The following is a 54,811-nucleotide window of genomic DNA, read 5'->3' on the forward strand; positions in this document are numbered from 1 at the left end:
CTACATGCGGACGACGACCGTGTTGGAGACGCGGTCGTGCACGCCGCGGTGGTCGCGGTCCCAGATGACGGCGGGAATGGCCAGGCTGAGCAGCACCGTACGGACGAAGACGGGCAGCCAGCGCGGGTCGCCGCCGTCCATCGCGGCGACCCTGATGCCCATGAGCCGGTGGCCGAACGTCTGCCCCATGAAGCCGACGAGCAGCAGGTATTGCACGGCGAACACGAGCGCCGGCGCCCACGGCGACTCCGCGGGGTTCATCCTGAGCAGCAGCTGCACCACCACCCACGTGCAGATCATCCAGTCGATGACGAGCGCGCCGATCCTGCGCCCCCATCCCGACACCGACCCGCTGCCCTCCTGGGGCAGCCCCAGGCGCTCACCCGGGTAGCCGAGATCGACCCCTGCGGAACGGACGCCGCCCAGCCAGGTCTGCGTCCACCGAGGCTCCTTGCTGCTCATGGACTCCACGGTAGCCGCAGGCAGGGGCGGTCCGAATCGCAGGGCGCGCGCCGCACTCCGGTCCGCCGCGACGGGGACGACTCGCCGCCCGGGGAGACGTGAGCGGCCGCCCGCACGCCCTGTGACCAGGCAGACCGCGCGTAACACGTGCGAAACAAGCGGGACACCATGCGGAAACCGCTACGCCCTAGCTTTCGCATGAGTGGCCAGTCCCCAGGGAGGTTTGAGAGTGTTCAACTCCGCCGACGACGTCCTGAAGTTCATCAGCGACGAAGGGGTGCAGTTCGTCGATGTCAGGTTCACCGACCTGCCGGGGACGACGCACCACTTCACCTTCCCGGTTGAGAACTTCAGCGCGAGCGTCTTCACCGACGGACTCATGTTCGACGGCTCGTCGATCCGCGGCTTCCAGCAGATCCACGAGTCCGACATGCTTCTGCTGCCCGACCCCTCCAGCGCCGTGCTCGACCCGTTCCGTCAGCACAAGACGCTCAACATCAACTTCTTCGTGCACGACCCGCTGACGGGTGAGGCCTACAGCCGCGACCCGCGCAACGTCGCGCGCAAGGCGGAGGAATACCTCAAGGGCACGGGCATCGCCGACACGGTCTACTTCGGCCCCGAGGCCGAGTTCTACATCTTCGACGACGTGCGCTTCGAGACGAAGGCGAACGCCGGCTACTACTACATCGACTCCATCGAAGGCGCCTGGAACACCGGTAAGGCCACCGAGGGCGGCAACCTCGGCTACAAGCCGCGCTACAAGGGCGGCTACTTCCCGGTGCCGCCGATGGACCACTTCACCGACCTGCGCTCGGAGATGGTGCGCAACCTCATCGAGGCCGGCATCGAGGTCGAGATGCAGCACCACGAGGTCGGCACCGCCGGTCAGGCGGAGATCGACTTCAAGTTCGGCACGCTGCTCAAGACCGCCGACAACCTGATGCTCTACAAGTACGTCATCAAGAGCACGGCGCTCGAGTACGGCCACACGGTGACGTTCATGCCGAAGCCGATCTTCGGTGACAACGGCTCCGGCATGCACTGCCACCAGTCGCTGTGGAAGGACGGCCAGCCGCTCTTCTACGACGAGGTCGGCTACGCGGGCCTGTCCGACACCGCCCGCTACTACATCGGCGGCCTGCTCAAGCACGCCCCGTCGCTGCTGGCGTTCACCAACCCGACGGTCAACTCCTACCACCGTCTGGTGCCGGGCTACGAGGCCCCGGTCAACCTGGTCTACTCCCAGCGCAACCGGTCGGCCTGCGTCCGCATCCCGATCACGGGCTCCAACCCGAAGGCCAAGCGCATCGAGTTCCGGGTGCCCGACCCGTCGTGCAACCCGTACTTCGCGTTCTCGGCCATGCTGATGGCCGGCATCGACGGCATCCGCAACAAGATCGAGCCGCCGGAGCCGGTGGACAAGGACCTCTACGAGCTGCCGCCGGAGGAGGCCCGCAACATCCCGCAGGTGCCCGGCTCGCTGCCCGAGGTGCTGGACGCCCTCGAGGCCGACCACGACTACCTGCTCGAGGGCGGCGTCTTCACGCCGGACCTGATCGAGACCTGGCTGTCGTACAAGCGGGAGAACGAGGTCGACCCGATCCGTCTCCGCCCGCACCCGCACGAGTTCGAGCTCTACTACGACGTGTGATCGGCCGCCGCACGCCGGCCCGCTGCGGGCGGCGCGCGGCGTCCGGCCGGTGCCGCCCCGTCCGCGTGGGCGGCGGTCGTCCGCCACAGGTCGTGAACCCCGGAGGCCCGGGGCGAGGAGATGTGCCTCGCCCCGGGCCTCCGGGCGTTCGCCGCGAGGCCTTCTCATGCTCGATTGTCGGTGGGTGGCGTTACCCTCTCGGCGCATGACGGGCTTCGAGGTGATCCGGGAGTTCCCGGCGGCGATGGCCGGCCGGGAGGGGGCGTGGCGGTTCATCCGCGGGTTCGCGGCGGCGTGGGGCTCGCCGCCGGCCGACGGCGACGGCTGGTCCGAGCCCGAGCTCGACGCCACCGAGGCGCGGCTGGGCGTGCGCCTGCCCGTGGCGCTGCGCGAGGCGTACGGGCTCTTCGGCCGCCGCACCGACCTGGTCGGGGTGCAGGACGTTCTCCTCGGCCCCGATGAGCTGCACATCGTCGACAAGGCGCTGGTATTCCGCGTCGAGAGCCAGGGCGCGGCTCGCTGGGGCATTCCGCTCGCCGAGCTGGAGCGGCCCGATCCCCCGGTGATGATCCGGTTGGACCTCGCCGACAAGGCCTCCGAGAGCTGGGACGGCTGGCTCGACCGCTTCTCGCACGCCTGCGTGGAGATGGTGCTGTCGGAGTCGCTCGTCTCGCCGGAGGAGCTCGCCGACGGCAGGGAGCTGGACGATGACGAGGGCGGCGTACTGGAGGGGCGCTTCACGCGGCTGCCGCTGCCTGACTATCCGACGTCTCAGGCGGCGCCTGGCATCCGCTGGTACGCCGGTCGCGACGTGATCATCCGCGATGACGGCGCCATGATCCAGGTCCGGGCCCGCACCGTGGAGGCCCTCGATCGGGTCCGCGCCGAGCTGCCCGGCGAGTGGACGACGCGCTTCGGCTGAGCCGGGCCGGCCGGGTGACGACCCCGCGTGCGGCGGGCCCGCGCGGCCGTGGGGTGACGGCCCTACGCCGACGCGCCCTGGCGACCGGGCGCGCCCTGTTCCGCACCCGCGCCGTAACGTCCGGACACGCCCCGCCGGCGTGCTCTCGCTCTGGCGACCCGGATACACCCGCCGACGCGACCAAATCTGCCCCCGCGAACGCGACCCGGACACGCCCCCACCCACGCGACTGGACACGCCCCCCACCACGCACGCCGGACACGCCCCCCACCACGCGCGCCGGACACGCCCCCTCCCACGCCCCGTGCCGTGGCGTGCGCCGGGCGGTCGGGGCCGGGCGGTCCCGTGAACCAGCCGGTATCCGGGGTAGAGGATGGCGAAACCCGAGGAGGAGATCATGACATCCCTGATGAACAAGGTTCGCCACTTCCTGAGCAGCCCTGAGGGCCGCAGGCACGTCGACAAGGGCAGGCGCATGACGCGCGACCCCCGTCAGCGGCAGCGGCTGCACGGCCTGCTCGACAAGCTGCGCGGCCGCCACGACCGGTGGTGAGCGCCGGACCGTCACGGACGCCCCGGTGGCGGCCCGCGCGCGCAGGAGCGCTGCGGGTGAGCGTACGGGGGTCAGCCGAAAGGTGTACGGCGATCTCCCTCAGCGGCAGGAGGCCCCGCCGGGGCGCCCCTCACTAGGGTGTGCAGGGTCATCAGCACGCGAATCCCCTTTGTGAGGATTATTCATGGCCTCTGCCAGGAAGACGCTGTTCACCGGTTCGCTCACCTTCGTGGTGGGGCTGGCGCTCTGGTTGTTCGGGCTCGATGAGGAGATCTTCGTCTTCACCCCGTCCAAGATCGGCGTCGTCCTCATGGTGATCGGCGGGGTGGAGGCCCTGTACGGCCTCTACAAGGTCCTGCGCCCCGGCGACGCCCGCGGCTGACCGGCCTAGTCGCCGGCGAAGTCGAAGGCGGGTTCGGCGGCGGTGAGGACGGCCGACTTCGGGGTGACCGGCCAGAGCGCGTTCAGCTCGGTCGTGAGGGTGGCCACCAGGGAGTCCATGTCGGCCGGGGCCGAGGCGTGCAGGGCCTCGGCGACGATCAGCACGTTCGACGTCGAGTCGCGCACGGCCGACAGGCCGCTCTGGCGGTTGGTCCAGCGGCGGGCGTGCGCGCGGCCCTCGGCGTCGGCGAAGATCACCTCGCCGGGGGCGGGGTGCTCGGTCTCGCCGGAGAAGGTCAGGTACGTCTCGTCGCCGGTGGCGTGGCGGACCTCGAGGTAGCGGGCGATCCGCGAGACGTCGAAGACCGCGATCGGCACCGCGTACGCGATGGAGATCGCATTGCACAGGTCCACCAGCAGGTGCAGGGACGGCAGCGCGCCCTCCTTCCTGAAGCGACGCAGCAGCGACTCCGAGGCGCACCGGTACTGCGTGGGCTTCAGGCCCATGCGGGAGAAGGCCCGCCGCCAGGCCTGGATCTCCGGCAGGTCGCTTTCGGAGGCGGTGGCGAGCCTGGCCGCGGCGCGCGCGGCGTACGCGGGCACGCGGTCCGCCACGGACACCTCGGGCGTGATGCCCTCGGCGTAGAGCGCCGCGGGGACCAGTGCGGGGAAGTCGTTCCAGATGGCGGGCGAATGCTGGAAACGCATCGGTCCTCACTCCCCTGTACTGCGCTGTGCAGGCTGCCGGGATCGGGATCTTCTTCCGGCAGCCTATAGCGGGGCGGCCCCGGCGCCCGGTCAACGCGGCCGGGCCACGCCATCAGCGGCCGGTCGCGTCACCAGCGGCCGGGTCGCGTCGCCAGGGGCCGGTCCGGGCCGCCGTTGGCCGGGGTCAGGTCGTCGCGGGGCGGCGCAGGCGGTACAGCACGTGGCGGGAGATCGGGCTGTCCTTCGGGACGAGGGGGTGGTCGAAGTCCTCGGCCGGATCGCGGGTCATGCCCAGGCGCTCCATGACCGACCGCGACCGCCGGTTCTGCACGGCCGTCATCGAGATGAGCCCGTCGAGGCCGGCCTCCTCGAAGGCGTAGCGGGCGGCGCGCCTGGCGGCCTCGATGGCGTAGCCGTGGCCCCACGCGGAGCGGGCCAGCCGCCAGCCGATCTCGACGGCCGGGAGGAACGGTGCGTCGAAGGTCTGGAGCATCAGCCCGGCGAAGCCGATGAACCGCCCGCTGCCGCGCAGTTCGAGCGCCCACAGCGAGTAGCCGTGCTCGTCGAAGTGCCGCTCGATCCGGTCGACGAGGGCGTCGCTCCGCTCGCGGCCGAGCAGGCCGGTGAAGTGCTCCATGACCTCGGGGTCGGCGTTCATGGCGGCGAAGGGCTCGCGGTCCTCTTCGCGCCACCTGCGCATGATCAACCGCTCTGTTTCCAGTCGAGCCGTTTCCATCAGAGCTACAGTACGCGGCTCAGGAACGCTTTGGTCCGCTCGTTGCTCGGATCGTCCAGCACCTTGGCCGGCGGGCCGGACTCGACGACCACTCCCCCGTCCATGAACACCACGCGGTCGGCCACCTCGCGGGCGAACCCGATCTCGTGGGTCACCACGATCATGGTGAGGCCGTCCTCGGCGAGGCTCTTCATGGTGGCCAGTACCTCGCCGACGAGCTCGGGGTCGAGCGCGCTGGTGGGCTCGTCGAACAGCATGAGCTTGGGCCGCATGGCGAGGGCCCTGGCGATCGCGACGCGCTGCTGCTGGCCGCCGGAGAGCTGGCGGGGGTAGGCGGCCGCCTTGTCCTCCAGGCCGACGCGGCGCAGCAGCGCGTACGCACGCTCTTTGGCCTCGTCGCGCGGCTCGCCGCGGACGCCGACCGGCGCCTCCATGACGTTCTGCAGCACGGTCATGTGCGGGAAGAGGTTGAACTGCTGGAAGACCATGCCGATCTCCCTGCGCTGCCGGGTGATCTCCCGCTTGCGCAGGTGGCGGACCTTGCCGCCCTTCACCTCGAAGCCGATCAGCTCGCCGTCCACGTGGATGGCGCCACCGTCGATGGTCTCCAGGTGGTTGACGCAGCGCAGGAACGTGGACTTGCCGGAGCCGGACGGCCCGAGGATGACGACGACCTCCCCCGGCTGGACGTCCAGGTCGATGCCCTTGAGCACTTCGAGGTGGCCGAAGCGCTTGCGTACGGCGCGGGCGCGCACCATGGGGACGCTCACGAGGTCACCTCCGTGGGACGGCGGCGGCGAAAGGTCGCGAAGGCCCAGAAGCTCTGCGGCGCGTTCCTGGTGGCGCCGCGCGCGTAGTGGCGCTCGATGAACGACTGGCCGACGTACAGGATCGAGGTGATGATCAGGTACCAGATGCAGGCGACGATCAGCAGCGGGATGGTCTGGAACGTGCGGTTGTAGATGGACTGCACGGTGTAGAGCAGGTCGGACAGCGCGATGACGCTCACCAGCGACGTCGCCTTGAGCATGCTGATCACCTGGCTGCCGGTGGGCGGGATGATGAAGCGCATGGCCTGGGGCAGCACGATGCGGCGGAAGGTGCGGCCGCTGCTCATGCCGAGCGCGGCGGCGGCCTCGCTCTGCCCGGGGTCGACGGACATGAGGCCGCCGCGGATGATCTCCGCCATGTAGGCGCCCTCGTTCAGCCCGAGTCCGAGGATTGCGGCCAGCAGCGGCGTGATGAGCACGTTGGTGTCGGCGGTGACGAACTCGGGCCCGAACGGGATGCCGAAGGAGATCTCCGGCAGCAGGTACGACAGGTTGTACCAGAGCACGAGCTGCACCAGCACCGGCGTGCCGCGGAAGAACCAGACGTAGAGCCCGCAGGCGGCGCGGGCGACGGGGTTCTCCGACAGGCGGCCGACGGCCAGCAGCACGCCCAGCACGACGCCGACCGTCATGGCGATGACGGTGAGCAGCAGCGTGGTGGCGATGCCCTGGCCGATGATCTGGGCGTTGACGTAGCTGCCGACCACGTCCCACTGGAAGTTGGGGTTGGTGACCAGCAGGCTGACGAGCTGGGCGGCGAGGACGAGCAGGACGACCGAGGCGACCCAGCGCAGCGGGTGGCGGGTGTGCGCGGCGCCCGCGACGTCGATCTCGGGAGGTTCGGAGGTCATGACTTCGCCAGGTTGATTCCGGCCTTGTCCAGCTTGTTGTCGCTGGTCTTCCACTTGTCCATGATCTTGTCGTACGTGCCGTCGTCCATGAGCTTCTGGAAGGCGTCCTTGAACACGTCGCGCAGCGGCGAGTCCTTGGCCACGACGGCGCCCTGGTAGAGGTCGTCGAAGCCGTTGGGCTGGCCCTTGCCGGCCAGCTCCAGCTTGCCGCCGGCCTGGTCGACGAAGTAGGTGAGCGGGGCCTGGGAGGAGAAGAACGCGTCCGCCCGGCCGGAGCTGACCGCGAGCACGGAGGTCGGCTGGTCCTTGTACGACTGCACGGTGATCTTCGGCTTGCCCTCCTTGACGCAGGTGGCGGACTGGCCCTTGATCACCGCCTCGGCGGAGCCGCCGGCCATGACCGAGATCTTCAGGCCGCAGGTGTCGGCGACGGAGCGGATGCCGTGCGGGTTGCCCTTGGGCACGGCGAAGACGACGTACTCCTTGACCCAGTCGATGAAGTCGTTGGCCTTCTGCCGGTCGGGGAAGTCGCCGATGGGGCCGATCGCGAAGTCGTAGCGGCCGGAGGCGATGCCGGTCAGCGAGCTGGGCAGGCCGTCCACCGTGACGTGCTCGATCGTGACGCCGAGCAGCCGGCCGAGCGCGTCGGCCATGTCGGCGGCGGCACCGGTGAGCGACCTGCCGTCGGAGCCGGCGATCTCGTACGGCGGGAACGAGCCGTTGTTGACCGAGACGAGCTTGCCGGCCTTCTTCACCTTGTCGGGCAGCCGGTCGTACAGGGCCTGGTCCTTGGTCTCTCCGGCGGCGGATGAGGCGGTCTGGCCGGTGGGCTCCAGCACGCCCTCGGCCTCGGGCGGGTTGGCTCCGCAGCCGGCCAGCAGGAGCGCGGCGGCGGCGAGGAGCGCGGTCGCGGGCTTAGTCATGGGGCTCCAATCGGGGGTCCACGGCGAAGCGCCGGTTCTCGAGTACGGGCAGCGTCGTGCGGGCGGAGGCGAGTTCGGCGGCGGAGGCGACGGACCACAGCAGGCCGGGCGCGTCGCCGAGCCGGGCGCGGGTGATGCCGAGCGGGTCGACGATCATGCTGGCGCCGATGTTGCGGCGGCCGCATTCGCCGGATGCGGCGACGTAGCAGGTGTTCTCCAGGGCGCGGGCGGTGACCATGACCTCCCAGTGCCATTCCTTGGCCGGGCCGCGCACCCAGGCGGCGGGCAGCGCGAGCACCTGCGCGCCCTGGTCGGCGAGCAGCCGGGCGAGCTCGGGGAAGCGCACGTCGTAGCAGGTCATCAGGCCGACCTTCCAGCCCGAGACGTCGATGACGACGGGGGCGTTGGTGCCGGGGACGACGTTGTCGGATTCGCGGCGGCCGAAGGCGTCGTACAGGTGGAGCTTGACGTAGGTGCCGACGATCCGGCCGTCCCTGGCGGCGACGAGCACGTTGGAGACGCGGCCGTCGCCCGCGGGCACGTGCACGCCGGCGATCACCGTGGTGGACGAGCCGCGGGTGTGCTCGACCAGGCCGGTGACGAACGGGCCGTCCAGCGGCTGTGCGGCCTCGCGGATGCGTACCGGCTCGTCCACGAAGAGCGCGAGCGAGCCTTCGGGCAGCACGAGCAGGTCCGCCCGCCCGGCCACGGCGCCGTCGATCATCTCCTTGCAGGTCTTGAGGTTGGCGGTCCAGTCCTCGGACGAGGCGAACTGGCCGACCGCGATGGTCAGGTCGTTGGTCCGGCCGGTCATGCGGGGAAGACCTCCTCGGCTTCGATGCGGCGGTTCGCGATGCCCTGGGCGTGCAGCTCCTCGCAGAACGCGGCGACCATGGCGGCGTTGGGCGCGGCCCCGTACGGCATCCAGTCGGCGCCGAACGTGGCGGCCGTGTCGGTGAGGTCGGCGAGGAGCCACGGCGTGGTGTCGGCGAGCAGGCGGCGGCGGGCCAGCCAGTGCCGCTTGGAACGTTCGAACAGCTCGGTGACGGCCTGCGGCAGCCACGGGTGGCGCTCGACGCTCTCGCGTTTGAGCGTCACCAGGTGAATGCCGGGCACGAAGCCGGTCCGCCGGTAGTAGGCGAGCTCGGCGGCGCGGTGGTCGGGCAGCAGGTGGCGGAAGCGGCTTTCGGGGGTGAAGAACTCCTCCGGCATGAACGGCGTCATGATGGCGTCGTAGCGGCCCTCGGCGAGCCCTTCCGCCAGGCCGTCCTCGGTGAGCGAGACGTTGCCGGGGAACGGCACGGGGCCGACGCGGTCCTTGCCTGTCTCCCCCGCGACGAGCGGCCCGACCGTCCAGGTGACGCCGGTCAGGTCCACGCCCTCAGCGCGCAACAGCGCGCGCGTCCAGGTGTTGCCGGAGTCGGGCCAGCCGGTGAGCCCGATGCGGGCGCCGTCGAGCTGGCCGAACGAGGTCAGGTCGCTGTCGCGGCGGACGAGCACGCAGCGGTGGCGGAACCCGCGCATCACGAACACGGGCAGGCCCACGAGCCGGTCGTCGCCCGCGGCGCGGCCGAGCACGTACCGGCTGAAGGAGGTCTCGCCGCCGTCGAGACCGGGCTCGCGGAGAACGTCCGGCGTGACGGCCCTGGAGTCGAGGTGCAGCTCGAACCCCTCGGCGCGCACGGCTCCTGTGACGATCGGCACGAGATGGTCCCAATCGCGTACGGCAAGGCGAATGACCGCCACAAATCCCCCAAACGATGCGAACTTGCTGTGAATTGCCAGAAACCATATGTTCAGCGCAGCGACCTGCACAAGAAGATCTTTGTTGCTGAACAAAGATTTATAAGGGGGCAAAGTGGACGCTGCCTGGCTGGCGCGGCGCATCGACGACCCGAGCGCGCGCGGCATCGCCGCCGCACTCACCGACCTCATCAGGGAGGGGACGGTGACGGCGCAGGCGCGCCTGCCCACGGTCCGCGGCCTGGCCAGGGAGCTCGGCGTGAGCTCGGGAACAGTCGCCGAGGCGTGGTCTGAGCTGCGCAGGCACGGCATGATCAAGACCGATCGGCGGCGCGGCACGGTGGTGCTCGGGCCGCCCGACGTGCCGCGCCCCATCCGGTACGAGCGGCTCGGCCACTGGGGCGACCGCCTGGCCGTCGATCTGACCATCGCCTCCCCGGACACGGCGCTGCTGCCGCCGCTGGAGGCCGCGCTGGTCGCCGCCGCGCGTACCGACGGGCTCAACGACTACGCCCGCGCGACCATCACCCCGCGCCTGCGCGCCGCCGTGGAGCCCACCTGGCCGTTCGCCGCGCAGAGCTGGCTCGCGGTCGGCGGCGGGTACGAGGCCGTGCAGCTCCTCTGCCAGACGACGGCGCTGCCCGGCGACCGCATCGCCATCGAGGAGCCCACGGGCGCGCGGCTGCTGGACATCCTGGAGACGATCGGCGTACAGATCATCCCGGTCGCCTGCGACGAGGAAGGACCGCTGCCGGACGCGCTGGCCAAGGCGCTGAAGGCGCGGCCGGTGGCGTTCGTCTACCAGCCGCGCGGGCAGTCGCCGTGCGGGCACGCGGTCACGCCGGAGCGCTCGGCGGAGCTGGCCGGCCTGCTGGAGCCGGCCGCCACGCTCATCGTGGAGGACGACGGCATCGGCGAGCTGTCGGTCTCGCCGATGGTCAGCATGGGGACGCGCTTTCCCGACCGTACGGTGCTGGTGCGCTCGTACTCGAAGTCGCACGGGCCGGACCTGCGGATCGCGGTGATCGGCGGCGCGGCCGACGCGGTGGAGCGGGTGCGCGTGCTGCGCAGCTTCGGCACCGGCTGGACGAGCAGGATCCTTCAGGACGCGCTCGCCCACCTGCTCGAGGACGCGGGCGCGCAGGCGTGCGTGGCCCGCGCCCGCGAGGTCTACGCGCGGCGGCGGGCGCGGATGGCCGCCGAGCTGGCGGCGCGCGGCGTGCGCACCGGCGGCAGGGACGGGCTGGTGCTCTGGGTCCCCGTACGCGACGAGCCCGCCGCCCTGGTCACGCTGGCCGCGCACGGCATCTCGGTGGCCCCCGGCAGCCGGTACGTCATCGACCAGAGCGCCCGGCCCCACCTGCGGCTGGCCACGGCCCGGCTCACCGACGACCCGGCGGAGCTGGCCGAGCTGGCCGACGTGATCGCGCTTGCCGCCGGGCGCGGGGTCAGCGCCGCGACCTGAGCCCGGCGATGCGGCGCAGCACGTCCCACCAGAACGGCGCGCCGAACAGCAGCGCCACGGAGGTCAGCACGAAGCCGGGCCAGTGGCTCGGCGTGCTGACGCGGTCCCACCACGCGCCGCCGTTCCAACGCACCTCAGGCTCGCCGTCGGCCGGGAGCGAGACGCTGACCAGCGCCTGGCCCATCAGCTTGACCAGCGCGGGCTCGCTGAGCGTCTCGGTGACGCAGGTGACCGGATCGCCGGCGCCGGTGCAGCGGGCCTTCAGCTCGTCGTACGCGCCCTGCCCCGACCCGGCCACGGCCGTCACCGAGGCGCGGAAGGCGTCGTCGCGCAGCAGCGTCTTGGCGTACTCCAGGCCGTCCATGCTGAACAGCAGCGTCACCGCGACGCCCAGCACGGCGAGCACCCACTTGGCGTAGCGCTTGTAGAGCATCGACAGGCGTTCCATCTCGCCGTCGAACCAGCTCTCGACGCCGCGCCTGAACCGGTCGAGGTCGCCCTGCGCGGACTCCCAGACGCCCTTGAGGTGGCCGTAGAGCGGGCTGCCCATCTGCTTGAGCCTGGCCAGGAGGCCTTCGACGTCGCCGTTCGCGGCGGCCAGCTCCATCACCGCCACCGCGAACCTGGCGGGCGGGATCTCGGCGATGCTCGTCCTGCCCTGCTTGCCGTGGTCGATCTCCCTGACCCGCTCGTACAGCAGGTTGATCATGGAGGCGCCGGTGCCGGTCTCCGGCACCTCGCCGGCGCTGGCGGGCGCGGGCCTGGCCTCGTGGGCGGGCCGCGGGTCGCGGAGGAACGGCATCGTCTTGAACACGTCGACCACCCTCGTGGGCAGCCATGAACCGTGGGGTCCCGCGCCGTCCATGGTGTCCCTGAGATAGGCCCACAGGAACTTGCTGCGGATGGACAGCAGCCGTACGACGGCCTCGTTGATGCCGCTCACCAGCAACGACAGCAGCAGGAACGTCACGACCAGGCCGAGTGCGAGGTCCAGATACACGGATAACACGGCGGCCATGAAACACCCGCGGGGGTGATGGCGCAATGACGCAGCGCATCAGGAACCCCCGGAAATGCGGATCAGTCGCCGTAGAAGACGCGTTCCACCACCTTGCGGGCGCGCCGGGTGACCCGGCGGTAGTCGTCGAGGAAGTCCTCAGAGCCTTCGGGCGGGTAGCCGAGCGTGCGGGCGATCAGCCCGCGCTCGGTGGAGTCCTTCGGGACGCTGTCGCCCGGCCGGCCCTTGACCAGCATGATCGCGTCGCGGACGCGGGAGGCGAAGCGCCACGCCTCGGCCAGCACCGCCTCGTCCTCGGGCGCGAGCAGCTCCTCGGCCACGGCCGCGCGCAGCGCCTCCAGCGTGCGCGTGGTGCGCAGCGACGGCCGCGCGCCGGCGTGGCGCAGCTGCAGGAGCTGGGCCACCCACTCGACGTCGGACAGCCCGCCGGGGCCGAGCTTGGTGTGCAGCGCCGGGTCGGCGCCGCGCGGCAGCCGCTCGGCCTCCATGCGGGCCTTGAGCCGCCTGATCTCCCTGACCGCGCCGGCGCTCAGCCCGTCGCGCGGGTAGCGCAGCTCGTCGATCACGGCCGTGAACGCCTCGCCCAGCTCGGGGTCGCCCGCCGAGAACCTGGCCCGCAGCAGCGCCTGTGCCTCCCACGGCGACGACCAGCGCTCGTAGTAGGAGCGGTAGGAGGCCAGCGTGCGCACCAGCGGCCCCTGGCGGCCCTCGGGGCGCAGGCCAGGATCGACGTGCAGGGGCGGGTCGGGCGCGGGCAGCGCCAGCAGCCTGCGCACCTCGTTGGCGACGGCGAAGGCGGCGTCGGTGGCCGCCCGCTCGTCCACGCCGGGCAGCGGCGAGTGCACGAACATCACGTCGGCGTCGCTGGCGTAGGAGCACTCCATGCCGCCGAGCCGGCCCATCGCGATGATCGCGAACGAGGTCAGCTCGCGCGCCTCGCCGAACGCCGCGTCGAGCGCCGCCTGCAGCGTCACGTCGTTGAGCCGCGACAGCGCCGTGCCGACGGTCTCGATGTCGATGAGGCCGGAGATGTCGGCCACGGCCGTGCGGAACAGCTCCTTGCGCCGCAACGCCCGCACCGCGGTGACGGCGCCCTCGGGGTCGCCCCCGTGCCGGGAGACCGCCGCCGACGCCTCGCCCAGCAGCGACTCGGGCGGGCGCGGGGTCAGCTCGTCGTCGGAGCCCAGCATGGCGACCGCCTCTGGGGCGTGCATGAGCAGGCCGGTGGCGTAGCGGCTGGTGCCGAGCAGCCGCGCCATCCTGGCCGCGACGGCGGTCTCGTCGCGCAGCAGCCGCAGGTACCACGGCGTGCTGCCGAGCTTGTCGCTGACCTGGCGGAATCCGAGCAGCGCGGCGTCGGGGTCGGGCGTGTCGGCGAACCAGCCGAGCATCACCGGCAGCAGCGTGCGCTGGATCGCGGCCCGCCGGGAGACGCCGGTGGACAGCGCGGCGATGTGGCGCAGCGCGCCGGCGGGATCGACGTAGCCGAGAGCCTTCAGCCGGGCCTCGGCGGCCGAGGCGGACAGCCGCGCCTCCGACTCCGGCAGCCGCGCCACGGCCTGCAGCAGCGGCCGGTAGAACAGCTTCTCGTGCAGCCGCCTGGCCTCCATCGCGTGGCGGCGCCACCGGGTGGTGAACTCCCCCACCGGGTCGGCGTACATGCCGAGCGCCCGTCCGAGGCGGCGCAGATCGGCCTCGTCGGTGGGCACGACGTGGGTGCGGCGCATCCGGTGGAGCTGCAGCAGGTGCTCGACCTGGCGCAGGAACGAGTACGCCTCGGCCAGGCTCCGCGAGTCGTCGCGCCCGACGTAGCCGCCCCGGGAGAGCGCGGCCAGCGCGGGCAGCGTGGCCCTGCGGCGCAGCAGCGGGTCGAGCCTGCCGTGCACGAGCTGGAGCAGCTGCACGGCGAACTCGATGTCGCGCAGCCCGCCTGGCCCCAGCTTGAGATGCCGGTCGCCCTGCTCGCGCACGTGGGCCTCGACCCGGCGGCGCATGGCCTGGACGTCCTCGACGAAGTGCTCGCGGGTGGCGGCCGACCAGACCATCTCGTTGACGGCGGCGACGTAGGAGGCGCCGAGGTCGAGGTCGCCCGCCACCGGCCTGGCCTTGAGCAGCGCCTGGAACTCCCACGTCTTGGCCCAGCGGCGGTAGTAGGCGAGGTGGCTCTCCAGCGTGCGGACCAGCGGCCCCGAGCGCCCTTCGGGCCGCAGCCCGGCGTCGACCTCCCACAGCGAGCCCTCGGAGGTGGTGGCCGAGCAGGCCCGCATCATGGCCTGGGCGAGCCGGGTGGCCGTGCGCAGCGCCTTGGTCTCGTCGGCGCCGTCCTTGGGCTCGGCGACGAAGATCACATCGACGTCGCTGATGTAGTTGAGCTCCCTGGCGCCGCACTTGCCCATGCCGATGACCGCCAGGCGCACGTCGGAGGCGTCGATCTCGGCGCGCGCGATGGCGAGCGCGGCCTCCAGCGCGGCGCCCGCGAGCTCGGACAGCTCGGCGGTGACCTCCTGCAGCGTGAGCGTGCCGGTGAGGTCGCGCGCTGCCAGGTGGGCGAGCCTGCCGCGGTAGGCCACGCGCAGGGCCGTGAGCGCGTCGTTGCCGCCGGCCTGCGCGCGCGGCTCGCTTTCGTCCGGCTCCGCGCCGACGGCGCGCAGCAGCTCGGCCCTGGCGTCGCCGAGGCCGTCCTGCGCCAGCAGGGCGATGTGGCCGGGGTGGCGGACGAAGTGGTCGCCGAGCGCCGCGCTCACCCCGAGCACGGCCAGCAGGCGGCTCCTGAGCCGGTCGTCGCCGCGCACCGTGGCGAGGACGGCGGGCTCGCGCTCGATCAGCCGGGTGATCGAGACCAGCGCCTGATCGGGATCGGCGACGTCGACCAGCGCCTCCAGGATGTCGTCGAGATCGGCCGGTGACTGGCTGACCAGCTGGGCGGCCCTGGCGCCGTCGGCGAAACCGAGTTTGGCGAGCCTGGCCGCGGTGGATTCGATCCTGGGCACCCCTCCATCTTGACAGCTCTTTCCCGTACGGCCGTAGCATGACATCACAACGCAACGTTGCGTTGCAATCGAGGAGGCGTGCTGATGAGCCGGGACGAGGGAGTGGCGGGCCGGGTCCCCGCCGGTGTGGCGTGGGGGCTGCTGGGGGCGTGGGTCGTGCACGACGCCGAGGAGCTGGCCACGATGGCGCGGTGGACGCGGCAGGCGCGGCCCCGGCTGGAGTCCCGCTTCCCCGGGGTGCCGTGGGAGCGGTTTGAGGTGTCGCAGGCGCACGTGAACGCGGCCATCGGGCTCATGGGCGGGGTCGTCGCGGGCGCGGCGGCCTTGGGAGCGCGTACGGGCGGGCGCAGCCCGGTCTTCCAGGCGGCGCTGGCCGGGTTCGGGGTGCACGGGGTGCTGCATCTGGCGCAGGCGGCGCTGGTCAGGGGGTACGTGCCCGGCGTGGTGACCGCTCCCCTGGTGGTGCTCCCGTACGCGGTGTGGGCCTGGCGGCGGCTACGGGCCGCCGAGGTGCCGGTGACGTCGCGTACGGGCGGTCTGGCGGCGCTGCCGCTGGTGCTGGCGGGCGTGCACGCGCTCGCCCACGCCCTCACCGGCCGCCGCGGGAACTCGAAGAACGCGCAGACCCTGGCGCGGCGGGCTCAGGAGTTCTTGACCAGGGCCCCGAAAGCCTCGGCCACCGGGCGCCAGGTCGCCACCAGCCGGTCCTCGGCGGCCTTCACCTCGGCGTTCAGCTCCTCGGCTCGGTAGCCCTGGGCGCTCAGGCTGTCACCTTCGGCGGAGTGAGCGGACTGCGCCGTCCAGGCGGCGAAGATCTCGGGCGTGGCCTCCGGATGGAACTGCACCGCCCAGGCCGCCTCGCCCAGGCGGTAGCCCTGGTTGGGGTAGCGGTCTCCGGTGAACAGCGGCACCGCGCCGTCCGGCAGCCGCGTGATCGCGTCCTGGTGGTACTGCACGGCCACCGCCCGCTCGCCGACGCCCGAGAAGAGCCGGTCGGAGGCGGCGGCGGGCAGCGCGATCACCTCGCACGCGCCCACTTCGAGGCCGGCCGGGCCGCGCTCGACCGTGCCGCCGCAGGCCATGGTGAGCAGCTGCGCGCCCAGGCAGATGCCCAGCGTGGGCGTGCCCTCGTCCACGGCGCGCCGCAGCAGGTCGCGGGTGGCGGGCTGCCAGGGGCTGCGCTCGTCCTCCCAGGCCGCCGCCGCGCCGCCGAGCACGATCAGCCCGTCGGCCGCCCGTTCCGGCACCTCCTGCCCCAGGTAGGGCCGCACGACGTCGCAGGGAACGCCGAGCCAGCCGGCGAGGTACCCGAGACCGGCCTCGGCCTCGTGTTCGATGACCGTGATCCGCATATCCACAATTATCCGGCCATTTTGCCAGTGCCGGTCTCTATGCTGCCCCGCATGACTGTTGAATTCGCTGAGGTGGACGGGCAGCGCATCGCCACGTTCGGCAAGGGCCCGCGCAAGATCGTCGCCGCGCACGGCATCTCGGCCTCGCTCATGGCCTGGGCGACGGTGGGCAGGCGGCTGCCGGACGGCTGGTCGCTGGTCGCCATCGACCTGCGCGGACGCGGGCACAGCGACTCGCTGCCCGGCCCGTACGGGCTGGACCGGCACGCCGAGGACGTGCTGCGGATCGCCGAGCGCGTCGGCGCGGGGCCCGGCGCGGTGCTGACCGGGCACTCGATGGGCGCGTACGTGGCCGTGCTGGCCGCCGCGCAGCGGGAGTTCGCCAAGGTCGTGCTGGTGGACGGCGGCATCCCGTTCGCCCCGCTGCCCGAAGGCCAGGATCCGGACACGGCCACCCGGGCCCTGCTGGGCCCGGCGCTGGAACGGCTGCGGCAGACGTACGCCTCGCCCGAGGAGTACGTGGAGTTCTTCAAGGCCCACCCGGCCTTCGCCGGCAAGTGGACCGACGACGTCGAGGCGTACGCGCGCTATGACCTCACCGGGCCCGAGGGCGCGCTGCGGCCGCGGGCGGTCGGCGAGGCGGTGCTGGAGGACGGCCGGTGGCTGCACGCCGAGCGGGACAGGATCGCGGCGGCCCTTGAGCGGATCTCCGCGCCGCTGACGTTGCTGCGGGCCCCGCGCGGCCTGCTCGACCAGCCGGTGGGGATGCTGCCCGACGATCTCGTCAGGCCCTGGATCGAGCGCCTGCCGAAGCTGCGCGACGAGGTGGTGCCCGACTGCAATCACTACACGATCCTGTTCGACGAGCGCTGCGCGGACATCGTCGTGGAGCGGCTCACGTCCTGACCCCGGACATGCGAAGGGGCCTCCGAGACGCGCTCGGAGGCCCCTTGCGCTACGCGGTTCAGCGTGGAGCGATCCAGGTGGCCTTGGCCGCCGCGACCAGCGTGCCGTCCACCTCGTAGATGCCGCTCTGGCCGTAGAGCTTGCGGCCGTCGCGGCCGGTCGGGCGGGCCACCACGGAGTAGCGGCCGCCCGGCAGGATCTCACCGCGGATCTGCAGGGTCAGCCGGCCCAGCAGGGCGCTCTCGCCCGGGCCGAAGTGGGCCCAGCCGGTGATGCAGTCGAGCACCGCGCCGATGATGGAGGCCGGGACGCCGTCCTCGTCGGTCACCGTGAACGGCACCCGCCAGCCGGCCGCCACCAGGTCACTGCCCTCGACCGGGCCGGGGAAGATGCGCAGGCCGTCACCGGGCTCGCGCAGGCCGCAGGCGAAGCACTCGGCGAACGGGTGCTTGCGCAGGCCCGCGAACCCGGCCTCGGCGCGGGCCGCGTCGTTGAACGGCACGAAGCCGGGGCCCTCGAGGTCCTCCGTCACGGGGATGGCCTCGACCAGCAGCTTGTCGCCGTGGAAAAGGGAGGCGGAGTTGGCCATGTGGTCGAGACGCAGCTCGGTCTCCAGCGGAGTCGGAGCGTGCAGGGTGACCTCGACGGCTGATCGGCTACCTGATCGGCCACCGTTCAGCGCCTCCTCCATGGTGCCCGCGATCCAGCCGCCGTTGGCGACGCCCACGGGACCACGGAAGCGCTTGGGAACGGTCAACACGGTCTGCAAGGCAGCCGTCGTCATGCCACACCCTCCTATATCGCCCCAATCGGCGAAAAGTCCGAAAATATCGTAAAGAGCAGGCCGATTTTACTGGACTCCCGCTTTACCAGGGGACGGGGGTCCTGGCGGCCACTCGGTGCTCCTCCATAACGCCTCGAAGGGGCCCGAAACTTCCCTCGCCCAGGGGGTTTCACGACGATAGGCGCCGCGCATCGCGGGGACGTGTCCCGGGCGTGAGAAGGAACGAAAATCGGCCTCACTCCGAACCACTTCAGGAGTGAGGCCGATCAAGGCGTTGGCAGTACCTTAACGGGGTTTCCCGCATGCCGCGAACGATTCCGCCGAATCCGGTGAGGAGCCCGTCAAAGCATGCGCAGGCATGCCCGATCGCCCCTGGTCAGCACCCGTCCTGACCCCCGTACCGGGCGGCCCCGCCGGAGCCGGGAGTGCGCGGATTTCGCCGGTGTCGCAGAGGCTGGAGGTGCGCACGGCCTATCCTGGCGCGGCGTACAAGATCGGAAAAGGCGTGATCGGCGGGGGTGGGGAGCGTGGAGGGGGCGAGGCTGCGGTACCCGCCCGGGTCCCTGGTCATCCTGACGGGGCTGCCGGGCGCGGGCAAGAGCACGCTGCTGCGCCGCCTGTACGGCCTGCACGGCGACGAGAGCATGCCCGTGACCGCCGGCACGGTCGTGGTGATCGACTCATCGCAGTCGCGGCGGCGCTGGGACGGCAGGCTCACCTGGGCGCCCTACCCGCTGCGGCGGGCCGTGGTGTTCGTCACCCACGTGAGCCGCATCCGGCGGGCGCTGGCGCAGGGCGCGTCGGTGGTGGCGCACAACCGGGGCTGCGCGCCGTACGTGCTGCGCGGCTTCGCCTGGCTGGCCCGCAGGCACGGCGCGGACTTCCACCTGCTGCTGCTGGACGCGCCGCCCGAGGAGGCGCTGGCCGGGCAGCGTGCGCGGGGCCGGGTGGTCTCGCCGCGGACGTTCGCCCGCCACCAGCGCCGGGTGCGGAGCCTGCTGACCCGCGTCAAAGGCGGCGACCCCGCCCCGGCCGCGGGCGCGCACGTCATCGACCGCGCCCAGGCCGACCTGCTGGAGTCCATCGTCTTCGACGCCCCTGCCCGCCACGTCAGCGGGTGACGCCGGCGCACGGCGACCAGCCGCCCTCGAACGACCTACAGCCGCCTACATCGTGATCACTAAATAGCCGCCCTCCACACGAAGATCGCACGATGGAACACGGCCCATCACCGAGCTTGCCAGGTCCGATGGCGCTCGCACATCTGGGGGAGCATGATGTCTGGGCCATGTTGATGCGAGACTCCGACATTCGTTCCGCGCTCATGACGCGGCTTCGACAGGAGCACCGTGGAGATGCGGAGACGCTGATCAGGCAGGAGATGGGACTGTGCGCCGGCGGGCGGCGGATCGATGTTGCAGTGATCAACAGCGATCTGAGCGGTTTCGAGATCAAGAGCGATTACGACACCCTGGCACGCCTAGCGGGCCAGGCAGCGGATTATGGAAGAGTGCTCGACCGCGTGACCCTCATCACCACGGACCGCTACCTAGAGCCTGCCATCGAAATGCTGCCGGTTTGGTGGCAGATCATCCGAGCTGAACCGGGCGAGCCGACACCAAGCTTGACAGTTGTCCGCCCAGGAGCTCTCAACGACGCCCAAGACGCGATGGCGATCGTTCAACTCCTGTGGCGCGAAGAGGCCCTGGCAGAGCTGCGCCGCCGCGGGCTGGGGCGCGGCATGGGCGACAAGCGCCGCTGGCTGATCTGGGAACGGCTTGCCACAGAGGTCCCATTGGATGAGCTGAAGACGGTTGTACGAGGTCAGCTCAGGGCTCGCCAAGACTGGCCAGGCGGTCAGTGACCACCGCCAGATGGTGTGAGGTTCCGTAAGCACGCCACTTGCTGGCATTACCAGGGGTGATGGACCTGCTCGCGCATCGATCGAGTCGTTCGTCTCCCCACGAATATTGGGGGCCCATCCAATGCGATGATCCGACCAGGGCCGTACACAGCTCGTAGAACCGCTCGTTCCCCGCTTCCCGTGGCGATGCTTGCCTATAAACCATCCAGTTAAGCCCAGCCGTATAGCGCAAATTAGGCATCGACGGGTGCGGAACCCGCTTGACCGGTGCAGGGTTGGCGATTCCGTAGTCTCCGAACCAGACCGGAAGACTGTTCACCGATTGCGTCACCGACTTCCACAGCATTGCGTCGTAACGCGGCACAGCCGTAACCGCATCTCGATCAAGACCCGCTATTGATTCTGGGAAACCTCCAGCCGCCAGCGTCACCGAACGCCAGGGGCGGTTCTCCGACCACTTCAAAAGTTTCCTTGCCGCAGGAGCAACGCGGTCGACGTCCCGCTGCGAAAGCACTTCTCTGAAGTCGATCAACAGATCAACTTGCTCGGCCTCTAAGCCAAGACCCGCCAGGACGTCGCTGAGGCGTTCTTCGACCTCATCGGTAGAAGGATCCTCCTCTAAGGTCCCCATGCGCAGACATGCGCCTCGCCCATGCAAGCGGGACGCGTCACGGGCGGCACCTAGCGCCTCGGACGAGTCGTCCGATCTGACAAGAGGGCGTAACGGAATCCCGGCCAGACATAAGTGCTCGGCCACACCAGAAAGAAGAGAGGCGGATCCATCCCGAACGTAAGTGAAGTCCAGACTGATCAGCAGACCCGAAGGTATGCTGCGATTGATGACACGCAACATCTGGTCAAGGTTTATGTGACCTTCATCATCAGGCACAAGCTCAATGATGGGTCGGATCGCCGAACGCACATCCGGCGAGACATGACGAAGCGCCTCAAACTCGCCTGCCTTACCCTTCAGAATAGGTGTATACACCGCCGCACTGCCCCTCACCAGGAGAAACACCTTTGGTAAGTGCTCGCTCTGGAGCGTTACATCGCAGCGGCGAGGTGTCGAGATCTTCAGCGATAGGTTTTTATCGCCATCCCCAGACTTGCATCTGACGTGCTGGGTCAACAATGGCGTTGCCAATAAAGACCATGGCATTGCAAACGGACGCGGAGCCAACGTTGCCGTTGGCCCCACGTCCTTTCAGGCACCAGGAGGTAACTCTGAGTTGTGGTCAGAGGATCGGCAGGTAGCGGCCCAGCTCGAACTCGGTCACGGTGCGGCGGTATTCGCGCCACTCCGTGCGCTTGTTGCGCAGGAAGAAGTCGAAGACGTGCTCGCCCAGCGTCTCGGCCACCAGCTCGCTGCGCTCCATGACCTCGATGGCGTCGTGGAGCGACCCGGGCAGCGGCTGGATGCCCAGGGCGCGGCGCTCGGCGCTGGTGAGGGTCCAGACGTTGTCCTCGGCGGCGGCGGGCAGCTCGTAGCCCTGCTCGATGCCCTTGAGCCCGGCGGCCAGGATGAGCGCGAAGGCGAGGTACGGGTTGCAGGCGGAGTCGAGCGAGCGGAACTCGATGCGGGTCGAGCCGGTCTTGTGCGGCTTGTACATCGGCACCCGGACCAGGGCCGAGCGGTTGTTGTGGCCCCAGCAGATGTAGGAGGGCGCCTCGCCGCCCTGCCCGGCGATGGCCTCCGCGCCGCCCCACAGCCGCTTGTAGGAGTTGACCCACTGGTTGGTGATGGCGGTGATCTCGGCGGCGTGCCTGAGCAGGCCCGCGATGAACGAGCGGCCCACCTTGGACAGCTGGTAGTCGGCGCCGGCCTCGTAGAAGGCGTTTCTGTCGCCCTCGAACAGCGACATGTGGGTGTGCATGCCGGAGCCGGGGTGCTCGGTGAACGGCTTGGGCATGAACGAGGCCCAGATGCCCTGCTCCAGCGCGACCTCCTTCATGACCAGGCGGAAGGTCATGATGTTGTCGGCCGTGGTGAGCGCGTCGGCGTAGCGCAGGTCGATCTCCTGCTGGCCGGGCGCGCCCTCGTGGTGGCTGAACTCGACGGAGATGCCCATCGACTCCAGCATCATGATCGCCTGGCGGCGGAAGTCGTGGCCCGCGCTGTGCGGCGTGTGGTCGAAGTAGCTGCCCGAGTCGATGGGCTCGGGCCGCTCGCCCGGCTCCGGCTTCCTCTTGAGCAGGAAGAACTCGATCTCGGGGTGGGTGTAGAAGGTGAACCCCATGTCGGCGGCCTTGGCGAGCGTGCGCTTGAGCACCCAGCGCGGGTCGGCGTGGGACGGCGAGCCGTCGGGCATGAGGATGTCGCAGAAGATGCGGGCCGCGCCGGGCGCCTCGCTGCGCCAGGGCAGGATCTGGAACGTCGCCGGGTCGGGCTTGGCCAGCATGTCGGACTCGTAGACGCGGGCGAAGCCCTCGATCGCCGAGCCGTCGAACCCGATGCCCTCGGCGAAGGCGCCTTCGAGCTCGGCGGGCGCGATCGCCACGGACTTGAGGAAGCCGAGCACGTCAGTGAACCACAGCCGGATGAACCGGATGTCGCGTTCCTCGAGCGTGCGGAGCACGAACTCCTGCTGGCGGTCCACAGCATCCCCTCGATCGACGAAACTACAGGTCACTTACCAGCATGCCGTGTCCGTGTTTCGCACACGTTACGAGGGTCGCCGGTGCGAGCCTCGCTGACAAAGGGCCTCCCCCGACCTACTGTGATCAACGCAGTCAGTCTCGGGGGAGGCATTGGTGGCCATCGACCTGCTCAATCACAAGCTCGATCGGGCGTTCGACCACATCGACGCGAACGGCAACGGCGTCGTCGAGCGTGAGGACCTGCTGGGGCTGGGCGCCCGCATCCTGGTGGGCTTCGGGGAGTCCCCCACCTCGGTCACCGGGGCGCGCCTCGTCGACGGCTTCGACCGCATCTGGTTCACCCTCTCGTACGCGCTCGAACGCGACGGCGACTCCGGCATCGCGCGCCCCGACTTCCTCAAGGGGATGACCGCGGCGTTCGTCACCGGCGAGCACTACGACCCGGTGTTCCGGCCGGCCACGGTGGCGGTGGCCGAGCTGTGCGACGGCGACCGGGACGGCGAGATCGGCATGGGCGAGTTCAGGACGCTGCTGTCGGCGTACGGCGTCGCCTACGACGACGTGGACCAGGCCTTCGACCGGCTCGACAGGTCCGCGAGGGGCGCGCTCACCACGGACGAGCTGGTCGCGGCCTTCGCCGACTACTACCGCAGCGACGACCCCAACGCCGTCGGCAACTGGCTTTTCGGCCCTCTGTAAAGAGCACTGTGAAGAGCGCTGTGAGAAGCACGTAGAGAACACGGTGAAAAGCCCATGAAGAGCACAGTCAACAGTCCTTCGAACAGTGGGGAGCCCGCGCCCGCCGACGCGCCATCGGGCCAAGCCGCAAGCCCGTCCACGTCCGGCACCGTGCTGTCCACGGTGCGCACCGCGCTGCGCTCGGCGCTGTCGTCGCTGCTGCCGCTGCCGCGCAGGGGCCACGCGCCCGCGACGGCGCTGCTGCCGCTGACCGAGCGGGTGCCCGCGATGGCCGCGCAGTGCCGGATGCACCCGGCCGTGTACGCGATCGAGGCGGCCGTCATCGACTGGGCCAGGCGTACGGGCCTGCCCGCCGATCCCGGCGTCGGCTACCACCGGGTGGCGGGCCGGGTGTTCTCCGAGTTCGACGCCGCGGCCGCGGCGCTGTTCGCGCAGTGGCTGACGTGGCTGTTCCACCTGGACGACGAGCTGGACGAGCGGTCGGGCCCGCTGGACGTCTTCCACGGCCTGCTCAAGGGCGCCGCCCGCCATCCGCTCGAAGCGGCCTTCGCCGATCTGTGGCGGGTGACGAGCGCGCGGATGAGCGACAGCTGGCGGGCCAGGTTCGCGGTGGGACTGCAGCGCCAGTACGACGCCTGCCGCACCGAGGCCGACAACCGGGCGGCGGGGCGGATGCCGACGATCGAGGAGTATCCGGCGCTGCGCAGGGGCACCGTGGGCCCGTACCTGTACGACCTGGTCGAGCCGTGCCTGCGGGTCGAGGTGCCGGTCTGGGTGCAGCGGTCGGAGCCGTGGCGGCTGCTGGTGGACGCCTGCAGCGACGTCACGGCGTGGTGCAACGACGTCGCGTCGCGGCCCAAGGAGCGCGGCGACGTGCACAACTTCGTGGTGCTCGCGATGCGGCAGCTCGGGCTGGGCGAGCGGGAGGCGACGGCCTGGGTGCTCGACAGGATCGCCAGGCGCTGCGAGGACATGCGCGAGGCCGCGCGGCGGCTGCCGCTCGACGACCTCGCGCCCGCGGTGGCACGGGACGTGAGCAAGGTGGCGTGCGCGTATCTGGCGGCGCCGCGCGCCCACCTCGACTGGTTGCTGGAGTCGAAGCGGTACGCCTGATCACCGGCCCTGATCACCGGCCCTGATCGTCGGCCCTGATCGTCGGGGCGGTCAGCGGGTGCCGGCCAGCATGTCGCCCGCGAGGGTGCGGCGGTAGACGACCTGCTTGCCGATCCGCATCCCCACGGCCAGCCCGCCGCGGCTGAGCACGCTCAGGTGCTGGCTGACCGCGCCGGGCGTGAGGTCCATGCGGGCGGCCAGCGCGGAGGTGGTGGCGGGCTCGGCGAGCGCGAGCAGGATGCGCGCCCGGCTCTTGCCGATCAGCGCGGCGAGCGCGTCGGGCGCGGGCGGCGGGCCCTGCTCCCACAGCGTGCCGACGCCCTCCACGGGGTAGACGAGCATCGACTGGTACGGAGCCGACATCACGGCCACGGCCGGCCAGTGGAAGGCGCTGGGCACGAGCACGAGCCCGTCGCCGTGGAGCCGTTCGATGTCACAGGGGCGGTCGACGATCAGCCGCTCCCCCGTCCACCGCACGGCGGGGGCGAGCCCGGCGAACAGCTCGCGGGCCCCGCCCTGGGCGAGGCGGCGCGAACGGCGCAGCACGTCGCGTTCGAGCAGGCCGTACACGCGGGGCCAGAACTCGGCGAAGCACCGCTCCCAGTACGCCTCCAGCGTGTCGGCCACCCGCGCGATGCCGGCCTCGGGGTCGGCCATGAACCGGTCGATCACCTCGGGCGCGCCGGCCCGCAGCCGGGCCGCCTCCTCCGTGACCCGTCCGGGGTCGCTGCGCCTGACCCGGCCGAGCTCATCGGCGAAGTCCGGCATCGGCGTGTCGGGCGGCGGGGTGAGGAAGTCGGCGAGGTAGCCGGTCGGCGGCACGAGCGCGAACAGCTCGGTGAGGTCGAGCCCGGCCAGCCGGGGGCGTACGGCCTTGAGCCAGGGCAGGTGGACCGACTGCCTGGCGGGCGCCCGCAGCGTGCGCAGGCTGGCCACCAGCTCCCACATCGGGGAGAACGCGAAGCGGATGCGGGCGACGTCATCCGATGTGAAGCGCCAGGTGATGGGCATGCTTTCAGTCTTGCCTAAATCGTTCGCGCCGCGAATTCCGACATATCACGCTATCGGGCGTGTCGAGGCCTACTGTCGAGAATCCCTCCTTCATCAAGGCGCAGATCGGCGGGCTGCCCCGCCCCTTCTGGGCGTTGTGGGGCGGCACGCTGGTGAACCGCCTGGGCACCATGGTCATGCCCTTCACCGGCGTCTTCCTGACCCAGAGCCGCGGCCTTCCGGTCGCCGCCGCGGGCCTGGTGATGGGCGTGTTCGGCGCCGGGTCGCTGCTGTCGCAGTTCCTGGCGGGTGTGCTCACCGACCGCGTCGGGCGCCGGGCCACGCTCGCGGGCGGCATGGTGGCCACGGCCGCGTTCATGCTGGCGCTGGGCTACAGCACCTCGCTGCCCGCGATCCTGGTGTCGATGTTCTTCCTCGGCCTGGTCACGGACATCTACCGGCCGGCCTCCAACGCCCTGGTCGCCGACCTGGTCTCGCCCGAGGAGCGGCCGCGGGCGTACGGGCTGCTGTTCTGGGGCATCAACCTCGGCTACTCGGTCGGCGTGACGGCCGGGGGCTGGCTGGCGCAGCTCGGCTTCCTGTGGCTGTTCTGGATCGACGCGGTGTCCTGCCTGGTCTTCGCCGCGCTGGTGTGGCGGGCGGTGCCGGAGACCCGGCCGCAGGGCCGCGAGTCGAGCGGCGGGTTCGGCGTGGTGCTGCGCGACCGGGTCATGGTCGGGTTCACGCTGGTCGCCCTGGGCAATGCGCTGGTCTACTCCCAGACGCTCTCCATGCTGCCGGTGGCGATGACCGAGGTGGTCAAGCTGACGCCCGGCGAGTACGGCCTGGCCATGGCACTGAACGGCGTGCTCATCGTGGTCGTCCAGCCGCTGGTGTCGGGGTGGCTGGGGCGGCACGACCCTGCGCGCACGTTCGCGCTGGGACTGGCGGTGATGGCGGCCGGGTTCGCGATGACCGCGTTCGTCACCACCATGTGGGGGCTGGTGCTGACGATCGCGGTGTGGACGGCGGGCGAGATCATCACCGCCGGCATCCCCGGCTCGATCGTCGCCAGGCTGGCACCGCCAGAGCTGCGCGGGCGCTACTCCGGGCTGTTCGGGTTCTCCTGGTCGCTGGCGGCGGTGCTGGCGCCGACGTTCGGCGGCGTGCTGCTCGAGAGGGGCTCCGCGACGCTGTGGTTCACGATCGGCGGCGTCGGCGCGATCGCGGCGGCCGGCATGCTCCTCCTCGGTCCCGCCATCCGCCGCCGCTGACCCGGCCTCCCCGTCACCGCCGACCCGGCCACCGCCGCCGATCCAGTCTCCCCCTCACCGCTGACCGGGTCCTCCCCCGCCGCCGACCCGATCCCCTGCCGCCGCCGATCCGGTCTTTCAAAAGGAGATAAAGCACACTTTTCGTCTCTTGGACGATAAAAATCGGGGCGTACTAGGCTGGTCGCGTGGCACAACTGCGCATTGCCCTGGCACAGACCAATCCGACCGTGGGCGACCTGAGCGCCAACGCCGACCGGCTCATCTCGTGGACTCGCGAGGCCGCCGGACGCGGGGCCCATCTCGTCGTCTTCACCGAGATGTTCCTCACCGGCTATCCGGTGGAGGACCTGGTGCTGCGCACGTCCTTCGTGGAGGCCAGCATCAGGACGCTTGACGAGGTGGCGCGCAGGCTCGCCGACGAGGGCCTCGGCGAGCTGCCGGTCGTGGTCGGCTACGTCGACCGCGCCAACCTCGCCCCCAGGGTCGGGCAGCCCAAGGGCGCCCCGCTCGACGCCGCCGCGCTGCTGCACAGGGGCGAGGTGGTCACCAGGACCGCCAAGCACCACCTGCCCAACTACGGCGTGTTCGACGAATACCGCTACTTCGTGCGCGGCGACCGGCTGCCCATCTTCCGGCTGCACGGCGTCGACGTGGCCATCGCGGTGTGCGAGGACCTCTGGCAGGAGGGCGGCCCCGTGGCCGTCGTGGGCCAGGCGGGCGCCGGGCTGCTCATCTCGCCGAACGCCTCGCCGTACGAGAAGGAGAAGGACGACGTACGGCTGGAGCTGTGCGCGCGGCGCGCCCGCGAGGCCGGCTGCGCGCTCGTCTACGTCAACCAGGTCGGCGGGCAGGACGAGCTGGTCTTCGACGGCGACTCCATCGTGGTCGACGCCTCCGGCGAGCTGGTGGCGCGGGCCGGGCAGTTCCAGGAGGAGCTGCTGATCGTCGACCTCGACGACCTGCCGGTGTCCGACGCCGAGCCCGGGACGTACCCGTACGACGCGGGCGACGGCTCCACCATCACGGTCGAGCGCCTGGTGCTGTCGGACGAGCCCGTCGCCCCCTACCCGGCGCAGCAGGCCACGATCGCGCCGCGCCTCGACACGCACGCCGAGGTCTACGCGGCGCTGGTGCTCGCGGTCCGCGACTACGTGGCCAAGAACGGCTTCGACTCCGTCATACTCGGCCTGTCCGGCGGCATCGACTCCGCGCTGACCGCCACCATCGCCTCCGACGCCATCGGCCCCTCGCGGGTCCACGTCGTCCTCATGCCCTCCCGCTACTCCTCCGACCACTCGCTGACCGACGCGCAGGAGCTGGTCCGCAGGCAGGGCGTCCACTCCCGGGTGGTGCCGATCGCCGAGATCGTCAACGCGTACGAGAAGGAGATCGAGCTGTCCGGCCTGGCCGCCGAGAACCTTCAGGCGCGGGTGCGGGGCATGCTGCTCATGGGGCTGTCCAACCAGCACGGCCACCTGGTGCTCACCACCGGCAACAAGAGCGAGCTGGCCACCGGCTACTCCACACTCTACGGCGACTCGGCCGGCGGCTTCGCGCCCATCAAGGACGTCCCGAAGACGATGGTGTGGGAGCTGGCCAAGTGGCGCAACGCCAACACGCTCCCCGGCTTCCTGCTCGACGCCGAGCGGCCCATCCCCGAGAACTCCATCACCAAGGAGCCGAGCGCCGAGCTGCGTCCCGACCAGCGCGACACCGACTCGCTGCCGCCGTACGAGGTGCTCGACCGGCTGCTCGACGACTACGTGGAGAAGGACATGGGCTCGCAGGAGCTCATCGCGGCCGGGCACGACCCCGACCTGGTGGCGCGGGTGATCCGGCTGGTGGACCTGGCGGAGTACAAGCGGCGGCAGTACCCGCCCGGCCCCAAGATCACGCCGAAGAACTTCGGGCGCGACCGCCGCCTCCCGATCACCAACCGCTGGCGCGAGACCACCTGACTCCGTTCGCGTGCAAGGCCCCGGCTTTCGTTGAGCCGGGGCTTTTTCGCGTACGGGTCGCTTCACCACGGAATCCGGCGCCCGGCACCCTCACCCGGAACGCGTAGGGGAACCTAGAGCGCGGGAGAGCCGCCTGGGGAACCCAGAGCGTGAGAGAGCCGCCTGGGGAACCCCGAGCGTGAGAGAGCCGCCTGGGGAACCCAGAGCGCGGGAGGACCTCCTAGCGGACCCGGAATGTGGGCCTCCTGAGGGCGGAATTGTCGGTGGCGCCTGGCAGGGTCTTCCCGTGGCTCAACCTCTCAAGGAAATGATCAACCTCGGGTCGGTGTCGGTGCCGGCCGACGGTCTGGCCGCGGCCTGGGCGCCGTTCCCGCGCGACCGGTTCGTCGCGCGGGCGGTCCACGGGCTCGACGGGCTGGAGCTGAAGGCCCGGGTCTCCCACGTCGCCGCCGCGCTCGGCGAGGCGCTGCCGCTCCCCTACCCGCACGCCGCCGAGGTCGTCCGCGAGGCGGCCACGCGGGTGCGGCTCGACATGTGGAGCGGCTGGCCCGTCACCGAGCACACCGCCGTCCACGGCCTCGACCACCTCGGCGACGCGATGCGGACACTGGCCGTGCTCACGCCGTACGCGACGGGCGAGTTCGCCGTACGCCCCCTGCTCGAGCGTCACCGCGAAGACGCCCTCAAGATCATGTACGGGTGGGCGGAGTCACCCGACGAGCACCTGCGCCGCCTGGCCTCCGAGGGCTCGCGTCCCAGGCTGCCGTGGGCGACCCGGGTGTCCTGGCTGATGACGCCAGGCCCCGCTCTGCCCCTGCTCGACCGGCTGCGCGACGACCCGAGCGAATACGTCCGCCGCTCGGTCGCCAACCACGTCAACGACCTGGCCGAAGACCATCCCGAGGTGGCGCTGCGCCTGCTCGGGCGGTGGCGTGCCGACGGCGGCTCCCACGTGGAGCGGGTGCTGCGTCATGCCGTACGCGGCCTGCTGCGCGCCGGCCACCCCGAGGCCCTGGCCCTGGTGGGCGCGACCCCGGGCAGCGGCTCTGTGGAGGACGTGGCGCTGGAGAGCGACACGGTGGCGGTGGGCGGCAAACTGGCCTTCGCGGTCACGGTGACGGCGGGCGCGGCGGGGCCGGTGGTGCTGAAGTACGCGATCAGGCGCACGGGTTCGCGCCGGGTGTTCCACCTCGGACAGCGCGAGGCCGCCGACGCGGGGGCGCGGTTCACCGTACGCAAGAGCCACTCGTTCCGCCCGGTCACCACCCGCGACGAGCCACCGGGAGCCAGGGAGCTCGACGTCATCGTCAATGGCCGCGTAGCCGCCACCGTCCCCTTCACCCTCACCTCGTGACCAGAGGTCCCGCCAAGCTCCCCGCTCCCCGCCTCCCGATGACCGCCATGCTCCCCGCTCCCCCGCCTCCCGATGACCGGCAGGCGAGACGACGGCCCTCAGGAAATAGCCGGACGCGCACCCACCCGGGCAGCACCGGCACGCGCGACGCCGGTCCCGGCGACACCGGCGCAGGCGACAACGGCCCGCGCAGCTCGGGTTCGGACGCAAGCCGCCAGTCGTCACCCAGGCCAATGGGCGCTGCCCGCGCGCGTAAGCGGGCGGGGCGCAGACGCAGGGGTAAGGCTTCGGCTTCAGGCAGGCCGGAGTCACAAGCGCAGGAAGAGGCCGTCGGCGGCGGGTGGCCTGGATGACCGGCGCGTGGACAAGACAGCATCGAGCGGCCCGGGTCACGGGCGCATGGGCAGGACGCCGGTTTCGAGCGGGCCATGGCTACAGCTGCAGGGACAAGGCGTCGGCTTCGGGGAGGCCGGTGCGGGCGGCGAGGCGGCGGCGGGCGCGGACCTGGGCGCTCGTCCGCGGCCGGGGCTTGGGCTGCCGTCCGCATCCGCAGGGCTCGAAGCCGTCGTAGCGCAGGCCCGCCTCCAGCACCGCTTCGACGGCGCGCCACCGGCGCTCGTCGCCACGGCGAGGCGCGGCGAAGTCGTGCCCGGCGTAGCGCATCGGGCGCGCGCAGCGGGGACAGCGTGGTTCCTGCCGTCGCCTGGGCTGCTTGAAGCTGCGGCGGCACGGCACGCACACGTAGTGGACCTTGTAGTCGACAAACGCGTAGGTGCACATGATTCCGCCAGCCTAACGCGCAGGCGATCATCCGCGCGGGCACCGGGCGCTCGGTCAAGCCCGGCCGGAAGTCCGGGTGGCCCGGACAGGGCGCTTAGGCAGGCCGGCCACGAAGCGCTCGTGCAGCCCGGCCACGAGGCGGTCGCGCGGCCGGGGCGCGAAGTGCTTGTGCGGCGCGGTCGCGAGGCGCTCGTGCAGGCCGGCCACGAAGCGCTAGTGCTGCCCGGCCGCGAGGCGCTCGTGCAGGCCGGCCACGAGACGCCTGCGACGAAGGGGGCGCTCAGGGGGTGTCTTCGGGGAGGCGGGCTGCGATGCCGTCGAGGATCAGGTTGAGGCCGAGCAGGAAGTGGGTGTCGAAGTCGGCGTCATCCACCCTGGCCTGGTGGCCGAGCTCGGCCTCGTGCGCGAGCAGGTGATCGGTCACGCGGGCGCGGAGTTCGGCGTCGGCGGCGGGCGTGCGGACGGTGGCCCACCAGGTGTTCTCGGAGGCGACGAAGCCGTACAGGTAGGAGGAGAGCGTGCCGATCGCGGCGGTGAGCTCGGGCGGGCGCAGGCCCTCGCGGGCGAGCGCGCCGTAGACGGCGCGGGAACCGGCGAGCGCGTTCGGGCCGAGCAGGGGGCGGGTGGCGATGAGGGCGGGCATCCACGGGTGGCGGCGCATGACGGCCCTGCTGCGGGTGAGGTGCCCGGTCAGGATCTCGCGCCACGTGCCGTCCGCCGAGGGTTCGCCGATCTCGCTGAAGACCTCGTCGAGTGCGAGGTCGAGGACGTCTTCCTTGCTCCGTACGTACTCGTAAAGGGACATCGTGCCGGCCTGCAGGCGGGCGGCGAGGGCGCGCATGGAGAACCCGGTCACGCCCTCGGCGTCGAGCAGCCCGACGGCGGCGGTGACGATGCGCTCGCGGGACAGGCGAGGGCGGCGCGGGCGGGCGTCCTCGCGGAACCAGATGGACTCCGGCATCTCCCTCCTTCCGTGCACTGTACGGAAATCCGTACAGGTAGCTTAAGCCGCCCGCTGAGGTTCAGACGGAAGGGAAGTGACGTCATGGACTGGGATCGCGAGCATGCCCTGCTGGCCCTGCGGCTCAATCGGCTCATGACCGGCGGCGCGACGGGCACCGCGCTCATCTACGACGGCCCTGCCGAGTGGAGCGAGCAGGTCGCGAACGAGCCGCCCGCGACGGCGGGCGCGCTGAAGGAGGAGGCGGAGCGGCTGCTGGAGCGGGCACCGGACGCCTACGCGGCCGCCCAGGTACGGGCGATGCGCGCGGCCGCGGGTCACCTGGACGGTGAGCGGCGTCCGCTGGCCGAGTACGCGAGCGAGTGCCTCGGCATGGAGGTCCGGTGGGTGCCCGAGGAGGTGTTCGAGCAGGCGCACGACGAGCTGGACCGGGCGCTGCCGAAGACACGGGGTTCACTGGAGGAGCGGTGGCGGGCCTGGCCGGCGGCGTACACGCTGGACCCGATCGAGCGGCTGCCCGAGTTCGCAGAGCCGGCGGTGGCCGAGACGCGGGCGCGGACGAACGCCCGTATCGTGCCGCTGCCGGATGACGAGGTGGTCGAGTGCCGGCTGGTGCAGGGCGTGACGTACCACGGGGCGGGCTCATACGAGGGCGGGCACAAGTCGACGATCCACATCAACAACGACATTCCATTCAACCTGGCCGACCTGCTGTATCTCGTCGCCCACGAGGGTCATCCCGGGCACATCGCCGAGTCGATGCTGAAGGGCGAGAAGGTGCGGTTCATGCTGTCGCCGTCGTTCGCGCTCAGCGAGGGTCTCGGGCTGGTGGCCGAGGAGGTGATCTTCCCGGGGAACGAGGCCCGCGACTGGCTGAACGCGAACATCCTGCCCAAGGTGGGGCTGGAGCCGATCGACGCCGATCTGGCGGCCGTGCACCACGCGAAGAACGTGCTGTGGGGCGTCTGGGGGAACGTCGCGCTGATGGCGGACGAGGGGCGCGGCGAGGCGGAGCTGACCGGCTACCTGCGGCGCTGGGCGCTCGCCGGCGAGGAGGAGGCCGCGGCCGCGCTGGGCATCCTCCGGCCGTCGCCGATGAGTCCGTACATCTTCGGGTATTTCCACGGATGGGAGCTGGTGCGCCGCTGGGTCACCGAGCCTGAGCGGGTCACCGCGCCTGACCAGCCCACCGGTCCTGAGCGGGTCACCGCGCCTGAGCGGGTCACCGCGCCTGAGCGGGCCACTGCGCATCAGCGGGGCACCGGGTCTGAGCGCGTGCGGCGGCTGATCACCGAACGGCTGATCCCCGCCGACCTCACCTGACCCGCAACGGACATCAGCCGGAGTCGCCCTGCGCCGACCGCCGGGCGATGAGCTGCTCCACGCCGTCGAGCAGCAGGTCGAGGCCGAAGGTGAAGTCGGCGTCGTCGATCCACCCGGTGGCGCCGCGCATGACACCGCTGCGCATCGCGGCCGACAGCGCCGGGTACGCATCGGGGTCGAGCAGCTCGGCGAGCAGCTCGCCGTAGTCGGCCGCGCCCTCGACACCGGCCTGGTCAAAGCCGGGGAACCCGGACGCGGCGGAAGGCGAGCTGACGCTGGCCTTGCAGGACCCCGACCACCTGCGCCGCGCCCTGGACGCGCTGCACCGGGCCGGCGTCGCGGTCGAGCGCGTACGGCTGCGCACCCCCACTCTGGACGACGTCTTCATCGAGCTGACGGCGGCGGCATGAAAGCGCTCATCGCACCCGGGATCAGCGCCGCCGGAGACCTGCGCCGCCTGGTGCTCCGCGACCTGCGCCGCGAACTGCGCGTGCTCGACGGCCTCATCATCAGCACGGCCATGCCCGTGATGATCATGGTTCTCTTCGTGTACGTGTTCGGCGGCGCGATCACCACCGGATCGAGCGGCCTCGCCTACATCGACTTCGTGGTGCCCGCCGTGCTGGTCATGTCCGGCGGTTACGGGGCCGCGCTCACCGCCGTGGCGATGTGCGAGGACATGACGGCCGGCATGATCGACCGCTTCCGCACCCTGCCGATCGGCGGCTGGGTGGTGCCCGCGGGGCACGTGGTGGCCTCGGTGATCCGCAACGTGGGCGCATCGGCCATCGCGCTGGCCGTGGCGCTGCTGCTCGGGTTCCGCCCGGACGCCTCGCTCGCCGGCTGGGCACTGACGCTGGCCCTGGTGACGGGTCACGTGCTGGCGGTGTCGGCGCTGGCGGCCGTGTGGGGGCTGCTGGTCAGGTCGACGCAGGCGGCGGGCGCGTTCAGCTTCGTGGTGTTGTTCCTGCCGTACGTGTCGGACGGTGTCGTGCCCGCCGAGACGATGCCGGGCGTGCTGCGGGACTTCGCCGCCGCGCAGCCGTACACGCCGATCGTCGCGGCCCTGCGAGGGCTGCTCCTGGACATGCCCGTGGGGGCGTCGGGCACGGTGGCGGCGGCGTGGCTGGCGGGCGCGGTGGCGCTGGGCGTGCCGGCGGCTGCGCTGTTGTTCCGCCGCAGGACGGCCGGCCGTTGAGCCGGCCTGGACGCCGGGACGGTCAGGGGGCCAGGCCGTCGAGGATCGCGTCGACGACGCGCGCCCCCACGTCGGGGTCGAGGCCGAGGCCGAGGCCCGGCCCCCACTTGTTCAGGTACATCATCGTGCCCTGGATCATGGCGAGCGCCAGGTGCGGGTCGAGGTCGCTTCTGAGCTCGCCGGTGGCGATGCCGCGCTCGATGACGCCGAGCACGGCCTTCCTGCGCGGCTCGATGGCGCGTTTGACGAAGCGCTCCATCAGGCGCGGGTAGCGGTCGGCCTCGCTCATCGCGATGTTCATGACGCGGCGGTTGCGGGTGTCGGCGTCGCTGCTCATGCTGTCGACCAGCGCGATGAGATCGTCGCGTACGGACGAGCCGGGCAGCGGCGGCACGGGCCGCTTGAGCGTGGACAGCGCGTCGGCGACCAGCTCTTCCTTGTTGGCCCAGCGCCGGTAGATGGTGGTCTTGCCGACCCCCGCCCGCGCCGCGATCGCCTCGATGCTCAGCTCGGATACGCCCATGCCCTCGGCGATCAGGTCAAGGGTCGCCTCGATGATCGCCTTCTCGGCCTTCTCACTGCGCGGACGGCCCGCGGGGCGGGCGGTCACTGTCTGCTGGTTCGACATCGCGGCCTCACCATACATCTCCGGCGCGGACGGCATCCGCACCATGCCGCCACAGGGGCTCGGAGGCGGCGCGGACGCCTCCTCCCGTGCGCTCCCGTGATGAACGGTATGTGCCCACCGGCATGGCCGTCACCCTCTCGACGACGACAGCACCGGCTCCCTCTTTTCAGCGTGCTTGGCGTTGCGTTGCTTCCCCGGCATCCACCGGGCCACCGCGAAGATGCCGGCCAGAGTGATCGCGGCCGAGACCAGCGCGGTGACGTGCATGCCGTCGATGAAGGCGGTGAACGCCGGCTGGATGAGCGCCTGTCCGCGAGCGCCCAGCTCCTGGGCCACGCCCATCGTGGCCATGATGGACTCGCCCGCGGCGTGCTGGGCACCGGCGGGCAGCCCGGCGAGCGCGGGCGCGATCTCGCCGCGGTAGCTGGACGACAGCACCGAGCCGAGCACGGCCACGCCGAGCGCGCCGGCGACCTGGCGGACGGTGTTGCTCATGGCCGAGCCGACGCCGGCCTTCTCCCTGGGCAGCGACTCCATGATGGCGGTGGTGGCCGGCGGCATGATGTTGGCCATCGCGGCGCCCTGCACGAAGAAGACGATCTCGATCAGCACGATCGGGGTGTTCTGGTCCATCAGGGCGTAGCTGCCGAGCGCGAACGTGATCAGGATCATGCTCAGGGTGGCCGACAGCTTGGCTCCCAGACGCTGCGTCACCCGCTGGCTGAGCGGGGCGAAGATGAGCTGCGCCGCCGCGAACGGGATCATCAGCGCGCCCGCCTGCACCGGCGTGTAGCCCAGCACGATCTGCAGGTAGAACGTCAGGAAGAACATCCCGCCCATCATCGCGAAGAAGACGATGCCCATCATGCCGATGGCCGAGCTGAAGCGGATGTCGGCGAAGCTGCGCACATCGAAGACCGGGTGGTCGATGCGCCGCTCCCACCACACGAAGACGCCCAGCACCGCCAGCCCGAACAGGGTCGGGACGAGCACCTCGGCGCCGGCGAACGTGGCCAGCTCGCCGCCGCGGATGATGCCGTACACGACGGCCACAAGCCCGATGATCGACAGCACCACGCCGACGGGGTCGAGCTTGGACGGCTTGGGGTCGCGCGACTCCGGCACGAGGGTCGTGATGAGGATGGTGGCGACGATCACGATCGGCACGTTGACGAGGAAGACCGACCCCCACCAGAAGTGTTCGATGAGCAGGCCGCCGGTGATGGGACCGATCGCGACGGCGAGGCCCACGCCGGCCGCCCACACGCCGATCGCCCTTCCTCGCTCACCCGGCGGGAACACGTTGGAGATGATCGCCAAGGTGGCCGGCATGATGGCCGCGCCGCCGATGCCCATCGCCGCCCTGGCCAGGATCAGCTGGGTCGGGTCCTGGGCGTAGGCGCTGGCCAGCGAGGACAGGCCGAACAGCACCATGCCGATGATCAGCATGCGCTTGCGGCCCGTCCTGTCGCCGATCACGCCGAAGGTGAACAGCAACCCGGCGAACACCAGCGTGTAGGAATTGATGGCCCACTCCAGCTCGCTCTGGGTGGCGCCGAGGCCGGCGGTCTCGTCGGCGATGGTCTTCATCGCGACGTTCAAGATGGTGTTGTCCAGCACGACCGCCAGCAGGCTGAACACCAGGACACCGAGGATGCCCCATCGGCGCGGATGTCCCGTCATCGGATCCATTGGCACAGTTCCTTAATTTCGATACGACCAAGTTTCGCAACGCGACCGTATCGCTTGGTATTCCGATACGCAACGGTCTCGTTTCGTAACTCCGCGGTGAACGGAGGCGCTCAGCACGCCGAACGATGCGGTGAAGCCGCAGGTCAGCGCCACAAAAGGGCGCGGCCGGGGTTCGCGCGAACCCCGGCCGCGGCGACGAGCGTGAGACGGCTCACATCGGATCGGACTCCGCCGCGCCGGCCTTCCCGGCGGCAGGAGCCGCACCCGTCTTCCCAGCGGCAGGAGCCGCGCCGGCCTCCCCGGCCGCGGGAACGGCCGCCGCCTTCTCGACGGGCGCATTCATGGCGGCATCCACCGGCGGCTCCGCGGCGGGCGTCCAGGAGCGCTCGGCCGGTCGGCGGCGCCAGAACGGCAGCGCGACCAGCACCATGGCCACACCGGTCAGCCCGGCCACCGCGAAGGCCCAGGACGGCCCCGTACCGTCGATGACGGAGCCCGCGATGGGCGCGGAGACGGCGCCGCCGATCAGCAGCGCCGTGCCGTGCAGGCCCATCGCCTCGCCCCTGGCCGCGCTCGGCACCCACCGGCTGATCGCGTCGACCGTGGACGACAGCGACGGCGCGCACAGGATGCCGGACGGCAGCAGCGCCAGCACCAGCCAGTGCCAGCCGCCGCCGACCAGGCCGACGGGGATGGTCAGCGCCCCCATGCCGCCGATCAGCAGCAGCGGCGAGAAGCCCCGCGACAGGCCGCCGTAGATGAGGCCGCCGACGAGCGAGTAGCAGCTCCAGATGGCGACCGCGAGGCCCACCCACTCGGTCTGGCCCGCCTCGTTCATGGTGGCGACCAGGGACAGCTCGGTCGCGGTGAGCACGAACGTGGCGGCGGCGATCGTGCCGAGCAGCGCCGCGAACCCGGGTGTGAGCCACTGCCGCCGCGGCACCTTCACGCCCTGCTCGTTGTCCTCCTCCTCGGACCTGATGGGCGGGTTGAGCAGGATCATCCCCAGCCCCGCGATCGTCATGCCGGCGCCGATGGCCAGCATGGTCGCCGTGCTGCCCGCCGTGGTCAGGCCCGCGACGGCCAGCGCGGGACCCACCATGTAGGACAGCTCGACAAGTACGGAGTCGAGCGCGAAACCGCTGCGCCGCTGCTCGACCGGCACCATCGCGGCCAGGCACTGCCGGGTCACGCTGAACACCGGCATGGCGAGCAGCCCCGCCAGCCCCGCCGCGACGACCAGCGCGGGGAACGGCAGCGCCCACGCGCACGACCAGAAAGCCGCCTGGGCCAGGGTGGTGACGATGAGCACGGGACGCAGCCCGTGACGATCGACGAACCTGCCCGACAGCGGGGACCCGACCGCCATGCCGATCGTGTTGACCGCGGTGATCACCCCGGCCTTGCCGTACCCGAGGTCGAGTGTGTTGGCGACGTGGAGCGTCAGCGTCATCGCGGTGGCCGTGGTCGGCACCCGCGCGAGCAGCCCCACCAGGAGCAGCGTGGGCACGCCGGGGATCTTCAGCAGTCTTCGGTAAGGGTCGAGAGCCATGTACGTTCGTTACCTCCGCACCGATTGTGGCAAAGCCCTCCGACGTTTTCGCCACCGGTTTTCCGCGTGCCATCATCAAGAGAGTCCGGGGACGCACCAGGGCGCCTCGAGACGTTTCTGGAGGGTTGTCACATGTCCTCTTCAACCACCCCATCCACCTCTTCAACGACGCTGTACGGCGGCGCGTCCGGACGCCGCGTCACCGTCCGCGACCTCGCCGCCGCCAAGGAGCGCGGAGAGCGGTGGCCCATGGTCACCGCCTACGACGCCATGACGGCCAAGGTGTTCGACGCCGCCGGCATCCCCGTCCTGCTGGTGGGCGACTCGGCGGCGATGGTCGTCTACGGCTACGACTCCACGCTGCCGGTCACCGTCGGCGACCTGCTGCCGCTCACGGCGGCCGTGGTACGCGGCTCGTCGCGGGCGCTCGTGGTGGCCGACCTGCCGTTCGGCTCGTACCAGGGCTCGCCGCAGCAGGCGCTGGAGTCGGCGGCCAGGTTCATGAAGGAGGCGGGGGCGCACGCGGTCAAGCTGGAGGGCGGCCGCCGGGTGCTGCCGCAGGTCGAGACGCTGGTCTCGGCCGGTGTGCCGGTGATGGCGCACCTCGGGCTGACCCCGCAGTCGGTCAACGTGATGGGCGGCTACCGCGTCCAGGGGCGCGGCCAGGCGGGTGCCGAGCTGATGGCGGACGCCAAGGACCTGGAGCGGGCCGGGGCGTTCGCGGTGGTGCTCGAATGCGTACCCGCCGACCTCGCGCAGCGGGTGACGACCTCGCTGGCGATCCCCACGATCGGGATCGGCGCGGGGGCGGCGACGGACGCGCAGGTGCTGGTCTGGCAGGACCTCATGGGGCTGACGCCGCGCCCGGCCAAGTTCGTCAAGCGGTACGCCGACCTCGGGGCCGAGCTGGACCGGGCGGTGCGGGCGTTCGCCGACGACGTGGTCTCGGGCGCCTTCCCGGCGCCCGAGCACACCTACGGCTGACTCCCGGAGACGAGCGTGGCGGGGTCGGTGTTGGCTCCGCACACCACCACCGCCACGCGCTCGCCCGGCTCGGGCCGGTACGCGCCCGACAGCAGCGCCGCGTAGGCGGCCGCACCGGCGTGCTCGGCCGCCACCCGGTGGCGCTCCCAGAGCGTACGCCGGGCCGCGACGATCGCCTCGTCGTTCACCAGCACGCTCTCCACCCGGGGGCCGGACAGGATCTCGAACGCGAGCCCGCCGATCATGCTGGCCCCCAGCGCGTCGGCCGCCACGCCGCCGACCTCCACCTGCACCCGCTCGCCCGCCCGCAGCGCCGCGTTGAGCGTGGGGATGCGCTCGGGCTCGACGGCCACGATGCGCGGCCCTGACACCGACGTGCCCAGCGTGACGCCGGCCGCGAAGCCGCCGCCGCCCACGGCCACCAGCACGGTGTCGACGCCGCCCGTCTGCTCGATCAGCTCGAGCCCGGCCGTGCCCTGCCCGGCCACCACCTCGGGCTGGTCGTAGGCGTGCACGGACAGCGCGCCGGTCTCGGCGGCCCGCTTGGCCGCGGCCTCGGCCGCCTCGGCGTAGATGGCGCCCGTCTGCGTGATGCGCGCGCCCAGCCGCTCCAGCCCGGCCACCTTCACCGGGCTGGTCACCGTAGGGACGAAGATCTCCGCCCGCACGCCGAGCGCCCGCGCGGCGAACGCCACCGCGAGCCCGTGGTTGCCGCCGCTGGCCGCGATCACCCCGGCAGCGGGCAGGTCACCCGCGGACATGATGCGGTTGAAGGCCCCGCGCACCTTGAAGGACCCGCTGTGCTGCAGCTGCTCCAGCTTCAGCCAGAGCCGCGGCGCGACCTCGATCACGGGTGTGCGCAGGACATGCCCGGAGATCCGGGCGGCCGCCGCCGTCACATCGTCATAGGTGACTGTGGTCACGTCTCCCCCTCAGATCGTCGCGATCCAGGCTATGCCAGCGCTCGCGCGAGATCCGCCCACAGATCCTCGGGGTGCTCGATGCCGACGGCGACGCGGACCGTGCCCTCGCCGATGCCGCAGCGGCGCAGCTCCTCGGCGCTGAGCGCACGGTGCGAGGTGGTCGCCGGGTGCAGGACCAGCGTCTCCACGCCGCCCAGCGAGGGGGCGAGCAGCGCCAGGCGTACGGAGCTCATGAACCGCTCCCCCGCCTCCCGCCCGCCGGCCAGGTCGAACGAGAACACGCCACCGCACCCGGACAGCAGCTTGCCCGCCAGCTCATGCGAGGGGTGCGAGGCCAGCCCCGGATAGTGCACGGCGGTGACCGCCGGGTGCTCCTGAAGCCTGGTCGCCAGGTGAAGGGCGTTGGAGCAGTGGCGTTCCATGCGCAGCGCCAGCGTCTGCATGCCGCGCAGCGTGAGCCAGGCGGCGAACGGGTCGGGCGAGGCGCCCAGCTCGATCGCGAAGTGCCAGACCCGCTCGTACAGGGCGGCGTCGGCGAAGACCGCGATGCCGCCCACGATGTCGCTGTGGCCGCCCAGGTACTTGGTCGAGGAGTGGACCACGATGTCGGCCCCGTGCTCGATCGGCCGGCACAGCAGCGGCGAGGCGAACGTATTGTCCACCACCGACAGGATGCCCAGCTCGCGGGCCACCGCGCACATGCCGGGCAGGTCGGCCACCAGCGTCATGGGGTTGCTGATGGTCTCCAGGTAGACGAGCCTGGTCTGCGGCCGTACGGCGGCGCGCAGCGCGGCGGGGTCGTTCTCCGCCACGTACGTGACCTCGATGCCGAACCTGTCGATCAGCTCGTTGAGCATGGCGGCGGTGCCGCCGTACAGCGAGTTCTGGGCCACCAGGTGATCGCCGGGCTTGAGCAGGCCGAGCAGCACGGTGTTGATGGCGCCCATGCCGGAGCCGGTGGCCACGGCGGCCGCGCCGCCCTCCAGGCCGGCCACGGCCTGCTCGAGCGAGCGCACGGTGGGGTTGCTGTAGCGCCCGTAGACGAACGACTTGTCGGGGTGGCCCATCGACTCGGCCATCACGGCCGGGTCGTCGAAGGAGAACCCCGAGGTCTGGTAGATCGGCACGGCGATGGGGCGGCTGCCCTCGATGGGGACGTGCGGCACGTGCACGGTCCTGGTCTCCGGCCGCGTTTCGGACGACATCTCGGATGTAGCGCCGGATAGTGCGTGGGACTGCGCCTCGGGGCGGAAATCGTTCATACCAGCAGGATCCCTTGTCGGCCGTCCACATGGCAGACCCGGGTACCGAGATGTGGAACACGCTGGGCCCGCCGTCTCTTTCGCGAGCGGTGAACACCCGGCCTGCGCTGGGCCTACGCCGACGCGGCGGCGGCGCGGGCTCCCGCGGTCTGCGAGGGTGGAGGGCATGCAGACGACGTTCGCACTCGTGCACAGCCCCTCCGTCGGCCCCTCGACGTGGGCGCCCGTGGCCGAGGCATTGGAGCGGCGCGGGCACGCGGCCGTGGTGCCCGACCTGACCGGAATCAGCGCGGGCGGCGCCCCCTATTGGCCGCGCGTGGTCGAGGCCGTACGCGCCGAGCTGGCGGCGAGCGCGCCCGAAGGGCCGGTCGTGCTGGTCGCGCACAGCAACGCCGGGTTCTTCCTCCCCGTGATCAAGGAAGGGCTCGGCGACCGGGTCGTGGCCTGCGTGTTCGCCGACGCGCACGTGCCGCCCGCCGACGGGCTGATCACGACGGCCGAGGAGGAGTTCCTGCCGTTCCTGCGCGACCTGGCCGGCCCCGACGGCGTGCTGCCGCGCTGGACCGACTGGTGGGACGAGGAGGACGTCGTGGCCATGCTGCCCGACCCGGCCGTGCGCGTCCGCGTGGCCGGCGAGCAGCCCCGCCTGCCGCTCGACTACTACACCCAGCCCGTCCCCGTCCCCGCCGGGTGGGACGAGGTCAGGTGCTCGTGCCTGTGGTTCAGCCCCGGCTACGCGGACGCCGCCGAGCGCGCGGCCCAGCGCGGCTGGCCCGTGACCCGGCTGCCCGGCCTCCACCTGCACCAGCTCATCGACCCCGAGGGCGTCGCCGGCGCGCTGCTCGGCTTGTCCAGGAAGTCGTGAATTCTTCACTGCCGTCCGCGGCCGCGCTTCGCGACAGTGGAGCGCATGACAGCGATCGACGTACGCGGGCTGCGCAAGAGCCATCAGGGATTCGAGGCGGTGAAGGGCATCTCGTTCGAGGTGGCGGAGGGGGAGATCTTCGCGCTCCTCGGCAGGAACGGCGCGGGCAAGACCACCACGGTGGAGGTGCTGGCCGGCTTCCAGCGGGCCGACGCGGGCACCGTACGCGTGCTCGGCCTCGATCCCTGGGCCGACCGCGCGGCCGTACGCGGGCGCACCGGCGTGATGCTGCAGGAGGCCGGGTTCTTCCCTGACCTGACCGTCGCCCAGACCATCGACACCTGGCGCGACTTCACCTCCGCGCCCCGCCCCCGGGACGAGGCGCTGGAGCTGGCGGGCCTGACCGCCAAGGCCGGCACCCGCGTCCGCCAGCTCTCCGGCGGCGAGAAGCGCAGGCTCGACCTGGCGCTCGCCCTGCTCGGCCGCCCCGACCTGCTCTTCCTCGACGAGCCCACCGCCGGTATGGACCCCGAGGCGCGCGCCGCCACCTGGGCCGTCGTCCGCGACCTGGCCAGGCAGGGCACCACGATCCTGCTGACCACCCACTACCTCGACGAGGCGCAGCGCCTGGCGTCCAGGCTGGCCATCATGGACGCCGGCCGCGTCGTGGCGGGCGGCGACATGGCCGAGACGCTGGCGGCGCACGCCGGCAAGGTCTCGTTCCGTATGCCCGCGCACATACCGCCCGGCGATCTTCCGCTGCCCGTCACGGTCGAGCACGGGCGGGCCGTCTGCCGCGCCGAGGACCCCGACCTGGCCGCGCAGACCCTGCTGACCTGGGCCGCGGCGCGCGGGCTGCGCCTTGAGGGCCTGGAGGTACGCCCCGCCACCCTGGAAGACCTGTTCATGGAGAGCGCGACGCTCACCACCGCCGCCACGGAGAGCACGGAGCAGCCGCGATGAGCACGGCCCCCGCCAACGAAGGAACCGCGATGAGCACGACCGCCGCCATGGAGGAGTCGCGATGAGCCTGGCCGCCACCTACCGCCTCGGCACCCGCCTGTTCTGGAGCGACCGTGTCAACCTGTTCGCGTCGGTGATCACGCCGGTCGGCCTGACCATCGGCATCCCCACCCTGCTCCGGCAGGTGACGCCTGCGGACAACGCCGTCCACGTCTTCCAGGGCCTGCTCGCGCTGGTCCTGTCGATCACCGCGTTCATGAGCGTCACCGTGACGCTGACCGCGCGCCGCGACCGGCTCGTGCTCAAGCGGCTGCGGGCGAGCGAGCTGACCGACTGGCAGATCCTGACGGGCCAGATCGCCGGCGCGGCCACGCAGTCCATCGTCATCGTCCTGCTGTGCACGGTGGCCGTGCGGCTCACCGCCGGCATCCCGCTGCCTGCCCACCCGGTGGCGTTCATCGTCGCGACGCTCGCCGGGTCCGCCGCGATGGCGCTGCTCGGAGCGGCGTTCACGGCGCTCGTCCCCCGCGCCGAGCTGGCCTCCGTCTACACCATGCCGGTCTTCATGATCTGTACGGCCGCGACGGGCGGGATGGGGCCGATCCCGCTGCCCGGCCGGCTGCAGGCGGCTTTGGACCTGCTGCCGACCAGCGCCGCCGTGCACGCCATCAGGACCGGCGAGCTGATCGTGCCGCTGCTCGGCATCGCCGCCTGGACGGCGCTCGGGCTGGTCGCGCTGCGGCTCTGGTTCCGCTGGGAACCGCGCAGGTCGTAAGGTCTTCGGCGTGCTTCACTCCGCCGCCCAACGGTTGGCGAGCTGGCTCATCACCGCCGTCGCCTGCGCCTACTCGGCGATCTCGCTCACCTACTTCCCATGGGGCGTGGGGTACGGCCTGTCGGCCGCCGCCTGCATGCTCGCCGTGATCGCGGCGCACTACGTGAACATGCGGGCCGGGCTGCGCGGCGAGCGCCCGCCCCTCCACCCGCTGCCGCTGGTGCTGCAGGCCGTGATCACCTATCTGCCCGACGTGCTGCTGCCCGCCGGCTGGTCGGCGGTGACGGCGCCGCTGCTGGCCGGGACGCTGCTGGTGTTCCTGCCGCTGCCGTGGGGCTGCGCGCTGATCGTCGTCATGATGCTGTACGAGGGCAGCGTGCTCTGGGCCGGCGCCGGGCTCTTCGTCGTCACCGCGTTCTACGTCATGACCGTGCCGACCACGGGGGCCATGACGTACGCGCTGGTCCGGCTCACCCGGGTGACCGCCGAGCTGCAGCAGGCCAGGGCCGAGCTGGCGGACGCCGCCGTGCTCAAGGAGCGGCTGCGGATCTCCCGCGACCTGCACGACGGGCTGGGCCGCAGCCTCACCGCCATCGCGCTCAAGGGCGACCTGGCCGCCCGCCTCATCGAACGCGACCCGTCCGCCGCCCGCACCGAGGTCGGCGAGCTGGTGCAGGTGGCCAGGGAGGCGGCCCAGGACGTCCGCCAGGTGGCGCGCGGCTACCGGGCGATGTCGCTGTCCGGAGAGGTGGACCGTGCGGCGGCGCTGCTGGAATCGTCGGGGGTGAGCGTGCAGGTGCACCTCGCCGACGCGACGCCGCCGCCGAAGTCGGAGGAGGCGCTGGCGTGGGCGGTACGCGAGGGCGTCACGAACGTGCTCCGCCACAGCCGCGCCACGACCTGCACGATCACCACGTCCGTACACGGTGCGAGGGTCCGCCTGGAGATCGCCAACGACGGCGTGCCGACGGAGACCGCCGCCGGGTCCGCTGCCACGACCGGACCCGGCACGGCGGGCGGCGGTCTGACGGGGCTCGCGGAGCGCGCCGCCCAGGCCGGCGGCACCTGCACCGCCACCCGCACGGACGGCGGTTTCGTCCTGGCGATGGAGGTGAGCGCGTGACCCGCCACGCGCCCGCACGAGGCGCAACGTCCGCCGCCCGGCCGCCCGCCCGCGGTCGGCGCGGCCGGGGCGGTGCGGACGGGCACACCGCCCCACCGCCCATCGGCCGGCCGCACGGCCGGGTCGCGGCAGGCGGGCACGCCGTCCGGCCGGTCCCGGCGGGCGGGTCGCGGTGAACCGACAGGTGACGAGGTGGTGGAAAGGAGGGCAGGCGTGATCAGGGTGCTGCTGGCCGAGGACATGCACATGATCCGCGCCGCGCTCACCGCGCTGCTGCGGCTGGAGTCCGACATCGAGGTGGTCTCGGAGGTCACCGGGGGCGACGAGATCGTCCCGGAGGCGCTGCGGGTGCGGCCGGACGTCGCGGTGGTGGACATCGACCTGCCGGTGATCGACGGCATCACCGCCGCCGCCACGCTGCGGCAGCGGCTGCCGTCCTGCCGGATCCTGGTGCTCACGGCCATGGGCCAGCCGGGCAACGTACGCAGGGCGCTGGCGGCGGGCATCGAGGCGTTCCTGGTCAAGGACGCCCCGGGCGACCGCCTCGCCGACGCGATCAGGCGTACGGCCGCCGGGCTGCGCGTCCTGGATCCCGAGCTGGTCTCGGCCGCCATGGAGTACGGCGAAAGCCCCCTCACGCCGAGGGAGACCACCGTGCTCAAGGAGGCCGCCAGGGGCGCGTCGGCGGAGGACATCGCCGCCGCCCTGCACCTGTCCGCCGGCACCGTACGGAACTACCTCACGGGCGCGATCACCAAGACCGGCGCCCGCAACAAGATCGACGCCATCCGCATCGCCCAGGACGCCGGCTGGCTGTGACCCCCCACCCGCGGGCTCGCGGCCTGGCGCGCCTCCACCGCCGCGCCGGCCTCCTGGCGGCGCGGCGTACCCCCCGTTCGTTGCCGCGACGGCCCCGGCACCTCGGCGCCGTGCGGCCTGTCCCGGCCCCTCCCCTGGCCGGGTCAGATGTCAGTGATGCGGATGCCGGCGTGGGCCTTGTAGCGGCGGTTGACGGAGATGAGGTTGGCGGTCAGCGCCTCGACCTGGTGGGCGTTGCGCAGCCGCCCGCCGTACACGCCGCGCACCCCCGGGATGGCCTCGGCCAGCGCCTGGACGGTGTCGGTGGCCTCGCGATCGTCGCCGAGCACCAGCACGTCGAGGTCGACCTTCTCCACCTCGGGGTCGAGCAGCACCACGGCCGACACGTGGTGGAACGCGGCCACCACCCGGCTGTCAGGGAGCACGGCGGCCGCCTGCTCGGCGGCGCTGCCCTCCTCGACCGGCAGCGCGTAGGCGCCCTTCTTGTCGAACCCGAGCGGGTTGACGCAGTCGACGACGATCTTGCCGGCGAGCTCGTCGCGCAGCGACTCCAGCAGTGCCTTATGCCCTTCGTACGGCACCGCCACGATCACGATGTCGGCGCGGCGGGCGACGTCGGCGTTCTCGCCACCGCTCGCGCCGGCGCCGATGGACTCGGCCGCCTCCTGGGCGCGCTGGGCGTTACGAGAACCGATCAACACGGGGTGCCCGGCCAGCGCGAACCTGCGGGCAAGACCCTTGCCCTGGTCTCCGGTGCCGCCGAGGATTCCAATGGATAGTTTGCTCACGTCGGTCATAACGCAGATCATGTCGCGCCCGTTCCCGGCCCCCGCGAAGGAGGGCCGGGACGGGCATGCAGCGGTCAGCAGTTGCCGTGGGCGGGCAGCCCGAGGATGCGCAGGGCCAGCCATTCGATGGCCAGCGGCCCGCCTTCGATGGCGCCCGTCACGTGGTCAGGCGCGGGCAGGGACGCCCACCGCACGTTCACGCCTGCCCGGCAGTACTCCGAGCGCAGGGTGGACCCGACCGACAGCGGGATGATCTCGTCGCCCCGCCCGTGGTACAGGAACATCGGCACGCGCGGCGGCATGCCGCCGAGCCGGTTCTCGGCCAGGCGGGCCTGCCACTTGGGCTGGTTCATCAGGTCGATCGGGCTGATGTCGGAGAAACCGAGCCCGGCGAGCTTGCCGAGGTCGTTCACGCAGTCGTCGGCCGCGTCGGCGAGCAGTTCCCGTCCGCGGTCGTTGAGGTCCGCTTCCAGGTCCAGCTCGGGGTAGGCGGCGTCGAGGCCGATCCCGGCGGCTGCGGCCAGCCCGAAGTTCGGGCCGCCGTCGAGGTTGCGCGCCACCTCGCCCAGGTCGGCCGGCACCCCGCCGGCGGCGACGCCGCGCAGCCGCAGCTCAGGCGCGTACGACGGCTGGAGCTGTGCGGCCCACCCGGCGGACGCGCCGCCCTGGGAGTAGCCCATGATGCCGACCGGCGCCTCGTCGGACAGCCCGGCGCCGGGCACGCGGGTGGCGGCCCTGATCGAGTCGAGCACGGCGTGCCCCTGCGAGATGCCCGCCATGTACGTGTGCTGCCCCGGCGTGCCGAGCCCCTCGTAGTCGGTGATCGCGACCGCGTACCCCTTCAGCAGGAACAGGCTGACCAGCGCCAGCTCGGCCTCGCGGCCCTGGCTCATGCTGACGGACGGCGCGCACTGGTCGCCGAGGCCGTGGGTGCCGACGGCGTACCCGATGATCGGGCGGCGGCCGAGCGGATAGCCCGCCTTGGGCACGAGCAGGGTGCCGGAGACGACGTTGGGCGTGCCGGTGGCGGAGGTGGAGGTGTAGCGCAGGTGCCAGGCGTTGACCGGGACTTCGAGCAGCTTGCCCGGCAGCAGGTAGACGGTGGTGGGCTGGGCGGAGACGACGTCTCCCGGTGCCGCGGCGCGGGCGGGCGCCGCGATGAACGACAGGATCGATAACACGATCAAGGACATGCTGACGCGCACACGTAAGGTCATGTGCCGCCCCTCTCCGTGAGGTCTGCGCTTGGGGGACGGCGCGCCGCGAGCCGATCGTTACCCGTGAGTAACTCCATGTCAAGGCCCGAAATGACGGAGAAATACGTTTCGTGTAAATGCGTCACATGGGAAGCGGCCACCCCGCGACGGGCCCGTCAGGCACCATGGAGGCATGGACTCAGGATCGGTGGCCCTCCTGCGCGAACTCCTGGCCGGCACCGGCTGGCTCGAACGCACCCGCGAGCTGGGCCTGGCCCTGCGCGCCACCCGCTCGCCCGGCGGCCTGCTGGTGGTCGGCACCCCCGACGACGAGCCCTGGCACGTGACCGCCCATCTGGCCGACGAGGCCAGGTACTCCGGCCTGCCCCAGCTCACCCCGACCCTGCTGCGCTGGTCTCCGCCGCCCGACGCGCCGCCCCACCTGCGGGTCGGAATCGAGCGCCTGGAGCAGGCCGGGCGCGGGGAGACGCTGTTCGTGCTGTCGGAGCAGCAGGCGCCGGTGCCGCTGCTGGAGCGCGTGAACGACGCCCGCCGCACAGGGGCCACGATCCTGGCGATCGAAGGCGGCGACCGCGAGCTGGCCGGGCTGGCCCACGACGCGATCGAGGTGCCGCGCGAGGGGCCGATGACGTTCGACGGGGCCCAGCACCTGGTGAGCGCGGCGGCCGGCGAGGCCGGGCAGCGGCCGGGGCTGCGCGAGCGGCTCGCCCGCCTGCTCGACAAGGTCAGCGGCCCCCGCCTGACCGACTGACCGCCCGCCTGAAGACCCCCACCACCGAGACCGGCCGTCTCAGGCCGCCACCGCAGACACCGGCCGCCTCGCGGCCCCTCGCCACCGTCGTGCGGCGCGGCCGTCAAGCCCGGTCGGCGGCCTCCTCGTCGGCAGGGTCGGAGATGCGGGAACGCAAGGTGGCGGCCAGCTCCTTCGTCACTTCCTCGATCGCCTCGATCACCACGGCCTGCACCGGATCGGGCTCCCCCGACCGCCTACGGCTCGCCCGGGTGACGACGTCGAGCCTGCGGGCCCCGATGCCGCGGATGTCGCTCACGCGTACCTCGCCCTCCGGCACGTCGAGCAGCGCCAGCTCCGGCACGATCGCCACCCCGTGCCCGGCCGCGACCAGCGCGAGCGCCGGCCCCCACTCGCCGATGACGTGCGGCTTCTGCGGCTCGATGCCGTGCAGCCCGGCCAGCCGGTCGAGCGCCTGCCCGCACGCCTGCCCGGGATCGGCCGCCACCCACGGCCGCTGCAACAGCTCCTCGACGGTGGACGGCGGATCGGACCAGGACGGCGGCACGACGATGCGGTATGCGTCGACGTACAGCAGGCGGCTGGTCAGCGACGGCTGCGCCAGGACGGGCAGACCCATGTCCTGCTCGGTGATGAGCAGATCGACGGACCCGAGCCGCAGCTCCTGGAGCGCCGGCGGGCCGTAGATCTCGCGGATCGCCGGTGCGATCTTCGGATGGCGGCGGGCCAGCCCTCGCATCGCGGGCACGAGCAGGTGGCTGATCGCGGTGGGGAACGCGGCGATGCGCACGGGCCCGGCCAGGCGTTCGGTGAAGCGGGTGAGCTCGCGTTTGGCCTCGGTCAGCTCCTCCTCGACCCGCTCGGCGTAACCGGCCAGCACGCGACCTGCCGGGGTGAGCGAGACGCTGCGCTGGGAGCGGTCGATGAGGGGCAGGCCGACCTCGCGTTCGAGCTGGGCGAGCTGCTGGGAGACGGCGGAGGAGGTCAGGTGCAGGGCCTGGGCGGCGCGCAGCACGCCACCGCGCCTGGCCACCTCGCGGAGCACGCGCAAGCGCCGGGGGTCGATCTCCACACGGCCAGCCTAAGCCCGCACACCAGGAAGTTGCGGTGATTGTGTCGCGAGGGTGCGAATCCGGAGAATGTTACCCATGGATCTCCTGCTCGACGCCCTCGGCTGGCTGGGTGCCGCCCTGCTGCTGGCGGGCTACGCCCTCGTCTCGTCGTCCCGTCTTTCGGGCGACGGAGTGGCGTACCAGCTCATCAACCTCGCCGGCTCCGTCGGGCTGATGATCAACAGCGCCTATTACGCCGCCTGGCCGTCCGCGGCGCTCAACCTGATCTGGGCCGCCATCGGCGTCACCGCCCTGATCAAACTCGCCAGGGCGGCGCTGCCGAGGACGGCCGGACGTCAGTCGTCGTCCTGATCGGCCTCGTCCCACGCCTTGTTGCGGTCGGCGGCGCGCTGCAACGCACCCGCCGCCTCTTCCTCCGACGCGTACGGACCCATCCGGTCCTTATTGGGGCAACCCTTGTCGGGCTCGACCCGCATGTGCTTGAGACAGAACCACCACTGGCCTTCGCTCACGGGGTCAATTCTGCCCCGTAGACTCGTGTTTCATGACGACACTGCTCCAGCCAGGGCGAGTTTCGCCCATGCGGAAGGTCCCCGCCCACATCGAGCGGCCGGAGTACGTCGGCAAAAAGCGCCCCAAGACCGGCGAGTCCGACGTGAAGACCCCCGAGATCATCGAGCGGATGCGGGTGGCGGGCAGGATCGCCGCCCAGGCTCTCGAGGAGGTCGGCAAGCACGTCCGGCCGGGCGTCACCACCGACGAGCTCGACAGGATCGGCCACGAGTTCCTCCTCGACCACGGCGCCTACCCCAGCACGCTGGGCTACCGGGGCTTTCCGAAGTCGCTGTGCACCTCGATCAACGAGGTGATCTGCCACGGCATCCCCGACGACACCGTGCTGCAGGACGGCGACATCATCAACGTCGACATCACCGCCTACATCGGCGGCGTCCACGGCGACACCGATGCGACGTTCCTGGTGGGCGACGTCGACGAGGAGTCGCGGCTGCTGGTCGAGCGCACCCGCGAGGCGATGATGCGGGCCATCAAGGCGGTCGCGCCGGGCCGTCAGCTCAACGTCATCGGGCGCGTCATCGAGGCGTACGCCAAGCGCTTCGGCTACGGCGTCGTACGCGACTTCACCGGCCACGGCATCGGCACCACGTTCCACTCCGGCCTCATGGTGCCCCACTACGACGACCCCAACCTGAAGGTCGAAATGGTGCCGGGCATGACGTTCACCATCGAGCCGATGCTGACGCTGGGCACGATCGAGTACGAGATCTGGCCCGACAAGTGGACGGCGGTGACGAAGGACCGCAAGCGCACGGCCCAGTTCGAGCACACGATCGTGGTCACCGAGACCGGCAGCGAGATCCTCACCCTGCCCTGACCCGCCCCGGTCGCGGGGGCGAGCCGCCGGGCGCGTCAACCGGGGTCAGCCGCGCTGCGGCGGCACCACCCCGGACACCGTGGTCCCCTCACCGAGCACGCTGTTGACCGACAGGCTCCCCCCGGCCTCGGCGAACGCCGCCCGCATGCGGGCGATGCCGCGCCCCGGCGTCGCCGGGTCGAAGCCCTGGCCGTCGTCACTGATCGTCATGCGCAGCCCGCTCTTGCCCACCGTCACGGCGATGGACACCGTCCTCGCCCTGCTGTGCCGCTCGACGTTGGACAGCGCCTCCCGCAAGGTGGTCATGACGCCGCTCGACACGCGTGACGGCACGTCTGTGGCCGGCAGTGCCCAGGTCTCGACCCTGATCCCGGTGCGCTCCGACCAGTCGGCCAGGCAGCTTTCCAGCGCCTCCGCCAGGCTCTGCCCCCCGCGCATCCGTGTCTCTTCCGACAATTGGTTTCGCCTTTCTTGGCACCCGGGCCGCACGCCGGTCCCCACTCCGGCGCTCCCGTCGACGCGGCGCGCATCCCCCTCAAGACCACGCACGCTGCCACTCGGGGTTATACCCGTCTCCCCTGGGAGAAAGGCTACCCGTCGCTCCACGGGCGTGTAGTGGTAAGGAAGAAGCCCATGTCCGAACGGCTACGCGGCCACGGCCCGACCCCGTCCCTCCCCCGCATCCGATCGGCTGCACGCTGAGATCAGCGCGCACACCGGCCCAGGCTCGGCCCGCGCCCACGCGCCCCGCCCACATGCGCACCGCCGACAGGCGCCAACGCGGCCACGCGGCTGAGCCCGGCGCCCTCCCACAAACCCGGCGCGCACACTCGCTCCACCTTCGCGCACAGAGCCGACAGCCGCCTTACCCGATCACACGGCTGAGCCGGGCGCGCCTGCGCGCCATCTCCGATCGGCCACGCGACTGGGCCGGCTGTGCGCCTACTCGCCCTTGTCCGCGCGGTTGAGGCGGGCGAGATAGGCGTTGTAGGCGTCGAGCTCGGCGTCGCCCTGGCCGGTGCGGTCGGCCTTGCGGTCGGCGCGGCGGGCCTGCCGGTCGTCGTTCTGGTACCACTGCACGGCGATGGCGATCAGCACGATGAGCGTCGGGATCTCGCCGAAGCCCCACGCGATGGCGCCGCCGTCGCGCTGGGTCTGCAGCAGCGTGTCGCCCCAGGTGCGGCCGAGCTGCTCGTACCAGCCGGACGCGATCACGGTGCCCATCATCATCAGCGCGATGCCGAAGAAGGCGTGGAACGGCATGGTGACGAACAGCATCAGCAGCCGCCCGACGTGCGGGAGGCGGCTGGGGCCCGGATCGACGCCGATGATCACCCAGAAGAACAGCGAGCCGCTGAGCAGGAAGTGCAGGGTCATCCAGATGTGGCCGAGGTGCTCGTTCATGGCCGACTCGAACAGCGGCGTGAAGTAGAGCGCGTACGTGGACGCGACGAAGATCGCGGTGGCGACCACGGGATGCGAGATGACCTTGGTGAACCGGCTGTGCAGGATCGTGGTGATCCATTCGCGCGGCCCTCTGTCGCCCCTCCTGGCGGCGGGCTTGAGCGCGCGCAGGGCCAGGGTGACGGGCCCGCCGAGGACCAGGAAGATCGGCACCACCATGGACAGCGTCATGTGCTCGATCATGTGCATGTCGAACATGACCTTGGCGTAGCGGGCCAGCCCGCTCTGGGTGCAGAACACCAGCACCGCCACACCGATGTACCAGGAGGCGGTGCGCCCCCACGACCAGTGGTCGCCGCGCCTTCGCAGACGGCGCACGCCGGCCCCGTACAGACCGGCCAGCACCGCCGCCACCACGGCGAAGAACAGGTCGAACCACCACAGCGTGAACACGTTGCCCAGCGTCAGCTCGGGCGGCATGGGGAAGCCGAGCAGCTCGTAGGCGCGGTCGGCCGGGATGCTGTAGTCGGGCGGCGGCGTACGCGAGAGCGCCACGGCCACGCCGATGGTGGCGAACATGAGCACGGCCTCACCGCCGGCCAGCCGGGTGAACGCCCGCGGCTTGTCCGCCTTGAGGTCGGCGAGCGTGCGCTGCCGGTGCCAGTAGCCGACGTAGCCCAGCAGCACGAAGGCCACCATCTTGGCGAGGGCGAGCAGGCCGTACTCGGTGGTCCACAGGTCGGAGACCGCGCCGAGGCGGGCGACCAGCGCGAAGACGCCCGAGAGCCCCACCCCGACGTAGCAGAACAGCGCGAGCCGGGAGAAGCGCTCCGCCGCGATCTCCAGCTGCGGCTGCTTGCGCAGCGCGTGGAGGGCCAGCACGCCGAGCCCGCCGACCCACAGGGCGAGTGAGAGCAGGTGCAGCGCGACCGACGAGGTGGCCAGGTCGTGGTTGGGCGAGGACGAGGTGTGGCCGGTGAGCGGCGCGGGCAGCATCGTCACCAGCGCGAACACCAGCAGCCCCGCCGCGGCCCCCGCGGTGATGGCGCCGCGCGAGAACAGTGCGATGGCCACCCCGAACAGCACCACGAGCGTCAGCGCGACGCCCTGCGTGGTCTGGGTGGCGTAGCTGGTGAGGATCGTGCGGTCGAGGATCTGGGGAATGGTGCGGCCGATGCTCTCGGCGGCGCCGAACAGGATCGAGGCGAACGCCGCTCCCGCCCAGACCAGCGCAGCCCACGAGCTCGCCTTGACGTAGTCGACGGCGCTCTTGCCGAGCACGCCCTTGTCGTTGGGCAGCAGCAGGGCGGCCATGAGCAGCAGGCCGACGGTGACGACGCCGGCCGCGTCCATGAGCAGCTTCGACACCGGCAGGCCCCAGCGGACGAACGCGCCGGAGTCGGGCAGGCCGGGGATGATCCTGGGGAACGCCCTGCCACCCGCGATCATGCCGATGACCAGGGCCGCGACGGCGGCCGCCGCGGTCACGAGGGCGAGGCGCGCCGTCCGGGTCATGGCTGCTTCTTCCTCGCGCTGATGAGGAAGCCGATGCCGATGCCGACGAGCGCGCCGATGACGACGATCAGCCAGACGGGGAACGTGACGTCCTGCTGGGCGTCCTGCTCGGCGGCCGCGTTGCCGGCCTCGATGGAGGCACTGGGCTGCTCGGCCGGCGGCGAGGCCGCGGTCACGGCGGGCGCGGCCGTCTCGGAAGCGCCATCGGACGGCTCGGCGCCGGGTGACGCCTCCTCGGCCGCCTTCTCCGCGCCCTTCACCCGGAACGGGATCTCCCCCTCGATGGGGTGCCCGTCGGACGACACGACCCGGTAGGCGATCGTGTACGTGCCGTCGGGCAGCGGCCCCTTGACCGCCTGGGTCACCACGGCGCCGTCGACCTCGGGCTCGCCGCTCTGGTGCTCGGCGTCTCCGTCGCCGCGGACGCTGACGAAGGGCATGCGCACCTTGCTGCTGAATTCGAGCCTGACCTCGTCGAGGGACTCCACCTCGGCGCCCTTGGCCGGGTTGCTGCTCTTGAGCCTGTCGTGCGCCAGCGCGGGAGCGGCGGTGCCGAACACGAACAGGGCGGCGGCGAGAATCGCGGTAAGGGCCGCGAGCGGGGATCTGTTCATGACAACCCCAGGCTACCGACGCACCCGGCCGGTCTGGACCTCACTCCTCCAACACACGTCTACAATTCCGCCCCTATGCC

At 71.5% G+C, this 54,811-nt stretch carries 56 protein-coding genes; 26 read left to right on the forward strand and 30 right to left on the reverse strand.

The features are described from left to right. The gene (locus AB0K67_RS09180) at positions 1-462 is read right to left on the reverse strand and encodes an RDD family protein (RefSeq protein WP_364055381.1); all 462 of its coding nucleotides are present in this window, start codon (positions 460-462) and stop codon (positions 1-3) included. A 229-nt stretch (positions 463-691) separates the two neighbouring features. Here AB0K67_RS09180 and glnA point away from each other — a divergent pair, with 229 nt between their 5' ends. The 4 genes from glnA to AB0K67_RS09200 all read left to right on the forward strand — a co-directional run bounded on the left by glnA (position 692) and on the right by AB0K67_RS09200 (position 3,973). Further along, positions 692-2,116, forward strand: a complete 1,425-nt coding sequence (glnA, locus tag AB0K67_RS09185; RefSeq protein ID WP_364057524.1) for a type I glutamate--ammonia ligase — start codon at positions 692-694, stop codon at positions 2,114-2,116. A 205-nt stretch (positions 2,117-2,321) separates the two neighbouring features. Then, the gene (locus AB0K67_RS09190) at positions 2,322-3,038 is read left to right on the forward strand and encodes a hypothetical protein (protein WP_364055384.1); all 717 of its coding nucleotides are present in this window, start codon (positions 2,322-2,324) and stop codon (positions 3,036-3,038) included. A 397-nt stretch (positions 3,039-3,435) separates the two neighbouring features. Continuing rightward, on the forward strand, positions 3,436-3,591 hold the full coding sequence (locus AB0K67_RS09195) for a hypothetical protein (protein WP_364055387.1): 156 nt from the start codon (positions 3,436-3,438) through the stop codon (positions 3,589-3,591). A gap of 184 nt (positions 3,592-3,775) precedes the next feature. Continuing rightward, complete coding sequence (locus tag AB0K67_RS09200; protein WP_364055390.1) at positions 3,776-3,973, forward strand: DUF5708 family protein; 198 nt, start codon at positions 3,776-3,778, stop codon at positions 3,971-3,973. Between the two features lie 5 nt (positions 3,974-3,978). Here AB0K67_RS09200 and AB0K67_RS09205 read toward each other — a convergent pair whose 3' ends face one another. From AB0K67_RS09205 to AB0K67_RS09235, 7 genes are all read right to left on the reverse strand, one after another. Beyond that, positions 3,979-4,680, reverse strand: a complete 702-nt coding sequence (locus AB0K67_RS09205) for a phenylalanine--tRNA ligase beta subunit-related protein (RefSeq protein WP_364055393.1) — start codon at positions 4,678-4,680, stop codon at positions 3,979-3,981. Positions 4,681-4,864: 184 nt separating this feature from the next. After that, entirely contained in the window at positions 4,865-5,416 is a 552-nt protein-coding gene (locus AB0K67_RS09210) for a GNAT family N-acetyltransferase (protein WP_364055396.1), read from the reverse strand. Between the two features lie 5 nt (positions 5,417-5,421). Next, positions 5,422-6,174, reverse strand: coding sequence for an amino acid ABC transporter ATP-binding protein (locus AB0K67_RS09215; RefSeq protein ID WP_364057527.1), 753 nt, complete (start codon positions 6,172-6,174; stop codon positions 5,422-5,424). Positions 6,175-6,182: 8 nt separating this feature from the next. Beyond that, the gene (locus tag AB0K67_RS09220; RefSeq protein WP_364055399.1) at positions 6,183-7,097 is read right to left on the reverse strand and encodes an amino acid ABC transporter permease; all 915 of its coding nucleotides are present in this window, start codon (positions 7,095-7,097) and stop codon (positions 6,183-6,185) included. Further along, positions 7,094-8,020 (reverse strand): ABC transporter substrate-binding protein, encoded by a 927-nt coding sequence (locus tag AB0K67_RS09225; RefSeq protein ID WP_364055402.1) that lies wholly within the window; start codon positions 8,018-8,020, stop codon positions 7,094-7,096. Before AB0K67_RS09225 ends, AB0K67_RS09220 begins: the two co-directional genes overlap by 4 nt. After that, positions 8,013-8,834 (reverse strand): deaminated glutathione amidase, encoded by an 822-nt coding sequence (locus AB0K67_RS09230; protein WP_364055405.1) that lies wholly within the window; start codon positions 8,832-8,834, stop codon positions 8,013-8,015. Before AB0K67_RS09230 ends, AB0K67_RS09225 begins: the two co-directional genes overlap by 8 nt. Next, on the reverse strand, positions 8,831-9,766 hold the full coding sequence (locus AB0K67_RS09235; protein ID WP_364055408.1) for a hypothetical protein: 936 nt from the start codon (positions 9,764-9,766) through the stop codon (positions 8,831-8,833). The genes AB0K67_RS09230 and AB0K67_RS09235 overlap by 4 nt, the downstream gene beginning before the upstream one ends. 112 nt (positions 9,767-9,878) lie before the next feature. Between AB0K67_RS09235 and AB0K67_RS09240 the strand changes: the two genes are divergently transcribed. Beyond that, the gene (locus AB0K67_RS09240) at positions 9,879-11,228 is read left to right on the forward strand and encodes an aminotransferase class I/II-fold pyridoxal phosphate-dependent enzyme (protein ID WP_364055411.1); all 1,350 of its coding nucleotides are present in this window, start codon (positions 9,879-9,881) and stop codon (positions 11,226-11,228) included. On the opposite strand, the gene AB0K67_RS09245 is transcribed toward AB0K67_RS09240, so the two are convergent. Then, on the reverse strand, positions 11,212-12,246 hold the full coding sequence (locus AB0K67_RS09245) for a hypothetical protein (protein WP_364055414.1): 1,035 nt from the start codon (positions 12,244-12,246) through the stop codon (positions 11,212-11,214). The genes AB0K67_RS09240 and AB0K67_RS09245 overlap by 17 nt on opposite strands. 62 nt (positions 12,247-12,308) lie before the next feature. Continuing rightward, positions 12,309-15,236: a bifunctional [glutamine synthetase] adenylyltransferase/[glutamine synthetase]-adenylyl-L-tyrosine phosphorylase gene (locus AB0K67_RS09250; protein ID WP_364055416.1), complete on the reverse strand. Its 2,928-nt coding sequence runs from the start codon at positions 15,234-15,236 to the stop codon at positions 12,309-12,311. 84 nt (positions 15,237-15,320) lie between these two features. Here AB0K67_RS09250 and AB0K67_RS09255 point away from each other — a divergent pair, with 84 nt between their 5' ends. Next, on the forward strand, positions 15,321-15,986 hold the full coding sequence (locus AB0K67_RS09255) for an HXXEE domain-containing protein (RefSeq protein WP_364055419.1): 666 nt from the start codon (positions 15,321-15,323) through the stop codon (positions 15,984-15,986). Here the strand turns inward: AB0K67_RS09255 and AB0K67_RS09260 are convergent. Next, positions 15,878-16,588 carry a type 1 glutamine amidotransferase gene (locus AB0K67_RS09260; protein WP_364055422.1) on the reverse strand — a complete coding sequence of 237 codons (711 nt, stop codon included), beginning with the start codon at positions 16,586-16,588 and terminating at the stop codon, positions 15,878-15,880. The genes AB0K67_RS09255 and AB0K67_RS09260 overlap by 109 nt on opposite strands. A 51-nt stretch (positions 16,589-16,639) precedes the next feature. On the opposite strand from AB0K67_RS09260, the gene AB0K67_RS09265 reads away from it, so the two are divergent. After that, positions 16,640-17,494 carry an alpha/beta hydrolase gene (locus AB0K67_RS09265; protein ID WP_364055425.1) on the forward strand — a complete coding sequence of 285 codons (855 nt, stop codon included), beginning with the start codon at positions 16,640-16,642 and terminating at the stop codon, positions 17,492-17,494. A gap of 58 nt (positions 17,495-17,552) precedes the next feature. Here AB0K67_RS09265 and AB0K67_RS09270 read toward each other — a convergent pair whose 3' ends face one another. Next, positions 17,553-18,278 (reverse strand): hotdog fold domain-containing protein, encoded by a 726-nt coding sequence (locus tag AB0K67_RS09270; protein WP_364055428.1) that lies wholly within the window; start codon positions 18,276-18,278, stop codon positions 17,553-17,555. A gap of 527 nt (positions 18,279-18,805) precedes the next feature. Between AB0K67_RS09270 and AB0K67_RS09275 the strand changes: the two genes are divergently transcribed. Together AB0K67_RS09275 and AB0K67_RS09280 are read left to right on the forward strand one after the other, a co-directional pair. After that, a complete protein-coding gene (locus AB0K67_RS09275) occupies positions 18,806-19,399 on the forward strand; it encodes an AAA family ATPase (protein WP_364055431.1) in 594 nt (197 codons plus the stop codon). 128 nt (positions 19,400-19,527) lie between these two features. Beyond that, complete coding sequence (locus tag AB0K67_RS09280; protein ID WP_364055434.1) at positions 19,528-20,142, forward strand: sce7726 family protein; 615 nt, start codon at positions 19,528-19,530, stop codon at positions 20,140-20,142. Here AB0K67_RS09280 and AB0K67_RS09285 read toward each other — a convergent pair. Both AB0K67_RS09285 and AB0K67_RS09290 read right to left on the reverse strand, forming a co-directional pair. Further along, positions 20,108-21,130, reverse strand: coding sequence for a beta family protein (locus tag AB0K67_RS09285; RefSeq protein WP_364055437.1), 1,023 nt, complete (start codon positions 21,128-21,130; stop codon positions 20,108-20,110). The two genes, AB0K67_RS09280 and AB0K67_RS09285, sit on opposite strands and share 35 nt — an antisense overlap. Before the next feature lie 247 nt (positions 21,131-21,377). Next, on the reverse strand, positions 21,378-22,739 hold the full coding sequence (locus AB0K67_RS09290) for a glutamine synthetase family protein (protein WP_364055440.1): 1,362 nt from the start codon (positions 22,737-22,739) through the stop codon (positions 21,378-21,380). Between the two features lie 154 nt (positions 22,740-22,893). Here AB0K67_RS09290 and AB0K67_RS09295 point away from each other — a divergent pair, with 154 nt between their 5' ends. Further along, positions 22,894-23,439, forward strand: coding sequence for a hypothetical protein (locus AB0K67_RS09295; RefSeq protein ID WP_364055443.1), 546 nt, complete (start codon positions 22,894-22,896; stop codon positions 23,437-23,439). Positions 23,440-23,493: 54 nt separating this feature from the next. After that, positions 23,494-24,552 carry a terpene synthase family protein gene (locus tag AB0K67_RS09300; RefSeq protein ID WP_364055446.1) on the forward strand — a complete coding sequence of 353 codons (1,059 nt, stop codon included), beginning with the start codon at positions 23,494-23,496 and terminating at the stop codon, positions 24,550-24,552. A 51-nt stretch (positions 24,553-24,603) separates the two neighbouring features. Here AB0K67_RS09300 and AB0K67_RS09305 read toward each other — a convergent pair whose 3' ends face one another. After that, entirely contained in the window at positions 24,604-25,563 is a 960-nt protein-coding gene (locus AB0K67_RS09305; RefSeq protein WP_364055449.1) for a DUF5937 family protein, read from the reverse strand. A gap of 59 nt (positions 25,564-25,622) precedes the next feature. Between AB0K67_RS09305 and AB0K67_RS09310 the strand changes: the two genes are divergently transcribed. The 3 genes from AB0K67_RS09310 to AB0K67_RS09320 all read left to right on the forward strand — a co-directional run bounded on the left by AB0K67_RS09310 (position 25,623) and on the right by AB0K67_RS09320 (position 30,128). Continuing rightward, positions 25,623-26,816, forward strand: coding sequence for an MFS transporter (locus AB0K67_RS09310; RefSeq protein WP_364055452.1), 1,194 nt, complete (start codon positions 25,623-25,625; stop codon positions 26,814-26,816). A gap of 185 nt (positions 26,817-27,001) precedes the next feature. Beyond that, on the forward strand, positions 27,002-28,774 hold the full coding sequence (locus tag AB0K67_RS09315) for an NAD+ synthase (protein WP_364055455.1): 1,773 nt from the start codon (positions 27,002-27,004) through the stop codon (positions 28,772-28,774). 286 nt (positions 28,775-29,060) lie between these two features. After that, a complete protein-coding gene (locus tag AB0K67_RS09320; protein WP_364055458.1) occupies positions 29,061-30,128 on the forward strand; it encodes a DNA alkylation repair protein in 1,068 nt (355 codons plus the stop codon). 432 nt (positions 30,129-30,560) lie between these two features. On the opposite strand, the gene AB0K67_RS09325 is transcribed toward AB0K67_RS09320, so the two are convergent. Continuing rightward, positions 30,561-30,908 (reverse strand): hypothetical protein, encoded by a 348-nt coding sequence (locus AB0K67_RS09325; protein WP_364055461.1) that lies wholly within the window; start codon positions 30,906-30,908, stop codon positions 30,561-30,563. A 280-nt stretch (positions 30,909-31,188) separates the two neighbouring features. After that, a complete protein-coding gene (locus AB0K67_RS09330; RefSeq protein ID WP_364055464.1) occupies positions 31,189-31,869 on the reverse strand; it encodes a TetR/AcrR family transcriptional regulator C-terminal domain-containing protein in 681 nt (226 codons plus the stop codon). Positions 31,870-31,953: 84 nt separating this feature from the next. Here AB0K67_RS09330 and AB0K67_RS09335 point away from each other — a divergent pair, with 84 nt between their 5' ends. Beyond that, complete coding sequence (locus tag AB0K67_RS09335) at positions 31,954-33,192, forward strand: hypothetical protein (protein WP_364055467.1); 1,239 nt, start codon at positions 31,954-31,956, stop codon at positions 33,190-33,192. Positions 33,193-33,205: 13 nt separating this feature from the next. Here the strand turns inward: AB0K67_RS09335 and AB0K67_RS09340 are convergent, their stop codons facing one another. After that, positions 33,206-33,337, reverse strand: a complete 132-nt coding sequence (locus AB0K67_RS09340; protein WP_364055470.1) for a hypothetical protein — start codon at positions 33,335-33,337, stop codon at positions 33,206-33,208. A 136-nt stretch (positions 33,338-33,473) separates the two neighbouring features. Between AB0K67_RS09340 and AB0K67_RS09345 the strand changes: the two genes are divergently transcribed. Both AB0K67_RS09345 and AB0K67_RS09350 read left to right on the forward strand, forming a co-directional pair. Continuing rightward, positions 33,474-33,602 carry a hypothetical protein gene (locus tag AB0K67_RS09345; RefSeq protein ID WP_364055473.1) on the forward strand — a complete coding sequence of 43 codons (129 nt, stop codon included), beginning with the start codon at positions 33,474-33,476 and terminating at the stop codon, positions 33,600-33,602. Next, entirely contained in the window at positions 33,599-34,390 is a 792-nt protein-coding gene (locus AB0K67_RS09350) for an ABC transporter permease (protein ID WP_364055476.1), read from the forward strand. Before AB0K67_RS09345 ends, AB0K67_RS09350 begins: the two co-directional genes overlap by 4 nt. Positions 34,391-34,412: 22 nt before the next feature. Here AB0K67_RS09350 and AB0K67_RS09355 read toward each other — a convergent pair whose 3' ends face one another. The 3 genes from AB0K67_RS09355 to AB0K67_RS09365 form a co-directional block, all read right to left on the reverse strand. Beyond that, positions 34,413-35,018 carry a TetR/AcrR family transcriptional regulator gene (locus tag AB0K67_RS09355; RefSeq protein WP_364055479.1) on the reverse strand — a complete coding sequence of 202 codons (606 nt, stop codon included), beginning with the start codon at positions 35,016-35,018 and terminating at the stop codon, positions 34,413-34,415. Between the two features lie 129 nt (positions 35,019-35,147). After that, on the reverse strand, positions 35,148-36,710 hold the full coding sequence (locus AB0K67_RS09360) for an MFS transporter (protein ID WP_364055482.1): 1,563 nt from the start codon (positions 36,708-36,710) through the stop codon (positions 35,148-35,150). A gap of 211 nt (positions 36,711-36,921) precedes the next feature. Continuing rightward, positions 36,922-38,262 carry an MFS transporter gene (locus AB0K67_RS09365; protein WP_364055485.1) on the reverse strand — a complete coding sequence of 447 codons (1,341 nt, stop codon included), beginning with the start codon at positions 38,260-38,262 and terminating at the stop codon, positions 36,922-36,924. Positions 38,263-38,394: 132 nt separating this feature from the next. Here AB0K67_RS09365 and panB point away from each other — a divergent pair, with 132 nt between their 5' ends. After that, on the forward strand, positions 38,395-39,246 hold the full coding sequence (panB, locus tag AB0K67_RS09370; protein ID WP_364055488.1) for a 3-methyl-2-oxobutanoate hydroxymethyltransferase: 852 nt from the start codon (positions 38,395-38,397) through the stop codon (positions 39,244-39,246). Here the strand turns inward: panB and AB0K67_RS09375 are convergent. Beyond that, complete coding sequence (locus AB0K67_RS09375; RefSeq protein WP_364055491.1) at positions 39,237-40,169, reverse strand: serine/threonine dehydratase; 933 nt, start codon at positions 40,167-40,169, stop codon at positions 39,237-39,239. The two genes, panB and AB0K67_RS09375, sit on opposite strands and share 10 nt — an antisense overlap. 29 nt (positions 40,170-40,198) lie before the next feature. Then, complete coding sequence (locus AB0K67_RS09380) at positions 40,199-41,374, reverse strand: aminotransferase class I/II-fold pyridoxal phosphate-dependent enzyme (protein ID WP_364055494.1); 1,176 nt, start codon at positions 41,372-41,374, stop codon at positions 40,199-40,201. Between the two features lie 223 nt (positions 41,375-41,597). Here AB0K67_RS09380 and AB0K67_RS09385 point away from each other — a divergent pair, with 223 nt between their 5' ends. The 5 genes from AB0K67_RS09385 to AB0K67_RS09405 all read left to right on the forward strand — a co-directional run bounded on the left by AB0K67_RS09385 (position 41,598) and on the right by AB0K67_RS09405 (position 45,976). Then, positions 41,598-42,296, forward strand: coding sequence for an alpha/beta hydrolase (locus tag AB0K67_RS09385; protein ID WP_364055497.1), 699 nt, complete (start codon positions 41,598-41,600; stop codon positions 42,294-42,296). A 45-nt stretch (positions 42,297-42,341) separates the two neighbouring features. Then, positions 42,342-43,259: an ABC transporter ATP-binding protein gene (locus AB0K67_RS09390; RefSeq protein WP_364055500.1), complete on the forward strand. Its 918-nt coding sequence runs from the start codon at positions 42,342-42,344 to the stop codon at positions 43,257-43,259. Positions 43,260-43,320: 61 nt separating this feature from the next. Continuing rightward, positions 43,321-44,034: an ABC transporter permease gene (locus AB0K67_RS09395; RefSeq protein WP_364055502.1), complete on the forward strand. Its 714-nt coding sequence runs from the start codon at positions 43,321-43,323 to the stop codon at positions 44,032-44,034. A 10-nt stretch (positions 44,035-44,044) separates the two neighbouring features. Continuing rightward, complete coding sequence (locus AB0K67_RS09400; RefSeq protein ID WP_364055505.1) at positions 44,045-45,157, forward strand: histidine kinase; 1,113 nt, start codon at positions 44,045-44,047, stop codon at positions 45,155-45,157. A gap of 213 nt (positions 45,158-45,370) precedes the next feature. After that, a complete protein-coding gene (locus AB0K67_RS09405; protein WP_364055508.1) occupies positions 45,371-45,976 on the forward strand; it encodes a response regulator transcription factor in 606 nt (201 codons plus the stop codon). A gap of 143 nt (positions 45,977-46,119) precedes the next feature. Here the strand turns inward: AB0K67_RS09405 and npdG are convergent, their stop codons facing one another. Next, positions 46,120-46,773: an NADPH-dependent F420 reductase gene (gene npdG / locus AB0K67_RS09410; protein WP_364055511.1), complete on the reverse strand. Its 654-nt coding sequence runs from the start codon at positions 46,771-46,773 to the stop codon at positions 46,120-46,122. A gap of 65 nt (positions 46,774-46,838) precedes the next feature. Next, positions 46,839-47,981 carry a lipase family protein gene (locus AB0K67_RS09415; protein ID WP_364055514.1) on the reverse strand — a complete coding sequence of 381 codons (1,143 nt, stop codon included), beginning with the start codon at positions 47,979-47,981 and terminating at the stop codon, positions 46,839-46,841. A 172-nt stretch (positions 47,982-48,153) separates the two neighbouring features. On the opposite strand from AB0K67_RS09415, the gene AB0K67_RS09420 reads away from it, so the two are divergent. Then, on the forward strand, positions 48,154-48,732 hold the full coding sequence (locus tag AB0K67_RS09420; protein ID WP_364055517.1) for a hypothetical protein: 579 nt from the start codon (positions 48,154-48,156) through the stop codon (positions 48,730-48,732). 103 nt (positions 48,733-48,835) lie between these two features. Here the strand turns inward: AB0K67_RS09420 and AB0K67_RS09425 are convergent, their stop codons facing one another. Further along, complete coding sequence (locus tag AB0K67_RS09425) at positions 48,836-49,804, reverse strand: LysR family transcriptional regulator (protein WP_364055520.1); 969 nt, start codon at positions 49,802-49,804, stop codon at positions 48,836-48,838. Positions 49,805-49,880: 76 nt separating this feature from the next. Between AB0K67_RS09425 and AB0K67_RS09430 the strand changes: the two genes are divergently transcribed. Beyond that, entirely contained in the window at positions 49,881-50,156 is a 276-nt protein-coding gene (locus tag AB0K67_RS09430; RefSeq protein WP_364055523.1) for a hypothetical protein, read from the forward strand. On the opposite strand, the gene AB0K67_RS09435 is transcribed toward AB0K67_RS09430, so the two are convergent. After that, positions 50,141-50,317 (reverse strand): hypothetical protein, encoded by a 177-nt coding sequence (locus tag AB0K67_RS09435; protein ID WP_364057596.1) that lies wholly within the window; start codon positions 50,315-50,317, stop codon positions 50,141-50,143. The genes AB0K67_RS09430 and AB0K67_RS09435 overlap by 16 nt on opposite strands. 32 nt (positions 50,318-50,349) lie before the next feature. Between AB0K67_RS09435 and map the strand changes: the two genes are divergently transcribed. Continuing rightward, positions 50,350-51,198 (forward strand): type I methionyl aminopeptidase, encoded by an 849-nt coding sequence (gene map, locus AB0K67_RS09440; RefSeq protein ID WP_364055526.1) that lies wholly within the window; start codon positions 50,350-50,352, stop codon positions 51,196-51,198. A gap of 45 nt (positions 51,199-51,243) precedes the next feature. Here map and AB0K67_RS09445 read toward each other — a convergent pair whose 3' ends face one another. The 3 genes from AB0K67_RS09445 to AB0K67_RS09455 form a co-directional block, all read right to left on the reverse strand. After that, complete coding sequence (locus AB0K67_RS09445) at positions 51,244-51,636, reverse strand: ATP-binding protein (protein ID WP_364055529.1); 393 nt, start codon at positions 51,634-51,636, stop codon at positions 51,244-51,246. A gap of 504 nt (positions 51,637-52,140) precedes the next feature. Then, positions 52,141-54,117: a cytochrome c oxidase assembly protein gene (locus AB0K67_RS09450; RefSeq protein ID WP_364055532.1), complete on the reverse strand. Its 1,977-nt coding sequence runs from the start codon at positions 54,115-54,117 to the stop codon at positions 52,141-52,143. Continuing rightward, positions 54,114-54,731: a copper resistance CopC family protein gene (locus tag AB0K67_RS09455; protein ID WP_364055535.1), complete on the reverse strand. Its 618-nt coding sequence runs from the start codon at positions 54,729-54,731 to the stop codon at positions 54,114-54,116. Before AB0K67_RS09455 ends, AB0K67_RS09450 begins: the two co-directional genes overlap by 4 nt. Between the last annotated feature and the right edge of the window lie 80 nt (positions 54,732-54,811).

The sequence above is a fragment of the Nonomuraea sp. NPDC052634 genome (assembly GCF_040678535.1).
GTDB lineage: Bacteria > Actinomycetota > Actinomycetes > Streptosporangiales > Streptosporangiaceae > Nonomuraea > Nonomuraea fastidiosa.

Bases quoted from the DNA above. Each gene is read 5' to 3' on its own strand.
- AB0K67_RS09180 (WP_364055381.1), bottom strand. From the start codon at position 462: ATGAGCAGCAAGGAGCCTCGGTGGACGCAGACCTGGCTGGGCGGCGTC.
- AB0K67_RS09190 (WP_364055384.1), top strand. From the start codon at position 2,322: ATGACGGGCTTCGAGGTGATCCGGGAGTTCCCGGCGGCGATGGCCGGC.
- AB0K67_RS09195 (WP_364055387.1), top strand. From the start codon at position 3,436: ATGACATCCCTGATGAACAAGGTTCGCCACTTCCTGAGCAGCCCTGAG.
- AB0K67_RS09200 (WP_364055390.1), top strand. From the start codon at position 3,776: ATGGCCTCTGCCAGGAAGACGCTGTTCACCGGTTCGCTCACCTTCGTG.
- AB0K67_RS09205 (WP_364055393.1), bottom strand. From the start codon at position 4,680: ATGCGTTTCCAGCATTCGCCCGCCATCTGGAACGACTTCCCCGCACTG.
- AB0K67_RS09210 (WP_364055396.1), bottom strand. From the start codon at position 5,416: ATGGAAACGGCTCGACTGGAAACAGAGCGGTTGATCATGCGCAGGTGG.
- AB0K67_RS09215 (WP_364057527.1), bottom strand. From the start codon at position 6,174: ATGGTGCGCGCCCGCGCCGTACGCAAGCGCTTCGGCCACCTCGAAGTG.
- AB0K67_RS09220 (WP_364055399.1), bottom strand. From the start codon at position 7,097: ATGACCTCCGAACCTCCCGAGATCGACGTCGCGGGCGCCGCGCACACC.
- AB0K67_RS09225 (WP_364055402.1), bottom strand. From the start codon at position 8,020: ATGACTAAGCCCGCGACCGCGCTCCTCGCCGCCGCCGCGCTCCTGCTG.
- AB0K67_RS09230 (WP_364055405.1), bottom strand. From the start codon at position 8,834: ATGACCGGCCGGACCAACGACCTGACCATCGCGGTCGGCCAGTTCGCC.
- AB0K67_RS09245 (WP_364055414.1), bottom strand. From the start codon at position 12,246: ATGGCCGCCGTGTTATCCGTGTATCTGGACCTCGCACTCGGCCTGGTC.
- AB0K67_RS09255 (WP_364055419.1), top strand. From the start codon at position 15,321: ATGAGCCGGGACGAGGGAGTGGCGGGCCGGGTCCCCGCCGGTGTGGCG.
- AB0K67_RS09260 (WP_364055422.1), bottom strand. From the start codon at position 16,588: ATGCGGATCACGGTCATCGAACACGAGGCCGAGGCCGGTCTCGGGTAC.
- AB0K67_RS09265 (WP_364055425.1), top strand. From the start codon at position 16,640: ATGACTGTTGAATTCGCTGAGGTGGACGGGCAGCGCATCGCCACGTTC.
- AB0K67_RS09270 (WP_364055428.1), bottom strand. From the start codon at position 18,278: ATGACGACGGCTGCCTTGCAGACCGTGTTGACCGTTCCCAAGCGCTTC.
- AB0K67_RS09280 (WP_364055434.1), top strand. From the start codon at position 19,528: ATGGCGCTCGCACATCTGGGGGAGCATGATGTCTGGGCCATGTTGATG.
- AB0K67_RS09300 (WP_364055446.1), top strand. From the start codon at position 23,494: ATGAAGAGCACAGTCAACAGTCCTTCGAACAGTGGGGAGCCCGCGCCC.
- AB0K67_RS09305 (WP_364055449.1), bottom strand. From the start codon at position 25,563: ATGCCCATCACCTGGCGCTTCACATCGGATGACGTCGCCCGCATCCGC.
- AB0K67_RS09325 (WP_364055461.1), bottom strand. From the start codon at position 30,908: ATGTGCACCTACGCGTTTGTCGACTACAAGGTCCACTACGTGTGCGTG.
- AB0K67_RS09330 (WP_364055464.1), bottom strand. From the start codon at position 31,869: ATGCCGGAGTCCATCTGGTTCCGCGAGGACGCCCGCCCGCGCCGCCCT.
- AB0K67_RS09335 (WP_364055467.1), top strand. From the start codon at position 31,954: ATGGACTGGGATCGCGAGCATGCCCTGCTGGCCCTGCGGCTCAATCGG.
- AB0K67_RS09340 (WP_364055470.1), bottom strand. From the start codon at position 33,337: ATGCGCAGCGGTGTCATGCGCGGCGCCACCGGGTGGATCGACGACGCC.
- AB0K67_RS09350 (WP_364055476.1), top strand. From the start codon at position 33,599: ATGAAAGCGCTCATCGCACCCGGGATCAGCGCCGCCGGAGACCTGCGC.
- AB0K67_RS09355 (WP_364055479.1), bottom strand. From the start codon at position 35,018: ATGTCGAACCAGCAGACAGTGACCGCCCGCCCCGCGGGCCGTCCGCGC.
- AB0K67_RS09360 (WP_364055482.1), bottom strand. From the start codon at position 36,710: ATGGATCCGATGACGGGACATCCGCGCCGATGGGGCATCCTCGGTGTC.
- AB0K67_RS09365 (WP_364055485.1), bottom strand. From the start codon at position 38,262: ATGGCTCTCGACCCTTACCGAAGACTGCTGAAGATCCCCGGCGTGCCC.
- panB (WP_364055488.1), top strand. From the start codon at position 38,395: ATGTCCTCTTCAACCACCCCATCCACCTCTTCAACGACGCTGTACGGC.
- AB0K67_RS09380 (WP_364055494.1), bottom strand. From the start codon at position 41,374: ATGTCGTCCGAAACGCGGCCGGAGACCAGGACCGTGCACGTGCCGCAC.
- AB0K67_RS09385 (WP_364055497.1), top strand. From the start codon at position 41,598: ATGCAGACGACGTTCGCACTCGTGCACAGCCCCTCCGTCGGCCCCTCG.
- AB0K67_RS09390 (WP_364055500.1), top strand. From the start codon at position 42,342: ATGACAGCGATCGACGTACGCGGGCTGCGCAAGAGCCATCAGGGATTC.
- AB0K67_RS09395 (WP_364055502.1), top strand. From the start codon at position 43,321: ATGAGCCTGGCCGCCACCTACCGCCTCGGCACCCGCCTGTTCTGGAGC.
- npdG (WP_364055511.1), bottom strand. From the start codon at position 46,773: ATGACCGACGTGAGCAAACTATCCATTGGAATCCTCGGCGGCACCGGA.
- AB0K67_RS09415 (WP_364055514.1), bottom strand. From the start codon at position 47,981: ATGACCTTACGTGTGCGCGTCAGCATGTCCTTGATCGTGTTATCGATC.
- AB0K67_RS09420 (WP_364055517.1), top strand. From the start codon at position 48,154: ATGGACTCAGGATCGGTGGCCCTCCTGCGCGAACTCCTGGCCGGCACC.
- AB0K67_RS09430 (WP_364055523.1), top strand. From the start codon at position 49,881: ATGGATCTCCTGCTCGACGCCCTCGGCTGGCTGGGTGCCGCCCTGCTG.
- map (WP_364055526.1), top strand. From the start codon at position 50,350: ATGACGACACTGCTCCAGCCAGGGCGAGTTTCGCCCATGCGGAAGGTC.
- AB0K67_RS09445 (WP_364055529.1), bottom strand. From the start codon at position 51,636: ATGCGCGGGGGGCAGAGCCTGGCGGAGGCGCTGGAAAGCTGCCTGGCC.
- AB0K67_RS09450 (WP_364055532.1), bottom strand. From the start codon at position 54,117: ATGACCCGGACGGCGCGCCTCGCCCTCGTGACCGCGGCGGCCGCCGTC.
- AB0K67_RS09455 (WP_364055535.1), bottom strand. From the start codon at position 54,731: ATGAACAGATCCCCGCTCGCGGCCCTTACCGCGATTCTCGCCGCCGCC.